The organism is Candidatus Buchananbacteria bacterium, assembly GCA_013359225.1.
In the GTDB taxonomy this organism is placed as follows: Bacteria; Patescibacteriota; Patescibacteriia; order Buchananbacterales; family UBA6539; genus JABWCG01.
The window spans coordinates 56,364-114,034 of the sequence record JABWCG010000003.1; the positions used below are offsets into that span (position 1 = coordinate 56,364).

Below are 57,671 nucleotides of genomic sequence, written 5' to 3' on the forward strand. Positions count from 1 at the left end.
GGCAGTGACGGCAATCGTCTTTTATACTTCGCTTGGCCTCCTTATTACTTACAATTTTGACCAATTTTTTTCAATCCTCCATCAGTTATCTTTTAGAAATGATTTTTGGTTACTTGATCCAACTACCGAGAACCTGATTAATATCTTTCCACCAAACCTATTTGCGGCACTCGGTTCAACGATTATTGCAAAAGCAATTTTGGCATCACTTATCACTTTGATTCTCGCTCGACTTTGGCTCCTGAAATCAAATAAAAAAGGTTGAGTAACTCTTCGTTAATCAACCTCAATCACTTTCCTCCAGGTCGAATCTGCCTCGACCCTTTTTTCAAATTGTCTAGCATACCGTTCATGGTAGCAAATGTGATATGCCACAATCGTAGTCAGTATCCGCCAAATGGTAAACAGGCGGGTAATGACACGGCCAAAGACCGCATAAAACCCAACCACCGTCACGATTGCCAAGCCCCAGCCAAACACGCTGCCAAGCCAATGGCTTGAACCAAGTATGTTTGGCAAAAGTACTGCTGTGACAAACTGAGCGGCGATAAAGTACGCCACTAACACCAGCAACGCCCCCAGACCAAGAAAGCCAAAGTGCAAGAGCAGCTTTTCTACTCTCGGAATCCAACCCATGCGCTTTTCAAGCTGCCAATGGCCACCTTCGTGCGCCAACACTCGTGTTACTTCATCGTCAAAGTGTTGTTTGGCCTCTTCGTAGGTTGGCGGCCGATGCTTATCCTGCGAAAACAGGAAAATCTCAAGCACGTCAATCGTGATGCTCATTGTCTGAGCATTGAACTGTCCCAGAGTACCGTCAACCGGTCCCATGGTAAACTCGACTTCAGGCTCATGCTCCGGCGCTACGATGTTATGTTCCGCGTTCACTCGGCGAATCAGTTCGCAAAAAAGCGATTTGTCAAACCGAAATCGGGGAACAAACATCGACGAAATCATCAGCCGAAACAAGCGCTGCAAATCCTTAACCGACGGGGTCATTCGCTACTCCTTTTTCGGTAGTTACCTAAATCGCCGTCTCAATAAGACACAAGCGATTCATCCAAGATTTCATGATATCGCCACGAAACAGCGCGCAGGTCAGGACGTTGTTGTCCTAAAACAACAGTATGGAGTTTTGCTCCTAGCTTGGCGAGCGATGACACCACCCATTCAACATCAAAACCCTCAGTACCGTCCGTCACCAAAAGGATTTTAATGTCATCAAGCCCAAGCTCTTTCAGCAGTTCGAAGCAAGCACGAAATGCTAGATCAATATGTGTCCCACCGTTGTGGTAAACAATTGATCCAAGCGCTCGTTGCAGTTCTTCCAGCTTCGCCCGGCCGCTTGCCTGATGTGGACAATCAGCCTGATCGGAAAAGGTAATCAGCGCATAATCAGCGTCGTGATCAATACACTTACCAACCAAGCGCTCGCTTAAGCGCCGCGCCCAGCGACTTCGGTTATACTCTTTCATGCTGCCGGAGCAATCCAGCACCTCAATCACTGCCTTGCCGGCTGGTTCTTCAACCACGGTTTCTGCCAGATGCTCCACCACGCTTAATTGCCCGGTGGCTGCCTTGGCAAAAAAAGTCTCATCTTCTAGAGCATGTTCGCTTCGAAGAATGCGGGGGATTTCACTAAATCCCATCATCGGCCGAACATTGATATCATCAGCCGGAATTTCCGACGGCTGCAACTCCACATGAGTTTTGCCACCGTGAGAAAATTCAATCTCCGACACGATACGCTCAATCAACTTGTTAGGATCCTGCGGCCTCACTGCTTCACGCGATTCGGCAGCCTGCTTGTCGGCGCCATTGCCTGGCTCATCACCCGACTCAGCAGGCGGCTGCGGACCCTGATCGTCCGACCGAAATGATTGCCGTAAATGCTTCATCAGCTGCCAGGCGATATACGCCGCGCCAGCCAACAATCCTCCACCAATCACAAAAGGTAGCATCGGGCTTCACCTCCCTTGGTTTTTATAGCTCAAAAGCTTTCACCCTAATTGACAAAGATCCTTTGAACATTCAATCAACAGGATTGACTGCTCAAACATCTTAATCAAAAAATAGGCGATGAGTGGTTTGATATTGTCCAAACCACTCATCGAACACGAATCCTTCCTCTCGTACTTAGCTGTGCAACCCGGCCTCAGCCAATGCCCGCTGGCGTAACTGCTCAATCATCTCTGAAACCTTCGTCGCTGCACGCTCCTTGAATTCGGCGACGTCGTCATTCTCCGGAACAACGTCACCCAGTGACTGCTGCAGCACTTTCAGATCACCAACGGCGAGTTTGACATCGCCGTGCAGGTCAACCCGATCGGCTTGCTCCATAATGGAGTTGATCGCTACCTTTTGAGCATGATCAAGTTGTTGCATTTTTTCGGCGTGGATTTCCTCTATTTTGCCTTCAGCAATCTCACGCCACAGATCGTGCTCTTCCGGCGTGGAGCCAAGCGCATCAGCAACGTTGAGTAAATCGCTTGGTTCAACGTACAGCCGACCGTCAAGCACTGCCGACACTTCCAGCATCTGTGAAGCAATCGCGATTCGCCGGTCGGACACTTCCGGCAAAATCACCTTCCAGTCGTTAGACTTGATCGCTTCGCGACGACGCTCGCGATATTCTCGCGCCGCCTGGGCATACTTGATCATAATCAATTCGTCACGAATAAGCGTTGGCGGCGCCACCACTAGCTCGGACAGATTGTGAATCAGGTCCAGAGGGATTCGGTCTTTGACATCAACCCCCTGGCAATTCTGAAAACTACGAACCATCCGAAAAAGTTCGTCATCGGTCTCCAGATACTTAACCTCGGTGATGAAGAGCAGTCGGTCCAACACGGCCCAGGCGTATGAATTCTTCTTGAGAAATTCGCCCGGGTGCTTGTTGGTGTCGCAAAAGACCGTCACCAATGGCATATCAACAATCTGCGTACCGCGGCGTAACCGTCGCTCGTTTAGCGACGACAACAGCGACCGCAAGAGCGGCATGCTGCCGTCCAAAAACTCACCCAGACGCGCCAAATCCGCCTCGGGCAACATCCCTTCGGTGCGGTGTTCAAGGATTCCGTCTTCCTTCATTTTGCGGATGTCATACGGACCAAAAACGGCATCGTCACCCATGAACATCGCTAGCTCAATGTGGAACTTTTCCGCGTCATAAATGCCTTCGTAGACCCGATCGCACACGGCCGTTTTAGCCGTACCCGGATCGCCGAATACCAACAAGTGCTGACGTTGCACCATCGCCCAACGTAACAGGCGCAACAAGCCTTCACGGTGGATGAACCCACCGTTAAACTGCTCAAAGTACCGGTTGTACTGTGCCGCAGCAATCTTCAATTCATCAGGGGTCAAGCGTTTTCCCATCGGTACGTTTCTCCTTACCGGTTATAGATCAGATACGCCAACCAAGCGATGCCGGTGGCAATGAATATCAGCGCTCCCAAAATGCACATGACGAAACGTCTCGTCCATGCTTCAAGTTTGGGATCAGTGTGGCCCTTCATTAGGTAGCCGGTCAAAGCGTCAATTAAGCGCCGACCAAGCCAGATGATTAGCCGTAGGGCGCAAAATATCAACACCCCAACGACAAAAAAACAAACCAACATCAGGATCATTGCTACCGGGTATGAAAACCGCGGTGTTACATATGATCCAGACAGCACTTTGATTCTAGTAGTACCATCCGGCGCTTTCACCACCGAATATACCAATGGCTCACGCCACTCAATCAGGGGATAGGAGACAATAAACCGGATCGGCGCTCCCCGAACCAACGGCTCTGGTAGCCTGACCGAAACACTTGTTTGCCACCACCACGGCCCCACCGCCCAGTTGTCGTCAACCAAGCCGACAAGTTTGTGACGGTAAACCATATGGTTGAAATACACCTCTTCCCAGTCAACATAGTGAGCCGCGACTGCCGCGGGGTATTCCAAACTACGGTATGGACCAACATATGACTGGTCAAAAACCTGCCGGATCAAATGCAATTCCTGCACCTGATCGCTGTCGCTTACGCTCGAAACCAAGACCTTGCCAGTCTGGTCTTGCGCACTGGCAATGCCAAAGACTGCCAAACAAAAAATCATCGCTAAGTGCTTCATCGTAGACTCTCCCTCATGTTTGAGTTTGGATTCGTATAGTCAACAAACCTCGTTGCTTTTAGACGCGTCAAAAACACGTTAAAAGACCTTATAATATATAAAAAAAATAGCATTTTGTCAAGGTGACACTATCTCATTTGACACTATCTTATACATCAGGTAATATATCCCCATAGGGGGGATATATACTATGAACAAAAATTCCATCCAATCAACAGCCGCCAAACTCTTACTCACTATTATGGTGTCATTCATCATTAGTGCTTTCTTTTTAGCAGCACTAACAATAACGCCCGTCACTTATTCAGGGCACGACCAGTGCTTTAATAGTCAATGCGGACCGATTCAACACTTATTCCACGATTTCGTTATGTTGCCAGCGTTACTTACTAAAAACCTAATGCTAATTATCATTTGCTTTATCATTTTATTCACCCCAATAGCAGTGGCGACAACACCAAAAAGCCCACCGCCAAGATTTACTTTAATAAACAACTAAACAATATGGATAAACGACATAAAACAACAACCAAAGATCGCGCTTTGCATCGAGTCCGAATTATTCAAGGCCATCTGACATCAATTGAAAAAATGCTAGAAGAAAATCGCTACTGTGTTGACATTGTTCATCAATCACGAGCGATTCAAAAAGCCCTAAAACAACTTGATATCCTTATTATTGAAAACCATCTCAAGGGTTGCGTCATTAATCAGATCAAAGGCGGTCAAGAACAAAAAACCACCAGTGAATTACTCAGACTCTTTGAGTACAAATAAATAACTACAATCTATGTCCCAACATCATACTGAAGAAAACTTCAAACAGCACACATTTTACGTTGCCGGCATGCACTGTGCCAGCTGTGAAGTTTTAATTGAAAAAAAACTCCTCAAACAACCGGGCGTGGTATTCGCCAACGCCTCGTTAAAAGATGCTCAGGTTATCGTCAAAACTAATCCGGACACCCGCCTTAATCTAGCCGACCTCAACCGTGACATTGAACCGCTAGGCTACCAGCTTAAAACTTCACCGGTTGCCAAAGAAGTAACCAGCCTGTTTTATAAAAATAATTCAGGCAGCCTAACGTTAAACAAAAAAAGGTTTCACCAGCTCCTTAAAAGCGTGCTACTGGCATTATCATTTTTGGCAGTCTTTTTTGTTATTGAGCGTTTCCAGTTTGGCCGATTTGTTTCTGTCGATGCCACATCAACCTACTCTGCCTTCTTCCTGCTCGGCTTGGTCGCCGGCGTCTCCAGCTGTGCGGCACTGATCGGGGGACTGCTTTTGTCCCTTATCAAACACTGGAACGAGGTCTACATTGACGCCGAAAAAACATCGCAAAAAGCAACACCACACCTATTGTTTCACACCGGCCGAATGGCGTCGTTCTTTGTGCTTGGAGGCGTATTAGGAATAATCGGCGACGCCATCACTTGGAATAACACCACCACCTATGCGCTGCTGACTATTGCCGTTTCGTTACTGATGATTATCTTGGCGTTTCAAATGCTTGGCGCTTCTTGGGCAACCAAACTAGCGCCGCGATTACCAAAATTTATCACGCGCGTTGCCACCAATGAACAATCGTTTCAGGGAAAATTCATGCCGTTTGTCACTGGTGCGCTGACATTCTTTCTGCCGTGTGGTTTTACCCTCATCGCGCAGGGAGTGGCGCTCGCCACTGGCAGTTTTATGTCCGGAGCATTAATAATGACATTTTTTGCCTTTGGTACTCTGCCAATGCTAACAGCAATCAGTCTTACCGGGCTTACCTTCACCAGCCGACCCCATCTAACCGCCAAGTTCTCATACGTAGCCGGGGTTATTATTATCTTTTTTGCGCTCTACAACATCAACGGTCAATTTAACGTTCTGGGGCTACCGAGCTTAAGCGACATAACTGTTTTGTCGAGTAAAAATGCCACCAACGATATGGCTGGTACGCCATACGCTGGCAGTGAAGAACAAATTATCTCGCTTGTTGCCAAAGGCTTTAGCTACACACCAACCAGCCCGACATCACTCAAGGCAGGCATACCAACTAAACTCGTAGTGGATAATCAAGGAATTCAAGGCTGTGGCACCTACATGGCCTCCCGCGGGCTGATCAATGGTTTTGTCGCTCTAGAAAAAGGCGAAAATATTATTGACGTTGGTTCGCCAAAGCCCGGAACATACAAAATTACCTGCTCAATGGGCATGGTGCCGCCGGTAACAATCACTATTAAATAATCACATGGATAAAAAACTACTCATTAAAGGGATGCATTGTGACGCCTGCCTTAATTTGATCAAAATGGAGCTGGCTGATGCCGGATTAGAAAACAACATTAAAGAAATAAAATTACTCGACGGCCAGCAGCGAGGTTTTGTAACGCTGACTAATCCTTCTGAAGCAAAAATTATTCAGGCAATCACAGCTATCAATGCACTTGGACCATACCAGGTTGAAATTTAACTGATCTAATATGATAACTAAAAAAATATTTCCGATTGTCGGAATGCATTGCGCTTCCTGCAAAATACTAATCGAAAAAATGGTCAAAAAATTAGATGGCGTCTCTGACGTTCAGGTTAACTATGCCACCGAAAAAATGACCGTAACCTACGACGAAAAAAAAATCGGCTCAGCCGACCTTTCGTCCGCCGTCAGCAAAGCCGGAAGCTATAGGCTAATTACCAATCAAGCCGGTGAAACTGTTTTAGCGTCACCGCCAGAAGCCAAAAAAATCACTCGTCACCATCACCAAGCATCGTCTACGGCCGGACACCACGATCACGCCTCAGCGCTAAAGAAAGAAGCCTACCTTAAACTTAAGAAAAAAGTCATCATGGTTGGCATTGGTTCAGTGCCATTCTTCTTAATGATGATTAATACTGTTTTGGCGTCGTTTGGCTTAATGATGGTCGGCGAACAATTCGGGTTCATTAAAATTGAAGCATTAAACTATAGGCTTAACCTATTTTTCTTGCTGCAATTTTTGATCGCCACGCCTATTATTTTCATCGGCGGCCAGCAATTCTTCCAAAGCGCTTGGCAGGCCTTAAAAGCCAAAGCGGCTAATATGGATACCTTAATTGCGCTTGGTACCTTCACGGCCTGGCTCTTCTCAACGTTGGTTACGTTTACGCCTCAATTTTTTGGATCGCTTAAAACTGACGTCTTTTTTGAAGCGGCGGTTTTTATTACCTTCTTTATTCTGATTGGACGACTCCTTGAAGCCAGGGCCAAAGGTCAAGCTAACGACGCTATTAAAAAACTGTTTGCCCTTCAGGCTAAAGAAGCAACTGTCATACGTCACAATCAGGAAATTAAAATCTCCATTGATCAAGTAGTTACTGGCGACATTATCATCGTAAAGCCCGGAGAAAAAATTCCGGTTGATGGCACCATCGTTAACGGTGCCAGCACGATTGATGAATCAATGGTCACTGGCGAATCGTTACCGGTTGAAAAAACGGTCGGCGACCAAGTCATTGGTTCAACCATCAACAAAACCGGAGCTTTTACTTTTGAGGCAAAAAAAGTCGGGTCCGAAACCCTGCTGGCGCAAATCATTAAAATGGTTGAAGAAGCTCAGGGCACGACCGCGCCAATTCAAAAGTTAGCCGACGCCATTTCAGGTATCTTTGTGCCAATTGTAGTTGTGATTGCCGTTATTGCCTTTTTATTTTGGCTATTTATTGCCCCGACGATTGGCTTAATTGGCACTGATGTGTCAGTGCTGCAGTTAGCTGTCTACATTGCAACAACCATATTGATTATTGCCTGCCCATGTGCGCTGGGGCTTGCGACCCCAACTGCCGTTATGGTTGGCACCGGTCAAGCAGCGAGGCGCGGCATCTTAATCAAGGATGCCGCCGCTCTTGAGGGGGCTCAACAAATCAAAACCATTGTATTTGATAAAACTGGAACTCTAACTAAAGGCATTCCCGAGGTAACTGATTTTGTCTTAACCGGCACCATTGATGAAAAAACCGTCCTGTCGTATGCCTATGCCCTGGAAAAAAATTCTGAACACCCTTTGTCTGACGCCATTACCAAATTTGCAACAAAATTCAAAAACAATGATACGGCCACAGCTTTTAAAGCCATTGAAGGTCGAGGTGTTGAAGGCGTTGTTAACAACCAAAACATAACGATTGGCAACCAACGACTGCTAAACGAAAAACATATTACCATTGATCAAACAACCCTCAACCGGGTTGAGCAACTCAGCCGTCAAGGTAAATCAATCGCTTATATGGTAATTGCTGATTCATTAGTTGCCTTTTTCGGCCTCGCTGACGTTATTAAAGATGAATCCGTTCAAGCCATCAAAAATCTCCAGGCCATGGGCATTACAGTTATTATGTTAAGCGGCGACAATCAAAAAACCGCTGACGCTATTGCCCAAAAACTCGGCATCAACCAAGTTATTGCCGAGGTAATGCCTCAAGACAAAGCACAAATTATCAAGGAGCTGCAAAGTAAGTTAACCAACAAAGGGTACGTTGCCATGGTGGGGGACGGCATTAACGATGCACCAGCCCTGGCTCAGGCTAATATCGGCATTGCTATGGGGACCGGCACCGACGTGGCAATTGAAACTGGTGATATTGTTCTGGTTAAGGGTACGCTCGACAAAGTGGTAGAGGCAATAAAAATGTCACGCTCGACACTAAAGATCATCAAACAAAACCTATTTTGGGCGTTTGGGTATAATATTGTGGCCATCCCAGTAGCCGCCGGCATACTCTATCCATTTCTTGGAATTTTACTTTCGCCAATCATTGCCAGTGCCGCCATGGCATTTAGTTCAATTTCCGTCGTACTAAACAGTATCCGTTTAAAGGCAATTAAACTTAAATAGCAATCTAACTAAAAAATAAATGCAAATGACTTGCATTTATTTTTTAGTTGTGGTACCATTATTAATATGCAAAATATCCTGAAAAAATCTGGGTTAAAAAATACAGCGTGCCGCAAACATATTATTGGTGTTTTAATTAAAACCCACGAACCAATTTCCGCCGAAACACTATATCAAAAATTAAAAAAACAGTATGATCTGGTGACTATCTACCGCAATTTAGCAGCGTTCGAACAAAAGGGGATTGTTTTCAAAGAGCATATCAATAAAATTGACCGTTACTATATTGACAATGCTCAACATCACCACATCACGTGTACTAGCTGCGGAAAAACTGAGTGTGTTCCGTGCACCCACAACAATTTTAAAATTAAAAATTTTATTAATATTAAACATCAGCTGGTGCTAAGCGGCATCTGCCAAGGATGTACTAATCATTATTAATATATGTTTCTAGTCATCATCGCTGCCACAGTCATCATTAGCCTTATTGCGTTAGGCAGCATTCTTGTTATCTTTCGTAAAGAAAACCAGCCTGCGGGCTTTCGTTCTTTAATCAGTCTCGCTGCCGGATCATTGCTAGCGGTTTCGTTTCTTGATTTATTACCAGAAGCCATTGAGGAAAGCGAGGGTATTTTCGAACCACACTTAATCTCTGCTTTGGTGCTAGTCAGTATTCTAATATTTTTCATTTTTGAAAGAATTTTACACTGGCACCATTGTCCGGATCCAATCCATCCGGAGCATAATCACCGCCATCATCAAAGGGGTTTAGTGTACCTCAACCTTATCGGTGACGCAATTCATAATTTTATTGACGGCTTTTTAGTCGCCGGCGCCTTCCTGCTTGATTTTCAAGTTGGCTTGTCTGTAACGGCGGCGGTTATTCTACACGAAATTCCTCAAGAGATTTCTGATTTCGGAGTTTTGCTCTATGCTGGACTCAGCCGCACCAAAGCTATTATCTACAACCTGACTGTTGCTTTAACTGCCATCCTCGGCGCTACAGTTTTTTATTTCTTGGGCGAATCATTTGAAATCATTATCCCGCTTATGGCCGCAGTTGCTGCTGGAAATTTTATCTATCTTGCAACAGCCGATTTGATTCCAGAACTACACCACGAAACCAACCGAGGCAAGATTGTTACTCATTCCGCGTGGTTACTATTTGGTGTCGCGATGATTTATATTGTTGGTATTTTATTTCCCCACAGCTAAAATTCTAAAGATGGCTCAAGAAACTGCTTATACCTTGTATGCTAGTTTTAACAACGCCAATCACCTCCATATCTAGCCATTAAATAAAAAGAGGTTGTGCATATACAACCTCTGTTCCAATGAACAAGCCTCACTGCAAAGGACCGACCACGGCGTCGGTTGAGCCGTGCAAACGGATATTCTCCTCGCGTGAAAGCCAAAATCCTCCCAAATAACGATACTTCATCGCCGTAACGTCAAAAGCAAAAAAGGCGCGTAACACCATCAGCCAGTCTTTGCCATTGCACAAAAACGGACACCTCATCGGTTCAATGAAATTCTGGCAATACATCAGGCCTTGGCGGTTCAACGTTTCGTGAATCTGGCTGCGGCTGGATGAACCGCGGTAGCGGCCCTTGCGCCAAATCATCACATCGCGACACGACATGCCTTGTCTCGGTTTGAGGACAAATCCCTGTTTCCATGGCAGTTGATCCGCTGTTTGCACCGGCGACCACAGCCCGACAGCCTGACCCCAGCAACGCAGATTACGATTGGCGCATGGCGTAATCGAACGCGATGCAAACGTTGCAAGTGCCTGACTATTTTGAGCTGAACGGACCAACAGTAAATCCTGGCAAGAACCAAGTTCCAACAAACTCAATGGCTGGCCAAGCCAAACATGATCGTCTGACGCTTTGTCCAAAACCAACGACCGAACTCGCGGCCATGATGCCAAAACATCCTGTAGCTTAGTTGCGAAATCCTGGTTAACTCGGCAAGCCACGCCCAAACCGTCAGGTGCATCATCAACGCCAAAAATACTTACCCGACGAGTACTCTCGTCAACATGACCCAAATCAACCTTCACCAGCATACTGTGCGTGTTAAAAGCCTGGCTAACAAAAGTTTCTTCGGGCGTAAAATGGCGTTCCCATTTCGTTACCCAATCATGACAGGCTGAAACTGCCCACGCGGGCAATTCAAAAATGCGCGGCAAGCTGGCAACCTGCCAACTTCCAATTGCAAGACACTGACAATCCAGATTAGACACGGCACACTCCTTTGCTGCCTTTACGATTACTTTTCAAGGTTCATGACCAATAAACAAAAAATCTCTCCTGCGAGAGATTGTCATTAGTATTACTGATTTCTTTCAACTACACAATCAACCCCTCGCGATTGGCGAGATCCTGGTCCTGATTCTGATTATCCTGCTTGCGGATTGTTGAAGTATAATTGTTCATGAAACAATCATACCAGAAACAAAAAATATGTCAATGGCGTTATCGGCCGGCAACTTACGGTTGGAGTAATATTCTGGCAACATTATATTGGACTTCCCCCAAATATTCACAATCAACATCCAGCGTATGGGGCGCTGTCGTATTATATAATGTCACAATTTTATACTCATACCCCCAAAACCGGATTGCCTTACCATCAATTTTGATCTCCGTCGGCTCGCTTGATCGGTTATCCAACATCACTTTGGTACCATTCTTATATGTCACAGTATTAGGGTCAAGCATGCAATTATCCAATTGAATTCGTCTTCCTATATAACTATCTCGTACTTCTTCATAACCTACCGGCTGCGAATTTTTTACTACTTCCGGTCCAAATCCAGCACCACCCTCATCTTTTGCCACTTCGCTTTTCTGCAGATGGGTTTGTGATCCAAAAACCAAATTGTCCTGCCTGCTTTGAATCAACGAAACAATAAAATAAGTTGCCACCAAAACGACCAATCCACCAATTGCTAACCAACTATAGAGGCTCTTTAATTCTTTATTCATATGCCTATACATTATTAATAATTAAAGAGTAAGTTCGTTTTCAACCTCAATGTCAATTAAATCAGATTCAACCTCGGCATTTGTTTCAGCCTCCGACCGGGATCGTTCACGATCAGTATCTTTGTCCTCGGCGTCTCCACGGTCAGAGTCGTCAGCGTCAGGCGCTTTAATTTCGGTTTTAGTTCGAGTGTTAATCCGATTAGCAGCGTCAATCAGAGCGTCGATGTGAACGGGAAATTTTTCTTCTATTACGGCTTTATCCTGAGATTTTTTGGCATCATCATTCTGATCATTTTTTCTATTACTATCGTTTTTCGAAGCATTAATTTTACCCTGCCAATCAATATCAAGCTGCTTGGCGCCATGCACGATGATTTGGGCTTCCTGCGCTAACCGAAGCGCTTCCTGAAATGTAATGAAAGCTTGATTATACTGTTTCAAATCCAGCTCAGCCTTCCCTTCGTTATATACCGACAAGGCGCTGTTAAGCTGGGCGCTAAGACGCGCGGCCACCGGCTCACTTAGAAAAGAATTTTTATCAACTATCTTTTTAACCTCAGCAATTTTATTTTCTGCGGCTTTCATCTTGTTTTTGGCGGCTATCTCAAAATCAGCCTCCGCCTTGGCGGAAATTTCTCCTTCGGCTTCAACCCGACTTTCCGAGATCGCCTTAGTATCATCCAAAACGTCTAAAATAATTTCCGCCGCTCCATCATCTTTTTCGGATAAAGCAAGCAATATCTGGGCATGCCCGCGCAACACCGCCTCAAGCCGGGAATTCGCCGAGAAAGATTTCTCAGAGTCCTGGAATTTCTCGGCTAGCTGAGATGCCGTTTTTGTTTGAATGCTGATATCATTTTTAACCGTTTCACTAATTGTTACGTCAAGACGATTTTTTACTTTTAATTTTTCCGCCTCTTCAAGCCGTCGGGCGACCTTATCGATTTCCCATTCTACCTTTGATTCATCGGAAAAGTTGACCGCCGAACGAATTTTTTCATTTACCGAAATTTTTACCGGATACAATAAATCTCCCGGAACTGAATTCTCAGCCGCCAAAGAGGTGCCGCCGCTAACGGCAATAAATAAAGCAATTATCAAAGCTATTGGCATAAATTTTGTCTCCCTTAAGTTATTAATCAGCCCCCTTAAGGATATCAGACGGCCAGTCGGTTGGTTTCTTACGCCTGGCGTAGTCCGGACAAAATCTAACAATGCGGAGCGCATCGCCAATTTTTCAGCAACCGAAAGTTTTTCGGCTTGCTGCAGTTTTGCAATTTTTCTTATCTTTCTAATTATCATACATGCCTTTTAATATTTTGATCGCTCGATGGATTCGCACTGAAACGACGTTTGGTGAAAGGTTTAAAATTTTCGCAATCTCTTTGACCTGGAGCCCTTGAAGATATTTTAGTTCAAGTGGTTCAGACAACTCCTCATTTTTCTCCCTTAACTTCTGCAGTACGGCGCTGACATCAATCGCGTCATCAATATGTTCAGATTTACTGTCTTTAAAAACCGAATCTCCGGACACTTCTTGGATTTCTTCAAGCGAAGCTTCCTTTTTCCGACGCACATAATCAATAACCAGGTTGCGGGCAATCCGATACAGCACCGCTTTCGGGTAGGTTATATCCTGACCTTCCGCCACCATACCCCAAAGCCGGCAAAACGACTCCTGAGACAATTCTTTGGCCAGTTCGCGCTCATAGATGCGAAAGTAACAAAATCTAAAGATAGCATCTGCATGCTTGTCATAAAAATCAACAAATTGTTTTTCGGTTGTTAGATGCATGTGCAGGGCTTACATATAGTGACGTAAAGCAAGACTAAATCTTTCAAGAAGTATATAAAATTATCCCTGAAATAGCTAATTTAGTCAAACTAAAAAGCGCCCAAACTTTGGGCGCTTTGCCAACAATAAAAAGTTATTTGGAGAATTTACGAATCAACATTAATAACAAGATGTAGCTAAAACCGGTTAGGGCCATCATCGGAATGGTTATATAGCCATAATTCATGACAAACGTTTTTGAACAACTCACTGAATACCCAATTGCCGAACATGGCGCAAGCTCAATAACCGAAATCTGCCCTAAATATTGGTAGACTGCAATCATCGCACCAATCAACGACAGCATAATACTTTGATCCACAACGGCTTCGTTCTTTTTCCACAACGCTAACCCAAGTGTAATAACTTGCGGATACATTACAATACGCTGATACCAACATAAGGTGCAAGGTTCATAGCCGGCGATTTCTGAATAAAAAAGGCTGCCTAACGTTGACACCAGCGCCGTCAAAAAAGCCAACGGCAGACCCCAGCGGATGGCATAGCGAATTGCCAAATTATCTTTCTTGGCAAAATATTTCATCGCCCAGGCAATCAAAATAACCGCAATGTCGATCTGAACCAATATCACCAAAATTGAAAGAATATTATTAGCGGTAGAAACCATAAAATAAACTTAATAATAATGCTTATAGTATAGCGTTTAACAAAGCCAAATTCAAGACAACGCCGGCGTCATAATGGTATAATCAAAATGCCACTAGGTATGAAACAAACCGTCATATCAACACTAATTACTTGCACACTAATCGTTGGTTGTACCAAACCGGCTGAGTTTTCAGTACCAGCTAATCAGAACCCGACCGAGGCCACTTCTACTTCCCAAGCCGAAATTGATTTTGAAACTATTGAAGTACGATTACCGATTCTTATTTACCATCATATTAGGGAATATCGCGACACCGATTCCGCAAACGACAAAACTTTTATTGTCAGCCCCGGCCGCTTACGCGAACAATTCCAATATCTCAAAGATAACAATTTTACCACAATCACTTTTAAAAATCTGACTGATTATTTTAGCGGGCAGTTTAGTTTGCCGGAAAAACCCGTTATCATCAGTTTTGACGACGGCGTTATTAGCCAGTATGAAAACGCTTTTCCTTTATTAAAAGAATTTAATTTTAATGCCACCTTTTTTATTTTTGCTAATCCGGTCGGTAAAAGTAAGAACTATATGTCCTGGGAACAATTAGCTGAACTTCGTGACCAAGGAATGGAAATTGGTTCACATGGCTGGTATCACCAGTACCTAACGCGCATCAACGCCGATGAATTAAACCGCGAACTGATTCAAAGCAAACAAACTCTTGAAACTAATTTAAAAATCAAAGTTGACGCTATTGCTTACCCCTTTGGTGATATTAATGAGGCAGTAACTGGTAAAATTAAAGAGGCTGGTTATCTGGCCGCTCGCGATATTGTTAACGGGGCTACTCACCAAAAAGCCGATTTGTTCAAACTCAAAGGCTATTTTATCACCAACGACTTCAATCGCTTTAAATCAATCGTTAATAAAGTAACTAATTAAAATCATGGCCGAAAAAGAAATTGCCGTTTTTGGCGGAGGTTGCTTCTGGTGCACGGAAGCTATTTTTCAAAATCTCAAAGGTGTTACCAAAGTAGTCTCGGGTTACGCTGGAGGAAAAACTCCTAACCCAACTTACGAAAAATTACATTCGGCTAACACTGGGCACGCTGAAGTGATTGAAATTGAATTTGATCCGAACATTATTAGCTATGAAAAATTATTGGAAGTCTTCTTCGCCACGCACAATCCAACCACTCCCAACCGCCAGGGTAACGATGTGGGCGAAGAGTATCGTTCAATCATTTTAACTACCACGCCAGAACAAGAGTCAACGGCTCTTAATTACATTAAAAAAATTAAATCCGAATTTAGCGGCCCAGTCATCACGGAAATTCAAACTCTTGATCAATTTTATCCGGCCGAAACATACCATCAGAATTATTACCAAACCAACGCCAATCAGCCGTACTGCCAAGTTGTGATTAGTCCTAAACTAAAAAAAATCAAAGAAAAATATCCCGAATTAATTAAATGATATGCCTAAAAAACAATTACCAACCCCGCCGAAAAAAGCCATTATCTACGAAGATGACAAGTTGTACGCCTGTTTAGCCAGCCGCCCGATCACTGTCGGACACGTTGTCGTGGTATGGAAAAAAGACGTTAATGATATCCATCTGCTTAACGATCGAGATTATAGTTATTTAATGGCGGCTGTCGATATTTTGCGTGATGCGATGTTAAAAGCGCTTAAAGTTAAAAAAATCTACCTGATCTATATGGATGAGGTAAACCATGTTCACTGGCATTTAGTGCCCCGCTATAACGAAAAAGGTTATGACGTATTTTCACATAAACCAGCCGTCTTAAAAAATTTCTCGCTGACCGCCAAAATTAAAAAAGCAATCATCCTAAAATAAAAAGGGTTGAGTAAAACTTCACTCAACCCCCGAAGGATCGACCATGTGGCCGACAACATTTTAAGGAACAAGTCGCTCCAACTCGGCTGCCAGCAAACCGACCGACCGACCAAGTTCAGTCGGAATCAAAAACATGGCTTCTTGCTTCTGGCGAAGCCCGCTGTTGCCGCTGAATACGCTAAGCAGCGCTCGTTGCAGTTCTTCGTCATTGCGGCCAGACATAACATAGCCTTGTTCAATCGGCTCCCACATCTCTTGCCCGGTGATGACTTTCAGCCGTCCCAGCGCCAAACCGCTCGCGTAGGTCACGACTGGTTTGCGCAGAAAACCAGCCTGAATGCCGATCGTGGAAAATGAGTCTACGATAACATCAGCGGCGGGAACGATGTCAGTTCCGGCCATAGTTTCTGGTAACACCAGTTGAATCTTGCCGCCCGACCAGGCCACCAGCGGCTCGTACAACGCCACCGGATTTCGGTCGCCGGGGTGGAAGCTGTACACGATCTGGCAGTGCCAGTTGTGACGATGCACCAAATTGAGCACCGCTGAAACAAGCGCGATGTTAATCAGTAACTCTTTGGTGCCAACCACCAAAAGGACCCTGCCGTCATTAAGACCAAGCTGAGACCGGATTTCGGTCGCCGTAAATTTCGGAAACGCGAAACGCTCCCAAACCGGATTACCAGTCACTACAACGTTGACGCCAGGCAAGTGCTGTCTGGCTTTGGCCGCTTCATCCTCGTTCAGAACAAAAAAAACATCTGCTTGTCGCAGTTGGTCCTGCAGCCAGGTCCGGCGATGGCTGTTAAAGATGTCGGCGAAAAACCCAAACTTCTTGCCGGTTGCTTTCGCCAGATCAAAAGCGGTCAACTCCGGCGCGGCCAACTCTGGGGAAGACGACATCCCGCACAGCGTGATATCGCTACCTTCGACGGCTCCCTGCAAATCGTTCAGGCTAGCAATCTGTTTACCGTAGCCCAAAAAGGTGTGTGTCTGCCAACCAACGGAACCTAAGTATTCCGCCAGTAGGCCAAGCGCTTCGGAGCCACCCATGTCGCGGGCGACCAGTGTGATACTTTTCAAGGTTCATTTCTCCTTTGGTTCCAAGTTAGTTGTTCGTTTCCAAAATCTAAACCACAAAAGGACTAATTAATATAACATAAATATCAAAAAAAGTCAATATAAAACAGCCCACGATCGCTCGTAGGCTGTTATTTGTCTAGTAATTTAAGGTTGGTTTATTTAACCCGATAGTTCACACCAACTTCAATAATAATTTCCTGCTGGCCGTTTGGTACTTGTCCAACCGCGCCACCAGCGCCCATGCCGCCTTTACCATCGTAGTAATACGGCTGACCGGTAATTGGCCCCTGGACAACATTATCCCACCAGCCAACAACCTTGCCAAGCTTAACATCAGCAGCCGTTGCTAAGGCACCAGCGCGATTCTTGGCATCTTGGATAGCCATCAACCGAGCCTGTTGTTTAAGCACCTCAATATCCGACGCCTCAAAGGAAATGCCATCAACCTGATTCGCGCCAGCGGCGGTTGCCTTGGCGACCAAATCAGCAACTAAATTTGGCTGATCTTTTAAGTTGCGAACTTTAACAACCAACTGTTCGCTGGCAGTGTACCCTGATAAAACCGACACGCCATCAATATAGTCATACTGCGGATACAATGAATAATTTTGAGTCTGAATATCAGCCTCCGGAATATTCAATTCTTTAACCGCTGTTAGAACTTTATCAATGGAATTATTAACCTGGGTCAATGCACGTTCAGCGCTGATCGCTTTTTCAACCCGGACGCCTAAGTAGACTACGGCCGTATCCGGCTGATAGCTGACTTTACCCTGACCGGTTACCGTTACTGTCCATTGTGGCCAGTTAACAATCCGATCACGCAATAACGCCAGGCTGATAACACCTGTTAGTAAGATCATCCCAACCAATAATAGCGCAAGTTTTTGTTTTGAATTATATTCGTTTGCCATATATAAAAAGTTATATTATTATTTCGACCTTTTGGTCTATATGTATTATAACGAAAAATCAGAAAAAAGGTTACAGGCCACCGACCCACAACTTATCCTCAACCACTCTTTTTTACTCATGGCCAGTTGTGATACAATATAACAAGCACGTGAAAGGGGGTGAAATAGCAATGAAAGTAGTACACATAGTCACTTTCCTTCTTCTGGTTATTGGAGGCTTAAATTGGCTGCTAGTCGGCTTAATCGGCTGGGATGTCGGGATGTTATTTGGTGGCCAAAGCGCTTTAATCTCCAGAATTATTTATATTCTAGTCGGTTTATCAGCCGTTGTTGAGATTGCCACTCATAAAAAAAATTGCAAAGTTTGCAACGAAAAAAAGGCAATGCCCGCTGACACTTCTGAAACTGTCCCTCCCATATCAAACGCCTAGGCAAATTTACATTGCGTTTCAAGAAACCGCCCGGTAGGGGGTGGTTTTTTGTTTGACACTTTAAGACAAAAAGGGGATGATACACATAGTATGAAAAAATTCGGGAAAATCATTTTAGCCATTCTCATTTGCCAGACTGCTGGCATTATTGGGTCATTTTTCACCACCCCAGCAATCCCTGGCTGGTATGCTAGTTTGCAAAAACCATTTTTCAATCCTCCGGGTTTTGTGTTCGGCCCAGTTTGGTTAACACTGTATACTATGATGGGAATTAGTCTGTATCTTGTCTGGGAACACCGCCAAAAACATCCACTAGCACCAAACGCGATTATATTATTTTTAGTCCATCTGATTTTTAATGCCGCCTGGTCAGTTGTCTTCTTTGGCGCTCAACAAATCTTGCTGGCGCTTTTTATTATTGTGCTTTTGGTCTGCATGATTAGTATCCTCACCTGGCAGTTTTGGCAAATCAAAAAACCAGCCGGCTATTTATTGATGCCATATCTAACTTGGGTGCTGTTTGCAACCATACTTAACTTTTCACTTTGGCTATTAAACAAGTAACTTATGAAAAAAGGAGTTTTAATCTCACTCTTTATCATTATTTTTTTAGTTACCGCGTTTTTGTTTCGCACCAAAATCACACGACTATTTTTTAGTCCTAGCGCCCCACAGGGGGAGCTAGGGATAAACGTTTTTAACCTAGCCGCTAACCGCACACCAGACACCAATCAAACACCAAACGCCAAACCAGGCGCTGACCAAGCAGTTACCGATATTGAAATTATCGCCAAAAATCTTTTGATCCCCTGGGAAATTGGATTTCTGCCAACCGGCGAAATGCTTGTCACCGAACGAGCCGGCAACTTATTAAAAATCGGCGCCAATAAAACAGTTATTAAAATCCAGGGAGTTGAACACGTTGGTGAAGGTGGCTTGCAAGGGATGGCACTACACCCCGATTTTAAAAATAATAATTTTATTTATTTGTACCTCACCACCCGCACTAAAGACGGCCTAATCAACCGGGTAGAACGATACCGGCTAACCGGCGACACCCTGACTGATAAAAAAATAATCATAGATAATATTCCAGGCGCCCAATACCATGACGGCGGCCGAATTGAATTCGGACCAGACAGCAAACTATATGTCACTACCGGCGACGCTACCAAATCTGACAAAGCCCAGGACCCGAATTTTTTAGGCGGTAAAATCTTACGTCTGAATGACGATGGTTCTATTCCGTCCGATAACCCAAATCCGACATCGCTGATTTATTCTCTGGGCCATCGCAATCCGCAAGGATTAGCTTGGGATGAATCAGGACAACTCTGGGCCACTGAACATGGCCGCAGCGGCGCACTGTCGGGCTTAGACGAATTAAATATTATTGAACCAAATCAAAATTACGGCTGGCCCACCATTCAAGGTGATCAAACCAAACCAGGACTAACCACGCCGGTGGTTCACTCCGGCTCCGACGTCACCTGGGCTCCCGGCGACGCAATTTACCTTAACGGTTCAATCTTTTTTACCGGTTTGCGCGGAGAAGCAATCTACCAATACCAAATTGAAACAAAAAAATTCTTCACTCATTTCTATCGCGACTTTGGCCGGCTGCGCGCCATTGTCATCGGACCAGATGGCTTCATTTATGTTTCCACTTCTAACACTGACGGCCGCGGAGAAAGCAAAACTGAAGACGATAAAATCATCGCAATCAACCCTGAAATTTTTAACTAAATGACTACCGTCAAAAAAATAATGATTAGCTGGCTAATGGTTAGCCTAATTTTTGTTGTTGTTTATAACATGTTCATCAGTTTTGAATACACTATGATTTATTTTATAGTAGTGATCGGAATTTTTGGCCCGCTCCTTTATATCTTTAAATCATTATTGACAGACAGGCTGCAAAACTGGCCCGCTGCGGCCGTCATTAAATTTTTAACATTGGGTTATGGCGCAGTTTTAACTGAAGAAATTTTTGCCGCCCTAGTCAATCACTTATCGGAAGGCTTTAATACCGTCTTATACCTTCAACGCATCTTACAATTTTGGGCTTTTAATATTTTTGCTTTCAGTGGCCTGATTATGGGCTGGTATGTTTTAACTAAAAAAATCCAATATTCTAAAACTGAAATATTTTTTCTCACCGGAGTATTTGGCCTTTGGACCGAACGAATCTTTCCTGTGGCACTAACTAATCCGATTGCCTTTTTCTTCTGGACACCTTTGGTAATTTTCGTGTACGGCATTATTATCACGCCGGCCATGCTCAGTATAAACACCAAGGGAGAAATCATAAGCTTCCATCCGATTTTAAAATACGCTTTAACCTATGCCATCATTATACTTTTTTCGTTACCCCCAGTGATAGTCCTGTGGCTCCTGCGCCTATATTACCCTTGGTTATTCCCACCAGCTGAGTTTATCCCACTTTAACAACAATCATGAAATAAATCGCCATTAAAAAGCGTACTAATCTATATGGCTGAACTACCAGATTTTGCGAATAAAACCGACCAGGAGCTGGTCAATTTGACCCTTGAAAATCAGGATCATTTTTTACATATTGTTAATCGCTATCAGCAAAAATTACTCTCGTTTATTCTACGAATTTCGAATGTCGCGCCCGACGAAGCTCATGACCTCCTCCAAGAGGTCTTTATTAAAGTGTATAAAAATCTCAACGGTTATGACCCAAGCCTAAAATTTTCTTCCTGGATTTATCGTATTACCAGAAATCATGTTATCAGTAATTACCGAAAAATCAAAAATAAACCCCAGGTACTAAGCTGGGAAGTTGATGAGGAAAGCCTCAGCAGTCTTACGGCCGAAATTAATATTGAGAAATCAACTGACCAGGCATTGCTACGAGAACAGTTGGCCGAATCACTGGAAAAACTCAAGCCAAAATACCGTGAAGTTCTCATCTTGCGGTATTTTGAAGAAAAAAGTTATGATGAAATTTCTGACATCATTAAAAAACCGCGCGGCACGGTCGGCACCCTGATTAATCGGGCGAAAACCCAACTACAAGCAATCTATCAACCAAAAATATGAACCAAGATTTAGGAAAAAATATTTTAGAAAAAATTAAAGAAAGCCACATTAAACCGACTCCGCGGTGGGAATTTTTACTCAAAGATTATGTGATGTGGATCATTTTTATCATTGCTATTTTAGTTGGTAGCTTAGCCACTTCAGTTACCATCTTCATGCTCCGCCACGAGAATTGGGATTACTATCAAGCTCAGCCAAGCGCCATAACCACCATTCTAATTAATCTGCCATACTTTTGGTTACTTATCCTGTTAGCATTTCTCGGACTGGCCTGGTACAACATCAAACACACTAATAAAGGCTACCGATATAATACGCTGGCAGTGCTTGGCATTAGCGTTATTGCCAGTATTCTGATTGGTAGCGTGTCATACAGCGTTGGTCTTGGTGAAGACTTAGAAGACATTTTCTATAAACGATTTCCTTTTTACCACCACTTTATGGAAAATCGCGCCAGACAGCTGTTTAGTCCCGCCGGTCCAATTTTGGGCGGTGTAGTGGTTAATGTTAATAGTAGTCAAGTTGAAATTCAGGACTTCAATGGCCGGTTATGGATTATCAGCACTTCAACTACCCAATTTGACATTGGTGACCGAATTATCCTGGTCGGAAAAAAATTCGAAGGCGACACGTTTGAAATTGAAATTTTAAAACCTTGGTTCAAACAACATAATCGTTTAATTGAATTTCATCTGCAAGCACCGCCGCCAAGGACGCGGTAGTGATGAAATAAAATTTAATACTGGGCGTATTACCTGATGTGCGAGGCAATTTGGCCAGCCGAGAACAGCATCGATGCGCGGTCACGTCAAATTCCAATGATCTAATTCATAACCTCAATCATCTATGCCCAAAACCCACTACCTTATAGCGGCCATGCTCGGTTTGATTATTACTACAGCCGTTGTAGGTATTACAACTTTCGCCCAGACTACCACAACTACTGATTCACGGCCAAACTTCATTGAACACCGTCAGGAATTCAAACAAATGATTATTGACGGCGACTATGAAACCTGGTCGGAAATGATGAAGGAACGAGTTACTGAGCTTAGAACCCAAGCCGACAAACTGGAAAGTAGCATCAATCAAGAAACTTTCAACAAATTAACTGAAGCCCACCAGTTAATGCAGGAAGAAAAGTTTGATGAAGCTAAAGCAATCTTTGACGAACTCGGCATGCCTGGACCATTTGGCCCACACGGCATGAGGGGGATGAAAGGAATGCATAATAACCAGCGGCCGAGCTTACCGACTGAAGCTCAAAACTAAGAATTAAATTACAAAAAATCGCCTAAAAGGCGATTTTTTGTTATACTGGCAGTATATGAAAATTAAACTATTAATTGCCAGCATCCTGTCCGGTTTTTTCATTACCGGCTGTCTAACAAATACAGATATCAACCCGCCGACCGGAAACAATAATCAAAATCAACCGGCAGTTTTTGATTTTGACAGCTGCGTGGCGGCCGGAAACCCCATTCTTAAAAGTAAGCCAGCCCAGTGTCGCCATAACGGCATTACCTACGTTGAAAATCTGCCAACGACACCATCAACTGACCGAATTAAATGCCAAGATGCTCAACGAGAAGCTGAAGTGTGTGCTGAAATCTACCAACCAGTATGCGCCAAAGTTAATGTTCAGTGCATTAAAGCGCCGTGTCCACCAATTGACCAAACGTTCTCAAGTGCTTGCCACGCCTGCCGAAATTCATTAGTTGAAAGCTATGTGGAAGGCGAGTGCCCATCACCAAGCAACGTTGATTAATTATGAAAATATTTGCCATCGAAAGTTCGTGTGACGAAACCGCCGCCGCCGTTGTTGAAACGAAAGGCGGTCGCTTTAATATTTTGGCAAACACGATTGTTTCACAAATTGATATTCACCGCCAGTACGGCGGCGTAGTGCCAGAAGTTGCCGCCCGTCACCATATTCAAAACATCATACCGGTACTTGAACAAACCCTTGATCAGGCCAAGCTCACACCGAATAAACTTGATCGCTTGGCGGTAACAGTCGGGCCCGGCTTAATTACGTCGCTTATAGTCGGCATTGAAACCGCCAAGACTCTTTCGTACGTCTGGAAAAAACCAATTGTACCGGTTAACCACATGAAGGCTCATTTGTACGCCAACTGGAGCCACAATCAAAAAATTAATTTTCCGGCCATCACCCTAATTGTTTCCGGCGGACATACTGAAATTATTTTACAAACCAGCCCAACTCACCTGAAAAAAATCGGCGCCACTATCGACGACGCGGCCGGCGAGGCATTCGACAAGGTCGCACAGCTATTGGGGCTAGGGTATCCGGGCGGACCAGCGATTTCCAAACTTGCCAAAACCGGAAGCCGAAACGCTTATCCATTCCCACGACCAATGTTAAAAGAAAATAATTTCAACTTCAGCTTCTCAGGACTTAAAACAGCGGTGCTATATACAACTCAAAAAATAAAAAAAATCACCCCTGCCGTTACCGCCGACATCGCCGCTTCATTTGAACAGGCCGCAGTTGATATTTTGGTTGAAAAAACAATTCGCGCCGCCCAAACCCACCACGCCAAAACAATTATGCTATCAGGTGGCGTTGCGGCTAATGGACTGTTGCGGCAAACGCTTGCAACAAAAGCTAAAAATCTAAAGATAAAATTTTTAACGCCCGACATTCATCTTTGCACGGACAATGCCGCCATGATTGCTATTGCCGCCGCCTTTGACAAACCTTCGCCGTGGCATACACTAAAAGTAAACCCTAACCTTGATATTTAAACGATGATAAAGAAAATATTTACCACCAAGTCCGAACACCAAACCCACACCCTTGGCATTAAACTGGCTAAAACCTTGCAAGGCGGGGACGTATTAGCATTAACCGGCAATCTTGGTGCCGGTAAAACTGTTTTAACCAAGGGTATCGCCAAAGGATTAGGCATTACGTCCATTGTTAACAGTCCGACTTTTATTTTGATGCGCGTCTATCCAATAAAAAACAAAACAATTAAACAGCTAGTACACATTGATTGCTACCGTTTACAAAGTGAGGAACAACTAAGAGAGATTGGTGCTACAGAATATTTTAACCGACCCGACACTGTCACCGTGATTGAATGGGCGGAAAAAATTAAACAACATCTCCCTAAACAAATTATAAAAATTACGGTAGAATTACTACACGAGGACCAAAGAAAAATAACCATCACCACCCATGGTTGAATATTGGCGCAACCCCGCCGAACAACTTACCACCCCTGAACGTCCGCTGCCGGATCGTTTTTATAAATTAATGGAACATATTAATAAAACACGAAAACCGCGGCTAATGGAAATCAGTCAAAGCCGAGTCAGTCCCAATGAAGCTGCCAGTGACCGTAATACCGTTCGTGAAAAAAAAGCTCGTCAGTTTGGTGACGAAACCGAGTATGCCAATTTTTTTGAAACCGCGCTGCCGGAAGTCAATAATTACGACTGGTTTGGCGAAAATGTCGTTATCCTAGACCGCGGCCATGGTGATGCCGCCGACTATAACGACTTAGCCGTTGGTACTGATTTAACTTTAGAGATGGAATCACCAGACGGACATGATCCGATTGCTTTGCGAATTGACGTCACAAAAACTAAAAATTTAGACGGACTTGAACGAAAAACTCAAAACACTCTGCATGAAATTGAAAATGGCCGATTTAGCCGAACTTATTTTCAATCCTACTACCAAGAAGGCCCACTACAAAAAATTAATACCGCGCCAAGCATTGTTTTGCACCTTACCGAAAATCAACTAGATGAATTAGGAAGCGAGCTTTATACTGCCAGACTTGATAACGACCCCGAAAAAAGAAAAAAGGCAATTACCGGCCTGGAGGGAAGCCCACTTCAACTAAACTTAATTGACCAAGCACGAGGCCAGCTGGAAAACCAAGCGCTGTATGCCTTGGCATTATTTCTGGAAGAAGTAAACAATCGCTGGCAGCGATTTAATTTGAATAACGATCAAAAAGCCGAACTGGCTGACATATACGACCAGGTTAAGACTGCACATGCCCTCCAACACACTGGCCAAGAAGTAACTCGGCTTATTGAACAGGTCACAAAAAATAAAACATTGCAGCGGTTACCTCGCTATCACGAGACAATTCGCTTATTAAACGGCATTAGCCCCTGGCTAAACCATTTTGAAAATTTAGAACAACAAAAAATCGGCCAGCTGTCTGATAACACCAAGCAGCAGGCCGAGGCTAATGCGAGTTTGAGCGAGGCTCATCGCCTGCTCGTTGGTCGGCCGAGCCAGATTCATTCTGCTCTGCCGCAGCGGTTTGGTGTGGCGGCTTAAATCCGCCGAGAAAACCACCGCTTTGTTGAATGCGGTCAAGCACGTCACCCGTCTTCTCATGAATGATTTGCGAAACCGGATCCGTCGAAATGACCGGACCTTTCTTCTCTTGCGTCGTGCACAAATCTCTACCCTCCTTAACGTAGTTTGCGCCAAGAAACACCTTACTCGCAGCGAGCCCATACTAACAAAAAAACCGCCTCTTGTCAATAAAGGGCGGATTTTTAAACTAATTTTTAAAGCTCGTCGTCACTGATATCCTTAGCCACACGAAACACTTCATCGGCCGTGGTGATACCGTCAGCCGCTTTCAATAAACCGTCTTGAATCATCGTGATCATACCGTGCTTAACGGCAATTGAACGCATATCATACTCAGACACATGGCCAGTTAAAATCAAATTTTCTACTTCTTTATTCATTGTCATGACTTCAAAGATACCAACCCGACCCTTATACCCAAGGCCCTGACACTCCTCACAGCCGCCGCCTTTATAAAACTTTAACCGCTTAAGCTCTGCTTCTGGTACTCGAAAACCAGACTCTTCAGGAATTTTTGATAAAATTGCCATCACCCGCGACATGGTTTTATTATCAAGCTCGGCTGGTTTTTTACAGTACTGGCAAATTTTTCGTACCAAACGTTGACCAATCATCGCATTAATCGCCGGGGCCAACAAAAATGGTTTAACCTGCATTGACAGCAAACGGGGAATGGTTCCGGCAGCGTCGTTTGTGTGCAATGTGGTAATCACCAAATGACCAGTCAACGCGGCATTAATTGCAATCTCAGCTGTTTCAAGATCACGAACTTCACCAACCATAACGATATCCGGATCCTGTCGCAAAATAGAGCGCAGGCCGTTGGCGAAAGTGTAGTTCTTACTATGATCAACCTGACTTTGATTAACGCCGTCAAGTTTGTATTCAACCGGGTCTTCAATGGTGATAATTTTAGTTCCCGGATCATTTAGCTTATTTAGCACTGCATACAAAGTAGTAGTTTTTCCTGAACCGGTCGGACCAGTCGTGACAATCATGCCATTTGGTTTTTCAATTTCGCCCCGCAACGCCTCAAAAGCGCGGCCGCGCAAACCTAAATCTTCAAACGCCATGCCGGCCGCCGACGACATCAATAAACGCATCACAACGCTTTCACCATACGCCGTTGGCAAAGTTGACACACGAACGTCAATCTTTTCTTTAGTCATAAAAATGGTAAAACGTCCGTCCTGAGGGCGGTCTTCAATATTAATCTTTAATCGCGAAACTAATTTAATGCGACTGACAACCTGCGGCCAAACTTTATGTTCAAGCTCAGCAACATCATGCAACAAACCGTCGATACGAAATCGAACCTTGACTCCTTTTTCTTCAGCCTCAATGTGAATATCCGAAGATCTAGCCTTAATAGCGGCCGCCATAATTAACGTTACCATGTCGGTAATTGAAACTTCGCTTAATTCCTTGTTTAAATCCTGAAATGTTCTAATCTCTTTTTCATACTTACGAATATCGTCTTCAGCAATTTCAACGCCACTGACAAACTTACGAACTTTGGGAATTGATTGGTACAAACGAAACGCAAAATCAAAACTGTTTTGTGAAATTAAATAAATTTTTACGTCCGCATGATTTTCTTTGGCCAATACTTTGGTTAGCTCCGTCAACCGAGGGTCTTCGGGATTAACCGCCCCAATCCTAATATCATTTGAACCCCGAAAAAAACAAATAGCTTTTAGTTCCTGGGAATCTTTTTCTGAAAATAAAATCAAAGTTTCCGGACTAATTGGAAAACCCTTTAAATCGATATATTGAAAGCCCATCATCGCAGCCCTGGTTTGCGCTTCACGCTCTTTTTCCTTGGCGCCGATATTCTTCATTTTCTCGCTGAATTTTTCCGACACCTCTTCACTGGCAATCTGCGGCCGACTGACTGATGAAACGTTTTTGATTGGATTATTCTTATCACTCATCATACGTGTTTATTATAACAAACTAAGCCTAAAAACAAAAACGCCCCCGAAAAATTGGGGGCGTTAAATATGTACGAAAGACGTTATCGACGCAAAGCTTGCCAGCCGCTTATCAACCGGCTCGCTAAAAGATTTTTCTTGCTTGAGATAATCTCAAAAATTATTGCCCAAGTGGCCCAGGAAAAAACAGTCAAAGCAATTTGCAAGACGACAAACACCACAAACAAAAAAGTAGTCAATAAAATCAATCCAAATAACCAGCCGCTATATAACCTGAAGATATAGAAAAAGGCAAAAAATCCCAGAATACCAATAATCGTATTGACTACCCAAGTGACCAAAAACAGAATAATTGAAATTTCCATCGTCATCAGCCAATTAGTTTTGAACAGTTTCCAAGCAAATGACAACGACTCGCCAAAACTCTTATCTTTCAAAACCACGGCGCAGATGGCATAACGAGAAATAAATGAACTCATTAAAACCAAAATCATTCCCGCATTAAACACCACAATAAACACATATAACGACAGGACAAAGCGCTGCAGTGCCATAACACCAATAATACTGATGGTTAACCAGACAACTATCTTTAAAACCACGTTCAAGCCCAAAATAGGCCAAAATTTACTCACCCCTAGTCCGAAACTTTCACCCCATGTTAACGGGTGCTTGCGGGTAATCGCAATGCTTTGTCCAATCACTGCTGTCTGTGAGATTACTACCAGCCACGTGATGAATACGGTCATGCCCAAAACAATCAAGCCGGCCAATACCGCCATGACGACAAACGCTGGCGATTGGACAAATAAAGCAGTCAAACCACGAAGTCCGCCGCCGCTAAATAATCCGCCGGCCGCAGCATTTTGCCAAAATGAAAGCCAGCCTGAATTAGCATAGCTTGAAAAGAAAACTTCTGCTTCACCAGAAGTGCCTAATAAAGCGGCCATCAAGCCAAAAAACCAAATCGCCGGATATTTGAAGGCGACCTTGGCTGCTTGCTTAAATATTTCGCGGTAGTGATACATACGTCGTTTTGTTTAATTGATCAATTTATTTTATTTTTTCTCCACAAAGATGGCTTCGAACTCTTCTTTTTCAAGTGTTTCTCGTTCCATTAATAACCGGACAATTTCTTCCATTTTATCGCGATGCTTTCTGACAATTTCCAAGGCTGTTTTCATGGCGTTATCAATCAGTTTACTGATTTCCTGATCAATTGTTTCAGCGACTTTTTCGCTGTAATCGCGCTGTTCCGTAATTTCCTTGCCCAAAAAGATTAATTCTTCTCGCTTGCCAAAAGTCCGGGGACCAAGCACTTCACTCATGCCATACTGCATAATCAGTTGCCGAGCAATTCTAGTTGCTTCACGTAAATCATTTGATGCACCGGTAGTCACTTCGCCAAATATCTCTTTTTCTGTCACGTGTCCGGCTAACAATACAGCCAATTCATCAATAAACTCTGAGCGGGGTTTTAAGTATTTATCTTTCTGCGGCATCTTAAGAGTATAGCCAGCGGCCCGGCCGCGAGAGATAATCGACACTTTCTGAACCGGATCGGCATTTGGCAAAATATGCGCAACCAACGCATGACCGGCTTCATGATACGCGGTAATTTTTTTCTCTTCAGCTGAAAGATAATGGCTCTTACGTTCAGGCCCCAAAATAACCTTCTCAATACTTTCCAAAATATCAAGCATCTCAATTTTTTTCTTATTTTTTCGAGCCGCAAAAATCGCCGCCTCATTAAGCAAATTATTAAGATCCGCTCCGGTGAAGCCAGGAGTTCGTTCGGCAATCCGGCGCAAGTCAACATCTTCGCCCAACGGTTTTTTCCGGGAATGAACTTTCAAAATTGCTTCACGATCATCAATGCTCGGAGCGTCCAACACCACCCGTCGATCAAAACGACCCGGGCGCAGCAATGCCGCATCCAAAATGTCCGGCCGGTTAGTAGCGGCAATCACGATCACGTTGGTTGTGACATCAAAGCCGTCCATTTCCACTAAAATCTGATTAAGGGTCTGTTCCCGTTCGTCATTTGAACCGCCCAGACCGGCGCCACGCTGACGACCAACCGCATCAAGCTCATCAATAAAGACAATACACGGCGAATTGCGTTTGGCTTTGCGGAATAAATCACGAACGCGCGAAGCGCCAACACCAACAAACATTTCAACGAATTCTGAACCAGAAATGCTAAAAAATGGCACATCGGCCTCGCCGGCGATCGCGCGAGCCAATAACGTTTTTCCAGTTCCCGGAGGCCCTACCAACAACACACCTTTAGGAATACGGGCACCAAGGCTGATAAACTTTCGAGGCGTCTTTAAGAATTCAACAATTTCAGTCAACTCTTCTTTAACCTCTTTGGCACCGGCAACATCACGAAATGTTACGCGGTTACGCTTATCTTGGGGATTAACTTCGCGAGCCCGAGACTGTCCAAAAGTCATGGCTTTTGAGTTTGCTCCCTGAACTTGGCGCATCATCAGATAAATAAACCCGATTACCAACAGGAATGGCAAAATCAACGGCAACAAACTCACTAACCAATATTCCCAGCCGCTTTCTTTCTTGACTGAAATGTTAATGGCTTTCAATTTTTCAGGATCAGCCTGATAATTATTCAACAAATCACCGAGCGACTCTGTTGGTTCTTTTTGCACTTCAGCCAAAGAACCATCAGCCAACGTCACGGCAATTTTATCATTTGTCACTTCAATGCTCTTTACCTCTCCCTGGTTTATTTTTTCAACCATGCCAATAATCCCCAGAGGCTGTTTTTCCGCCTGCGGGGTGATATAGAAACTAAACATCGCCAAGATGACCAAGAATACAATAAAAGTGACCGCTAAATTTTTTGCAAGATTTTTCATAGTTAAGTCTTAAAGTAAAAAGTGGGCAAAGTTAATAACATTATACCCACTTTTTACCTTATTTTCAAGATTTATTTCTCTCAATAATACGCGAAAGAATCACTTAATTAGCCGCCGGGTCTAAGGGTTTATCAGCCTTTGGCTGGGCCGCTGGCTTAACTTCGCCGGCCGGAGCCTGAGTTAACGCCTTAATACTTAAACCAAGACGATGATCTTTTGGTTCAATCGACAAAATTTTGAATTCACGCTCTTCACCAGGTTTGGCAATTTCGGTGGTATCGGTCACTGGCTTATGAGACAGCTCGGAAATATGCGCTAAACCATGAATATCCGGATCAAGCTCCACAAACAAGCCAAACGGATTCACTTTTAAGACCTTGCCTTTAACAATCTGCCCAACCTGATACTTGCTGCCAACGTTAGTCCAGGGGTCGGCCTTAAGTTTTTTCATCGACAAAAAGATTTTTGACCCTTCAACATTGATAATTTCGGCTTTAATCTTATCGCCGACTTTCACAAAGTCAGTCGGGTCGTCAATGCGCTGCCAAGCCAGTTCGGAAATGTGAACCAGCCCTTCAAGCTTATTATCGCCGAATTCAACAAAGACACCAAAATCAGTTACCGCCGTCACCTTGCCGTCAATCACGTCGCCAACTTTGTAGCTGGAAATCACATCCTTTTGTTTTTCTTCCCAACCGGCTTTCTCGGAAACGATTAACTTGTCTTCGCCTTCGTTGACATCAATAATCTTCACTTCAAAGTCTTTGCCGACATAGCTTTTTAGACGGTCAAGAATTTTATTCTTGTCGCCGCCAGGAACGCGGGGGTAATGTTCGGGCATTAATTGTGAAACGGGCAAAAATCCAGGAATTTTTCCAACCTTAACCATCAAACCGCCCTTGTTAGCGTCCACAATAGTCGCCTTAACGATTTCACCGGCATCGCGCAACCCAGACAAGTTGTCCCAAGCCTTTTGATGTCCGGCAAAACGAAGCGAAAGCTCCATTTCACCGTTTTCGTTTTCCAACTCAATAACGGTGGCTTCAACTTCATCACCAACTTTTAAATTAGAATATTCGCTTGACTCATCATAAAACTCCCGGCCGCGAACGATACCGGTTGTTAGCCCATCAATATCCAAACGAATTTCTGAGCGCGAGATGTCAATGACCACCCCTTTAATAATATCGCCGATTTTTGGGATTTTAATAAAATCCCCCTCAGCTAACATCTTTCTAAACTGAGAGGATTGGTCTTTGACAGTTAGTTCTTCACTAATACCTTTTTTACTCTGTTCTGTCATAAAATTTTATTTAACCTTTGCCCAATAGCTGGCCAAAAGCCCCTTGTTGTCACTTAGCCAAGGATATATTAATTAATGTTAGCGTGACTAACCAAGCATATACCATATAAGGCAGTTTTGTCAAGACCTTAAAAGGTATGGTAAAATAGAGCTATAATTATCAAAAATAAGCCAAAAAATGTCCACTATCGATTCAAAATATTTAAAAAAAATCGTTGCCGGGGGTAAAAGCTATGTTCCCAGCAAAATTACCAAAGAGTTAAAGCAGGCCGGATTCAAAAGTTCGCTTTATGGCAAAGTCACCCAGGAACAGGCTGCCCGGGTTGTACGACATTTGCAGTCAAAAGGACTTTTATCAAAAAGTAAAAATGCTACCCAGCTCTACCAGGAAGCGACTAAAACCCAAACCGCCGACCAAGAGGCAATTCGGTTAGCCAAGGCCCAAAAACATATTCAAGCCAACATCAGAATTGATCTTGACCAAGAAATCGCCGCCGAAGAACGGGGGCAACAGTCTATCAATTATGACCCGCGCAGCGTCTTGGGACAAAATCTGGCTCAGCGCATTCAGCAAGAACAGCAGAATCGAGAAGAAAAAATCCAGGATGAACGCAAAAAACAAGATCAGCTAAAGGGGAAGAATCAGACTAAAAATTCCAGGCCACAGCCGATTGATTTGGCTAATCTGCCTGACATGGATATCGGCTAAAATATTGCCAAAAAAATATCTAATTTTAGCCAAAAAAAAATAGAATATTTTCTTGCCAATTTTCTATAATTTTGCTAAAATATAGGTGACAATTATGCGTCATTTTTTTAATTCTAAACCTACTTTTTTCTATGTTTATTAACTGGCACGGACAATCATGCTTCAAGCTAGTAGGGGATAAAACCACAGTGATAACCGACCCCTTTGATAATTCAATCGGCTTACGAGCCCCCCGGCTAGCTGGCGATATTGTAACCATCAGCCATGACCATGGCGACCACAATAACGTCGAGGGTGTTAAAGGCTTAAACCAAACAGAACCCTTTATTATCAAAGGACCTGGCGAATATGAGTATAAAAATGTTTTTGTCTATGGCATTGCATCATTTCACGACAACGAACGAGGTGCCAAGCGGGGGACTAACATTATCTACCGCATTGAGATTGACGGTATCACCATTACTCACCTGGGAGACCTTGGACATTTGCTGGAAAATGAACAGCTTGAAAAAATTGAGGGAACCGATATCCTACTTATCCCCGTTGGCGGAGACTACACGATTGACGGCAAACAGGCAACCAAGATTATCAGCGAACTTGAACCACGGATTGTGATTCCGATGCACTACCGCCTGCCTGGATTGAAAGTTAAAATTGATGGACTCGATACCTTCTGCAAGGAAATTGGCGTGTGTCCCAAAGAAGAATTGCCAAAGTTTAAAATTACTAAAAAAGATCTACCACAAGAAGACCTGCAAGTCGTTTTGCTCCAGCCTTAAATAAACGTGTATGGCGAACACCGAACAACCAGAAGACAGACCAAAATCAAAGTTTGACATTGAACGACTCTCTGAAACAACTAGAAAAAAAATATTTGGCATTTCAATTTTTGTTTTAACACTAACAATTGTCATTGCCTGGATTCCCAGTTTACAGTCAACACTAAACCAAATTAGGTCCGGACCGAAAAAACCAATACTTGGAGAAGAAAATTTTGAAAAAATCCAAAACGACCTTAATACCATGATCAACCAAACCAAAGCTGATTACGAAGAAATTCAAAAAAAAATTGACCAACTAAATCAGCTTGCCGCTTCAAGCTCCGCGACGACCGTGGCCACTAGCACAAAACCTCTGGCCACATCAACCGCAACGTCCAGCCGCGAACTTAGTCCGGATGAAATGAAACTCTTAAAAGAAAAAATTTTAGAACAAATAGATTAACCAAACCTTTGTAACTACGTATGCCCTCAAAAAAGAAACTTCCTATCAAACCAAAGCCGACTCTACACGACGACGCCGACACAAAAAACGATAACGGCGTTGGCCGGCTTGAAGCACGGCCGATTGTTGAAGAAATGCAGCAATCATACCTCGACTATGCGATGTCGGTGATTGTTGCCCGCGCCCTGCCTGATGTTCGTGATGGCTTAAAGCCGGTTCACCGCCGCATTCTCTATGCAATGTGGAGCATTGGTCTACGACCAAGTGCTAAATTCCGCAAATCCGCTACGGTCGTCGGAGAAGTGCTTGGTAAATACCATCCGCACGGCGACGCTGCGGTCTATGACTCAATGGTGCGTATGGCGCAAGATTTTTCGTTACGCTATCCGCTCGTCAACGGTCAAGGTAACTTCGGCTCAATGGACGGCGATGGCGCAGCGGCCATGCGTTACACTGAGGCAAAGTTAGCCAAAGTTTCCGAAGAACTACTGGTTGATATTGAAAAAGATACTGTTAACTTCAGCCCTAATTACGACGGCTCACAAAAAGAACCAAACGTCCTGCCTGCCAAACTGCCAAACCTCTTAATCAACGGCACTATGGGTATCGCTGTTGGTATGGCCACCAGTATCGCCCCTCATAACTTGGGCGAAATTGTTGACGGCACTGTTCATCTGATCGAAAATCCCGATGCCACCGTTGATGATTTAATGAAATTCATTAAGGGTCCGGATTTTCCGACCGGCGGTATCATTTTTGATGTCAACGAACTCAGACAAATGTACGCCACCGGCAAAGGCGGGGTAGTGGTTCGGGCAAAGACTGAAATTATTGAAGGCAAAGGCGAGACATTTAAGATTATTGTTTCGGAAGTGCCGTACCAAATTAACAAGGCAACCTTATTGGAAAAAATTGCCACGCTTGTCAAAGATAAAAAAATTGAGGGCATTAAAGATTTACGTGATGAATCAAACAAAGAAGGGGTTCGAATTGTCATTGAACTTAAAAAAGAATCATACCCGAAAAAAGTTTTAAATACTCTGTTTAAACTGACTGAGCTGCAAACAACTTTTCACTCAAACATGTTGGCCTTAGTCGACGGCATTCAACCCCGCGTTCTGACCTTAAAAATGATTTTGGAGGAATACCTAAAACATCGTCAGGAAGTGATTCGCCGCCGGACCGAATATGACCTCGCGAAAGCCAAAGATCGAGCCCATATTCTTGAGGGTTTAAAATTAGCCCTGGTAAAAATTGACGCTATTATCAAAACCATCAAAGAATCTAAAGATAAAGACGTTGCGAAAATTAACTTGATCAAAAAATTCAAGCTCTCCGATCGACAAGCAGTCGCTATTTTAGAAATGCGCTTGCAGCAATTAGCCAACCTTGAACGATTAAAAGTTGAACAAGAATTAAAAGAAAAGCTCGCTTTAATTAAAGAGCTAGAATCAATTTTGAAATCCGCAAAAAGAATTCTTGATATCATCAAAACCGAATTATTAGACATTAAGCAAAAATATAATAACGACCGCCGAACCCAAATTGTCGCCCACGGTATCAAGAGCTTCTCAACCGAAGATTTGATCCCCAACGAAGATACAATTGTTACCTTGACCAAGGACGGTTACATCAAGCGCTTGCCGCCTGACACTTTCCGCACTCAAAGCCGCGGCGGTAAAGGCGTAACCGGATTAACCACCAAAGAAGAAGATATCGTTGAACAGTTCTTCGTGACTACCACTCACTCAGATATTTTATTCTTTACCACTCAAGGCAGAGTTTTCCAACTCAAAGCCTACGACATTCCCAAGGGTTCACGAACAGCCAAGGGCCAGGCGATTGTTAATTTTCTGCAACTGGCTCCCAACGAAAAAGTTTCAGCCGCCTTACCGCTCAGCGAACTAGGTGACTACAAATTCTTAATGATGGTGACTAAAAAAGGAAACATCAAGAAAGTCGATATTAGTGACTTTGATAATATCCGCCGTTCCGGATTAATCGCCATTAAACTAAAGAAAGACGACGAACTTGAATGGGTTAAGCCGTCCAGCGGCAAAGATGAAATTATTTTAGTCAGCGCCCAAGGCCAGGCGATTCGTTTCCGCGAATCACAGGTTCGGCCAATGGGACGGGGGGCATCCGGCGTCCGGGGCATCCGGCTCAAGGGGTCTGACGTTGTGGTTAGTATGGACGTGGTTGACCCATCATTAAGCAAAGTCGGACAACTGCTTACGATTATGGCCAACGGCTACGGCAAACGAAGCAGTCTGACTAACTATAAGACCCAAAGCCGCGGCGGTTCTGGTATTAAAACCGCTAAAATCACGGCAAAAACCGGCGTCATAGTTTCCGCCACCATTGTTAACTCCAAAGCGGTTGAAGGCGACATTATCATTATTTCCGCCCGAGGCCAGGTTATCAGACTACCTATGAAATCGGTTAATGTCTTGGGTCGCGCCACACAGGGGGTACGATTAATGAAGTTTAAAGACGACAAAGATCATGTTGCTTCAACAACCTTTGTCGAAATTGATTAAAAATAATTTTTAAAGTACAATAATAATACTATGCCAGTACCAGCCAAACGACGTTCAAGGTCTAAGGGCCGCAAGGGCCGAAGCCATCTTGCACTAAAGTCAAAAAATTTGATTAAGTGTTCCAAGTGTGGCAAGCCTGCCATGCCGCACCGGGTTTGCCCGAATTGTGGCACATACCAGGGCCGAGAAATCGTCAAACCAAAAACTAAGAAGAAAAAGAAAGAAGCTAAATAATATTTAATTTATTTTAGCTATGTCTAATCGCCACCTGGCACGGACCATTGCTTTGCAAACCCTTTATCAGTGGGATTTCAATAATTATCAATCCGATCAGATTGACGAAACTATCAGGCGCAATCTTAAAGAATTTGCGCCTCAGTTTAATGATAACGGTTTTATTGAAAACCTGGTTAAAGGCGTGGTTAAAAACCAAAAAGAAATCGACGGTTTAATCACCAAATATGCTCCAGAGTGGCCCTTGGAGCAGATTACCATGGTAGACCGCAACGTTTTACGAATTGGTATCCAAGAAATGAAATATGATGATGACATTCCGGAAAAAGTAGCGATCAACGAGGCCATCGAACTGGCAAAAACATTTGGTGGGGAATCAAGCGGCAAATTCGTCAACGGCGTATTAGGCACCATTTATAAAGAAATTCTCAAAGATCAGCCTCAGCCAAAGGAGGAACCTAAATCATAAGCCAGGTGGTGGGAAATTGTGATACTAAGTTTTTAGCGTCTCAATTTGCCAAACATCTTCGTTAAAACTCATGAAAGACCTATCACGGCTAGAAAAAGACCTCAAAATCAAATTTCACAATCTTGATTTATTCACCCAGGCCTTTGTTCACCGCTCATACATTAATGAAAATCCAAACTTTCATTTGGGACACAATGAACGTTTGGAATTTTTAGGCGATGCTGTCTTGGAGCTGGCCATCACCGAGCATCTATACCAAAATTACCCAAATCCGGAAGGAGAACTGACCAACTGGCGAGCGAGTCTGGTAAATAGCCAAATGCTTTCAAAACTCGCCCAACAGCTCAATTTAGAAAAATACTTATACCTCAGCAAGGGTGAAGCCAAAGACACTAACAGTAAAGCTCGTAATTACATTTTGGCTAACTGCGTTGAAGCGCTAATTGGCGCAATCTACCTTGATTCCGGATATGCGGAAGCAAAAAAATTCGTGGATAAATTTTTCTTGCCAGAATTGCCGGCAATTTTGGAAAATAAGCTGTACCTGGACCCTAAAAGTAAATTCCAGGAAATCGCCCAGGAAAAAATGGGCATTACTCCTAGCTACAAAGTCTTAAAAGAAACCGGACCCGACCATAACAAGAAATTCCAGGTTGGAGTTTATTTGGGTGATGAACTAATAACTACCAGCGTCGGCAGCAGCAAACAGGAAGCTCAGGTTAAGGCAGCGGCCAAGGGCTTAAAGAAAAAAAACTGGTCTTAAATTTTTCAATTATTAATTTTTAAAATATGAAAATAGACGATTTATTCAAAATCGCCGTTGAAAAAGGTGCCTCCGACCTGCACATTGTCGTTGGTATGCCCCCGATTTTGCGAATTGACGGCAACCTAACACCGATCAAAGGTGAAAACAAAATCACCAATAAAATCGCACAGGATTTAATCTTTCCAATGCTAACGGAAAAGCAAAAACAGATCTACGATAAAGAAAAAGAGCTTGATCTGTCTTACGAAATCGAAAGCGGCCACCGGTTCCGCGTTAACCTTCATTGGGAAAAAGACAACTTTGGTTTGGTCGCCCGGGTTATTTCTTCCAAAATCCCCAGTATCCAGGATTTAAACATGCCGCCTATCACCACCAATCTGCTGAACATGAAGCAGGGATTAATTTTAGTCACCGGGCCAACTGGTTGCGGCAAATCAACGACCCTGGCAGCAATGGTTGAATACATTAATTCCACTCGCTCCTCACACATTGTTACCCTTGAAGATCCAATTGAGTTCTTGTTTAAATCAAACAAAAGCATCATCAAACAGCGCCAGCTTCACACCGACATGATTACTTTTGAGAGTGCCCTTGTCCATGTTTTGCGACAAGACCCAAATGTCATCATGGTTGGTGAGATGCGCGACCTAAAAACAATTGCCGCAACTATCACCCTGGCAGAAACCGGCCACTTGGTCTTAGCAACTTTGCACACCCACAATGCGGCACAAACCATTGACCGTATTATTGATATTTTTCCACCTCACCAGCAACAGCAAATTCGCTTGCAGGTTTCTATGACGTTAAATGCCATTATCTCTCAGCAGCTTATTCCAAAAGAAGGTGGTGGTCGCGTCGCCACGCGTGAGGTCTTGCTCAATATTCCGTCTATTTCCAACCTGATTCGAGAAAATAAAATCGCTCAGATCAGAACGGTCTTACAAACCAGTGCCGAAGAGGGGATGATCACCATGGACCAAGATCTTATCAATCTGTTCAACGAAGGCTTAATTTCCAAAGAAACGGCTCAGGGACATATGCTAAACCCTGAAATGTTAAACGCCTAAAATTAAAAGCCGCCTGTATAGCTTATACTCCAGGCGGTTTTTTAATTAGTGCTACTTTTGAGGTTTGAAATAGCGATCAATTGCTAGTACTAAATCATCGGGGTGTTCAACCATTGTCTGATACACCTGGTCGGCAAAATACTCTTTAGGATGAAAACCCCAGGTCACGGCTACAGCCGCAATGTTCGCCTTTGCCGCTTCACGTAAATCACCAACGGTATCAGTAACAAATAGACAATCCGGCCCAGTAACGCCATATTCTGTCAGCACCATATTCATCTTCTCCACTTTACTGCGATGCACATCAGCGCCATATACTTTGTCAAACAAATGATGAATATTATGTAATTCCAGATACGAATGAATCGGGCTGGTGATTGAAGACGAAACCACGACCAAGGCATAGCGCTGGCCCAGTGCCGTTAATGCCTCAACCATCCCGGGAATAACTGGCAGGGTTAAAAGTTTTTTAGTGTATAAATTAAACCATTCGTCCTGATCAGTCACCTTGTTATTGCTGTCTTTATGGTGATCATCAACCGAATCATAGATATTGCCCAAAAACATCTTGCGGTAATAATCGCGGTCAAATCCCAACTCAAGCTCCTCAACAATTGAATATGCTGCTTCAAAACTGTCAACTATTACCCCGTCAAAATCAAATAAAATAACCTTTTTCATAGGTAATCATTATAACAATTTTAAATCGTCTGGCAAACTGCTTAAATTCCCAAGCAGTATATTTGGGGTTGATTTTTTTAAAGAATCATGATATGTTATTTGAGTTACAAATTATTCAGACACACCAGTGTAGCTTAACAAGGTGGCCCCGCCTTTTTCCCTGCGCCCGTAGCTCAATCGGATAGAGCGTTTGGCTTCGGACCAAAAGGTTAAAGGTTCGAGTCCTTTCGGGCGCGTGGAAAGAGGCTGGGCTCAGCCTGGGGTTAAAGATAAACCCAGCTAACTTGGTAGGGGCGCATAGCTCAGTTGGTAGAGCAACTCCCTCTTAAGGAGATGGTCGAGGGTTCGAATCCCCCTGCGCCCACCAAATCAAATCGCCAGACCGGCGATTTTTTGATATCATAAAAACATGGATACCAAAAAAAGTATATTAAAATTTATTTTTGTCGGTTATCTTTTTGCCCAAGTTATTGAATTCCAGTTTAATATTCTAATCACCGGCAACATTGGCAATTGGATTTTTACGCTTTTATTCTACCCACTGTTGCTAACTCTAGCTTATTACTCAACTAAGCTCATTAATAACATTCAAAACAAACAGCTAGGAAATTTCTTATATTTCCTTTTTTGGTCATGTTTCGGACTTTTTATTATGGAGTGGACGATTATTGGTAATTCACCCTGGAGCAACCCCGACGCTAACCAACTTGGTATGTTTTCCTTTTGGGCCGCGGTATTTATGATGCCTAAAATTTTTACCGATAAAAACGAACATCTCAAAAATTTAAAGAAAAATATTACTTACTATTTTGTAGCATACGCTCTAATCACAACTCCGCTAGGGCTGGTGCTGCCTCAAAATTTAAGACTGTTTGTACTAGTTTGGTTTGAAATTATCGGCTATACGGCCATGCATCTTTTTTATTTTTCTTACCTTAAAAATTATTCCATATCCACTAAATAAACAACATGTCACTTACTAAAAAATTAATCACACTTGGCGTCATTATCGCTTTAGTGTTGCTACTAGGGCTGGTTCTAATGTGGGCCGCAAACGAAAAAATACTGTCGTGTAAAAACGACGCATGTACCCAAGACATCAGGTTTGTCTGCCACAATAACGGCGAAACAAAAATGGTTCCTGGGGCATGTACCTGTGGTAAAGATTACAGCTACTACCTCGACCATGGCTGGTACAATTGTGGCGATAAAACGACATACCCTAAAACAGCGTTACGCGAAGAACAAATAAAACTGGCCATTGAGCGCGCTAGGTATTGTAATGTCAAAGAAGACTGCGTCATCATCAATTCAAAATGTCCATTCGGTTGTTCAATCGCGATAAACAAAGACCAGGCCGAAACGATAACCGGCTTAATCGAAAACTTTGATTCTGATTGTGTATATGATTGTCTCGCTGCTAAAGATTTTGATTGTGTCAATAATCAATGCGTCGTCATCCAACCATATTAAAATTCTTTCCTTGTGTAATATTTTCTAGTATAATTGGTAAACAATAAATTAAAACAATCATAAAATGAAAAAAGTTTTAGTACTACTAACGTTATTATCATTGCTTTACCCGAGCTGGTCGCAGGCGGCACAAACCGAAAAATTAAATGAAGCCCTCAAGGGCCGAATTCTGCTCCAGGTAGAAAGCTACGGCCGCGCCTGGTACGTCGACCCTGTTACGCTGGAGCGCTACTACCTCAAAGACGGCTACACCGCATACACCATTATGCGTCAAATGAGCCTCGGTATCACTAACAAAGATCTGGCTAAAATTCCCACTAAACGGGGGCAAAAGGCCGATAGCAAGCTCGTTAATCGCCTCAAGGGCCGAATTCTGCTCCAGGTAGAAAAAAATGGTGAGGCGTGGTACGTCAACCCCGTTGATGGTCTGCGTTACTATCTCCAAAACGGCGAAGCCGCCTATGAACTAATGAGGGAATTTTCGCTTGGCATTAGCAACGAAAACCTTGCCACTATTCCTATGAACACCAAACAGATTGTTCACGACACCTGTTTTAATGACGTTGCACATGTTAAATATGACGGTAAAACTTTTTCCGGCGAATATAATGCCGATCAAATTTTACCATTAGCCTCACTCAGCAAACTAATGACCGCTTTAGTGCTGCTTGATTTGGATCCCGACTGGAACAAAATCATTACTATTACTGCTGATCAAATCAAATATCCAACACTATATGTTGGCAATGACACCACCAGCGAAATTGATCTGGCAGTCGGCGATACCATGACTATTAACGATTTGTGGATTGCCATGCTAGTAGCCTCATCCAATCAGGCCGCCGCAACATTGGTTGACACCACCGGCCTAACCAGATCAGAATTCGTTTCTTTAATGAATAAAAAAGCACAGGAACTCGGATTAACCAAAACTGTTTTTTATGATGTTGCCGGACTTGACTCTCATAATGTCACCACCGCCAAAGAAATGGCAAGAATCGCTCATGAAGCTTTTTCAAAACCAGAAATTGTTACAGCAGGAGAAAATAAAAACTACACAATTAACGCAACGTCCGCAACCGGTCAGGCTAAACAAATAAAAGTTCTCGACCGCAATTACAGCCTTGGTAAATTTAACCCTGAGGCGTCAAAAACCGGATTTTTAGTTGAAGCCCAGCGAACTGTAGCAATTAAAAAAGACGGCCAAATTATTGTCGTCATGCATGCTTTATCCATGTCTCAACGAAACAGCGCTATTGAAAAGTTGCTTGCGTTATAAAGTGGAGACCACTATACTTAAGATATGACGGAGATTAATAAAACATTTAAAATCTACGGCGACAATGAAGGAGTCCTCTATTTGGATTTTTTAGAAAATGTTCAGGACGTTGCTTCAAACGTTTCGCAAGCCGAAGGCATTAATCAAAAATTAAATCAAATTTTTTCCGATCATCCGGAAAAAAAATTTAAGTTGTTGGTTGACCTGAGTTTAGTCAGTCAATCAGCCCACTATCCATCACCCCGCGCCCGAGCGATTTTTGCGGAAATGGCAGGTAAAGAGCAGCTTGAACGGATAGCGGTCGTTGCGCCGAATACTCTAAGCCGGGCCATTATGGGCTTTGTTATTCGAGCGGCTAATGCTAAAAAACCGATAAAATTTTTTAGTACCAGAGCCGACGCTTCAGCTTGGTTAAAATAAAACATACCCCGCATAATATACGGGGTATGTTTTTTATTTAAAAATTTTAACTCTTCAAGGCTTCCTTAAGATTCTTACCGGCTTTAAATTTTGGGACGGTAACTGAAGGAATATCAATTTTTTCGGAAGGGTTACGGGGATTAACGCCAACTCGTCCTTTGCGAGTTCTGGCAGAAAAAGCACCAAAGCCGGTCAACGTTACCTCCTGACCTTCTTTCAGTTTGCCAATAATAGTATCAAGCATAACATCAATCACATCTTCTGTTTCTTTTTTTGAAACACCGACTTTCTCTGAGATTGCTTCAATTAACTCGGCTTTATTCATTTTGATATTCTCCTTGTGTGCCACTCCCTGGATGCTAGGTGGCGTTAGTATTTTTTAGATAATAATAGTTTACTATACCCTAATTGTTCTGTCTAGACGCTCAAACGAAATCGCTTGCCGGGTGCGTGGATCAACTTCAACCAATACGGCGCCGACAAAAACTTCTCCTTCTTCAGGGATATCAAGTTGCATCGGCAGCTGATGTAAAAATGAATTGATAATCGGCTCTTTCTTGTCGCCGATGATTGAATCCGTTGCGCCGACCATCCCGACATCTGAGACAAATGCCGTGCCTCCCGGCAAGATTCTGGCGTCAGCGGTCGGCACATGTGTATGTGTTCCCAAAACAGCCGAAACCCGACCATCAGCGTACCAGCCCATTGCTCCTTTTTCCGAAGTTGCCTCAGCGTGAAAATCAAGAATAATCGCCGACAATGACTCAACTTTAACCTGCTGTAAAATTTCGTCTAGCTTACGAAACGGACAATCAAAATCACGCTTCATAAACACTCGGCCAATCAAATTTATAATCAGCACCTTGCGTGAACCAACTTCAATAACTCGATATCCAACACCACGAACGCCAGCCGGATAATTAGCCGGACGAATAATTACCGGCTTAGTCGCTGAAACTAAATTTACACCGTCAGGTTTGTCAAAAATGTGGTCGCCTGAAGTAAAGAAGTCAATACCAGCTTCTTGCAATTCCCGAATAATATTTTCAGTGACACCAATACCATGAGCAGCATTTTCAGCGTTAGCAATTACTAAATCGGGGGAGTACTCTTCCTTGAGTTTTGGCAAAACCTCTTTGATCGCCCGACGACTAATCTTGCCGACGATGTCACCAAAAAATAATATCTTCATATTAGCGAGCGTATTCTACTACTCGTGTTTCACGAATTACCGTGACTTTAATTTCACCAGGGTAACGCAACTCCGCTTCAATCTTACGTGCCATTTCCTGAGCCAACTTCATCGCTTTTAAGTCGTCAATTTCTTCCGGCACCACAAAGACTCTAATTTCGCGACCGGCCTGAATAGCATAAGACTTTTCAACCCCCGGAAAAGCGTTGGCAACCTTTTCCAACTCTTCCAAGCGTTGCAAATATTGTTCATAAGAGTCTTTACGCGCACCAGGTCTCGCACCAGACACAGCATCGGCCACCTGAACGATAATACATTCAAGCGTTTCCGGATTAGCGTCGTGGTGGGCTTTGGCAATATAGGCAATTTCTTCTGGTACGCCAAATTTCTTCAAGATGTCGTAACCAATCTGTGGGTGAGTACCCTGAACTTCATGATCAACCGCTTTACCGATGTCATGCAACAAACCACCTTTTTTAGCAATCGTCACATCAGCGCCTAGCATTTCTGCCAGCAACGCCGACAAATGAGCGATTTCAATTGAATGGTGTAAAATATTTTGGCCGTAGCTGGTTCGATATTTTAAACGGCCGACAATCTGGACCAATTTTGGATCAAGTCCGGTAATACCAAGCTCATACACTGCATTTTCTCCAGCTTGCTGAATTTCAATTGCCAGTTCTTTTTTGGCGCTATCAATTGCTTCTTCAATTTTTGCCGGATGAATACGTCCGTCGGAAATTAACTTTTCCAGTGCCTTTTTGGCGACATGGCGACGGATTGGTGAAAAGCCCGAAATAGTAATGGCCTGAGGGGTATCGTCAACAATAATTTCCGTGCCGGTTAAGCGTTCAATGGTACGGATGTTTCGGCCCTCACGACCAATAACCCGACCCTTCATTTCATCGGACGGTAAATCAATCGTGGTCGTAGTTCCTTCAGCAGCGTGTGACACGGCACAACGCTGAATCGCCAAAGCCAACATTTCTTTAGCCTTGCGATCCAGTTCAATCGAAGCCTGATTTTGTAATTTTCTAATTCGCCCCAAAAGCTCTTCGCCCATTTCACGCTCGGTATTATCCAGAAGCACTTTTTTAGCCTCCTCTTTAGTGAGCCCGGCGACTTTTTCCAATTTTTTATATTGCTGTTCGCGAATCTCAGCGATTTCTGCTTTCACTTTCTCAATTCGTTCGGCCTTATCAAGCAGCTCCTGTTTCTTGTTTTCAATTTCCAATAGCTTTTGGTCAAACAACGTTTCGCGTCCCTCTAAGCGCTTTTGCGCCCGCGCCAACTCCTGCTGACGGCTACGCTCTTCAGCCTTAGCTTCTTCAATAATTTTTAACGCTTTATCGTTTGCTTCAAGCAACAATTCTTTTTGTTTTGCCTTTGCTTCATTGATCAAAACCTCTACCTTGGTCTCAACCAAATCTTTGCGCTTGACGGCCCACATCTTTCGCATTTGATAACCTAAACCCGTACCTGCGACAGCGGCCATAAACAAGGCAATCAGCCAATAAATAATTTGCATAAAATCTCCACAGCGGAAGATAGAACGTTGTACCTAGTGAGACTTCAAGTTGTTTGAGAGAGGGTTTTAACCACTGGCTGTACCAGACTGGCTAGAACCTAATGCTAAAACAAAGCACATTAAGTGCTTAGCGAGTGCTAATTTCCATTGTTAGCAAGAGTAATGATGATGCTCACAAAATTCGTAAAATTAATGGAAATAATTAACAATTTCGCACCTTATCTCGTCGTAAATCAACTAAAACTTCTATCTTACCAGTTAATTATCATTCTGCTTGAAAGACTATCATATTTTTTGATTTTTGGCAAGAGTTAGACAAAAACTAAGAAAAAAGAGCTAATTGCTTAGCTCCGTGTACAAAGAACGTATCTGCTAGTCGCAGACAGTGGGTGTGGCGACAAAATCGCCGCAGCAGGGGAGAATCGCCAAAGCCCAACGCAAGGTTCGGCCATGGTAGACCACTTCACTGACGCCAAACCGCGCCGATGCCGGGATTTCTCCCTTTTTCTGGCTCTTGTCAAAAGCTTGGCGAAGCGACCTGATCGCCCGACCCTTCTTTTTGTCAAAGCGATACTTCAGCCACAGCAGTTGTGCCGCGGCCAAGTACTTACGTTGGCTAGTTCCACCAACCGGCTCAGAAATCAGACGAAACTCAATTTCGCCAGCGAATGGTTTGCCGTTGCCGACAAAACGGTCAAATGAAGGACGTAATACGCCCTCAGCCTGCATCAAAACGGGGCTTGCTACCATGGTACACATCTCCTCATTGGTTGCATCGACCACCCAAAACAAAGAACGAAAAAAGCTAACCTTTTGGGGGAAAGATTAGCTTTTTTCGATCAAAAAACTCTTCAACGACGAAGAGCTTTCTAACCATGGTATCTTCCCCGAAATTGGGCTGGAGTTAGCACTCAAGACGTTCACCGAAGTAAACCGAGTTGCTGGTCGCTATCGGGCCAGATCCCTTAGCAAGCGACACTCTTGATAAACCTCAATTGTAATGATATGGCTATCTTAGCAAACTGCCATGGTTTGTCAACTATTTAATAATCTTATCAATCAGGCCGTATTTTTTAGCCTCTTCGGCCGTCATAAAATAGTCACGATCAGTATCTTCTTCAATTTTCTTAAGCGGCTGACCAGTATGTTTGGACAACAGCTGATTAAGGCGGTCTTTGATCTTCAAAATATGTTCCGCTCTAATTTTTACATCTGTTGCCTGTCCTTCTGCGCCACCCATCACTTGATGTACCATCACTTCGGAATTGGGCAGAGCAATTCTTTTGCCCGGCTCACCAGCAGCTAACAGTACCGCACCCATCGAAGCGGCCATACCAACACAGATTGTTGACACGTCCGCCTTCACATATTGCATAGTGTCATAAATTGCTAAACCGGCAGTGACCGACCCGCCCGGACTGTTGATGTATAACTTAATGTCTTTTTTAGTGTCCTCGCTGTCCAAAAAAAGTAGCTGGGCAATTACCGTATTTGCAACGGCATCGTCAATCGGGGAACCTAAAAAAATGATTCGCTCTTTTAACAACCGAGAATAAATATCGTACGCGCGTTCACCAAATGTTGATTTTTCAACCACTGTAGGAATTAAATACATATTTTTGTAACTATTATTTATTATTCAATCATCCAAGCGGTTTCATCAAGCTGTCTTAAACGGCCATAAAGTTTAAACCCTGCCGCCTTAATGTGTCCGCCGCCACCTAATATTGTAGCCAATTTTGAGACATCAATCAACTCATCATTAGTACGCAGACTGCCTTTGATAATGCCATCAGACTGCTGCTGCAAAATCAAAGCAGCCTTGACGCCGGTCAAATTGTTTAAAAAATTCGCAATGCCTTCATTTACTTCCGTCGCCAACCGTCCCTGCAAATCTTTCTCAACAACTGTGGCAATTACCACATCATATTCATAATTATAATACATTCGGCTCAAGATAGTGCCCCACACCTGCAGTGTTTTTAATTCTTTATTTTTCAAAATCGCGTCTGATACGTGCGACAATGAAGCACCAACTAATAAAAGATCTGATGCCACCTGCAAAGCCCGATCATTAGTATTGGGATTGGTAAAATTATAGGTGTCGCCAACAATCCCGGCCAACATAGCGCTAGCCATCCACGGCTTAATCTCAACGTGCAAGGTTTTAAAAAGCTCATAGATAATCACGGACGTTGAACAAGCCTTAGTATCAATTAAATTAATGGCGCCAAACCTACTATTAGTAACATGATGATCAATATTAATAATCTTCTGAGTTGGTTGTACTACCTCCTGAATGCCGGCATAACTCAAATCACTTGAATCAACCACAACCACCACATCATGTTGACTACTAGTAATCTGCGCTGGATCAGTAACCAACTCTTTAAAATTGGTTAGCCATTCCAGGTTCGCCGGTGCGGCGTCACGACAAAATAAAGTATATGGTTTATTAATGCTATCAAGCCAACCGGCGATTGCCGACAGGCTACCAATCGCATCGGCATCAGGACGCTGATGGCAAACAACTAAAATCTGGCGAGCGCGATCAACTGCCTGATTAATTTGCTGAGCTAAAATACTATTATGCGACATACAAGTTAAACAAAAACTGGCTACTTTAGTAGCCAGTCATTCTAACTTGTTTCTTTGATTCGGTCAAGCAGTTCTTCAATTGCGAAAGCCTTTTGCTCGGTGTCGTCAATCGCGAATCTGATTTGCGGCAGCGGCTTCATTGAGAGTTTTTGATGAAGCAGATACTGCAGGTGGGGCGTATTTTTTTTAAGCTTTTCTAAAACTTTTCCGGTGTACATCGTCGGCATCACTGAAACCCACACCTTGGCGTGGCGCAAATCCTTTGAAGTTTGGACTGAAATAATAGTAGCCAGAGTATTTTTAGGAAACTCAATTTCAGTCAGAATCAATGAGTTGAGCTGCTGCCTGATTAATTCATTAATTTGAGCAATCCGATGAGACATTAAATCTAAATTCTCTTACTGAATTTTTTTGGTTCTGATTTCTTCAGTATACGCTTCTAAAATATCACCCTCAACAATAACCGGTTTGCCTTCGTAACTGATGCCACATTCCTGGCCCTTAACCGCTTCCGTTACTTTTACTTTATTAACCTGAACCTGGGCAATAATCCCGGTAGCTTTTTTGAATTTATCTTCTTTAACATCAACTTTAGCCATGGGCGGAATTCGTCCATCAATCACTTGGCCGCCGATCACCATTTTTTTATCTTCTTTGCGAAATACCGCCAACACCTTGAGCCGACCTAAATCAGTGCGAATAACTTCCGGCGTCAACATTTGTTCCAGACGAGCCTTAACGTCTTCTAATAATTTATAAATAATTTCGTAATTTTTAATTTCAACTTTTTTGTCACGAGCCAATAAATCAGCGCTCTGGGTCGGCTTAACATGAAAACCAAGCACCAAACCTTCGGCTGACGCAGCACGCTGAACATCATTTTCCGTAATATTGCCTAAACCTTTAGCAATAACATTAACTGCCACCTCCGGATGATCAAGCTTGGTTAATGAAGCAATAATCGCTTCCAATGAACCAAGCACATCAGACCGCAAAACAACATTAAGCGTTTTGACGTTTTTCTTTTCCTGGTCCGAAGTCTCGCGCGGGCGGCTATAATCGACTGCCTGCTGATTAAGCTGATACTTACTAACCTTTTTCTTCTTATCAACGTCGAGAGTAACCTGCAAAATATCACCAACGCTGGCTGATGCCTTAAGTCCGATAATTTTTACCGGCGTTGATGGGGGAGCGGTTTCAATATCTTGCCCCTTATAATCTTTCATTGACCGAACTTTGCCGTAAAAACTGCCCGAAATTTCAACTAAATCACCACGTTTCAAGGTGCCGTTTTGCACCAGCATGGTCGCGACCGGACCTTCGCCCTTATCAACGTGCGATTCAATAATCGTACCAACAGCCGGCTTGGCCGGGTTGGCAGTGATATGAACGCGTTCAGTTTCGGTTACCAATAAAATCATATCCAATAATTCATCAATGCCAGTGCCGGCCTTGGCAGAAATCGGAACTACAATAGTGTTGCCGCCCCATTCTTCAGGAACCAAATTCAACGAAGCCAAATCCTGTTTAACCCGTTCTGGATTAGCATCCGGTTTATCAATCTTGTTAATTACCACAATCATCGGCAACTTGGCTGATTTGATAATTTTGATTGATTCTTTAGTCTGCGGCTGAATACTATCATCAGCGGCAATCACTAAAATGGCAATATCGGCGACTCGGGCGCCTCGTGAACGCATGGTGGTAAACGCTTCGTGACCAGGCGTATCAATAAACGTGATGGCATTGTCCTTTTTAATCACCTGATATGCCCCGATGTGCTGCGTAATGCCGCCAGATTCGCCTTCAATCACATTTGTCTTGCGGATTGCATCCAGCAGTTTGGTTTTGCCATGATCAACGTGGCCCATGACCACCACCACCGGCGGGCGAGGAATCAAATTCTTATCACCATCTTTATCTTTAATTAACAGCTGTTCCAATTTCTGAGATGCTTCTTCTTCCGCCTGGCCACCGGACTGGTCGGCTGTTACTTCATACCCAAGCTCGCTACTGACAATCGACGCCGTATCAAAATCAATCTCTTCATTCATTGAAGCTAACACGCCGTTTTTCATTAACTCGGCCATTAATTTTGACAGCGGGTATTTCAAGCGCTCGGCCAAATCTTTAACCCTGATGGTCGGCGGAATCGCTACCTGTTTTGGAACAACGGTCTCTGTTTTTATTTCAGCGGCTTTTTTATCTTCTGCCGGACTGGTTAATTCCCGATATTTTGCTTTCAATTTTGGCCACTGTTCAACAATCCGTGCCGCCTGACGATCATCAATTTTAATCGCCCGGCGACCAATATCAAAACCAACGACCGGCAAAATTTCCAGCAGTTCTTTAGTAGGTACTTTTAATTTTCGCGCTAACTCAGTAACGTTCATGTTAAAAAAATAAAGTGGAGGCCACGGTGGGAATCGAACCCACGAATAAAGGTTTTGCAGACCTCTGCCTTACCACTTGGCTACGTGGCCGAATTTGTTAAGCTAGGACAGTGGTTAGTGTAACAAAAAACCCCGTAAAAATCAACCCGGCCCGCAAGAGGCGGGCCGGCAACAATAGTTTTAAAATTTTTTATTCAACAACTTCAATTTCAGTATATTTGATGCCCCAGCGTACGGCTGACGCGCGATCCTTCATCCAGATGTCAGCGCGATAGTAATACCGGGCATTCATTCGGTCTTGCACCGTAAAAATCCGGTCACCAAAGTATTCGGGAATCCGCACTTTGGTGCCAAACGGCAAAAAGTTGGCGGCAATCACGTTTTCTTCGCCATTCTCACACAAATTAAACCCATTGGCAGTAATACACGGACTGGCATCAGTCTGGTCAACGGTTGAAGAATAGGAAGTAATCGGTATTGTGTAGGTTTTAACTACCGTATACTCAGTTTCCTTAATCGGGCTGATTAAAACCACAGAGTTATTGGCTTCGGTTTCGCTGGTTTCCTCAATTACCTGGTCAACTGCCCGCACCACCAGGTCGGGAAGCATTACGCTGCCGTCTGGCTGGGCTGCCGCCACGCTGTAATGGGGGAACATGAACTCAAATACCAAGACCAACAAGACGATAATCTCGGTTTTACTGCGTCTGATTGTTCGTAAAGTTTTCATAGGCTTTAAACAAATAAAAAATTCCCTATACCTTGGGAAGTGTATCACCTTAACACAAAGCCTAATTTTTGTCAAGTGTCTAACCTAAAATAAAAACCTCTCTCAAATTCATGAGAGAGGGTCACAAAAGAACGGTTTGGCCCGATATTCAGGCCGAAATCGTCTTGCGACGAAGAACAAACGTGCCGAAACTGACCAGAACCACGACCAGCAGTAACAGCCCCAGGGCCGAAGTAGCCGGCACGGAAGCCATATCGCCGCCGTCCAACGGATCCGAGCCGAAGGTGTTCTCCTGACCGTCATTCATGCCGTCGTTATCGGTATCAGAGTCGTTGGCATCCAGGTCGGTGCCGGTAGGGTTGGAGTCCGGGTTGTACGGATTGTACGCCCCGTCGCCGTCATACCAGACTTCCTGGTGATCGTTTAGCCCATCGTCGTCTGAGTCAGCATCGTTGGGGTTGGTTCCCAGTGTCGCTTCTTCGGCGTCCGACAAACCGTCGTTGTCAGCGTCAGGCTCAATAACTGAGCCGGGAGGCGCCACAACGAATTCCGAGAAGTGCACCACCTGCACCGTCAACATGTTGTTGGCGAGGTCTCGCGAGATAACCGTCGCTTCCTCGGTAGTGCCGTCGGCGTTGACGGTAATTACCGACAGAGTGCTCTCGTCGAGGCCTTCGATTTCGGCGTCGGTGTACTTTACTACCAGCGTTCCGGGCGGGTCAAAGACGAGCCCGTCTTCGCCAAGATCGCGCCGGATCAAGTTACCGGTCGGCGGCTGCTGGATTTCTTCAACTGGCGTGATTGGCGTTGTCATCGTGATCGTCGCCGTGCCTGCCTTTGGCATCAATGCCACTTCGGAGGTTTTCCCAGCAGCTTTTGCCGGAGACTTCTTTGCCGCCGACGAAATCTGCGTTCCCGTATCAAGCGTTAAGCTGGTACCGGCGCCGTCGGTGAGGTACAGCGGATCAATCAACTGCCCACCTTCGGTCAGCGCCAAAACAGCCTCAATCGCCAACGTGGAAATATTCAGACCATTATGGTCGGTCTGGGTGTCGATGTAGGCGAGACGCGTCCCGCCTTCCGAAGCCGACACCAGCGCCTGGTTGCCCGCAAGGGTCATCCCAACAGGCGTCCACGTGGTAGGGCTGCCGTCAAGAAGCTCGCTGGTTTTGACCAGTATCACCTCAAAATCCGACAGCGGAATCGTTCCGGCCGGGTCCAAATCCGAGTAGGCGCCGTTGATGTCTTCGGAATAAAAGATCAACGTGCCGTCCTGAGAAAACTGCGGACTCGTGACGTAGAATGCGCCGTTGGTAAACGGGATCACCTTGCCGCTAAAGCTGGTGATCGGCAGCGTTGCGCTGTTGAGGTCTTTGACCAGATATAGCCGGCGGGTGGTGTTAGTCAACGGCCACTCCACCAGCAGGTTGTCGCCGTCCGGAGACAGCACGGGGTTGATGAACAACGCGAAGTTGCCCAACAACTTTTGAGCGGTCGCGATGATCGGCGTGCCATCGGCTTCAATCTGAATGCGGTACACGCCTTCGTTCACGATCTCGGGGACCGAAAAGTCCACCGTGACAAAACTCATCCAGTAGGTGCCGTTTGAGCCGATGGTGACACTGGGATTACGCACCCCAATGTCCGCGTCCGACAGACCAAGGTCGGATGCTTTCAAGATGTGTTGCGTCACAGTGCCGTCGGCAACCGCGACTTTCGAGATGGTTGGCCGGGTGCCGGCCGAAGAAGTAAACAACACGTATTCGTCGTTCGGGCTCCACGCGAGTGGCGACCAAACGATGGAGTGTGTGCTGTCCATCAACTGCGCAGCCGTGGCAACGTTGGTCGGGTCAATGGTCCACACCGTGTTCGTATTGCCCATGTAGGCAAGCTTGTCCGCGGCATGGTTCCAGTGGGGGTAAAACGCTCCGCCAGTCGGTCGGTGCAGAAACGTTTCGTTCCCCATGTCGTAGGTGATGAAGTTTGTTGCGTTCGCAACAAAACTTCCGACCATCATAATGATGGCCATCAATACAGTCTTTTTCATCCCTGGACTCCTTGGTTACGGTTGTGGTTGGTTCGTCTACGCTACGTGCTCCTGCCAATTGTCAATGTGCTTGTCTTCCCTCCCTGTTTTTGTCTTGATAGCCAAAAAATACAATAACGACAAAAGCATTTGTACTCTACTACAAAATCAGTAAATTGTAAAGGGTAGTATAACAAAATTTTGACTAAAAATAAACAAAAAATCCATTTTTTAAAAAATTTTTAATTTACAAATTGGGCTCGGCGTGTTAATTAATAAAAGGCAAAAGCCTGCAATGTTCATTACAACCAAACCTCAGTATATAGCCACCCACCGAGGAGAAGCCCGCAATGAAGCTTCGTCAGATTCGATTTGGACCGGTCCTCGGAGCTTCCGGGGTCCACAACTTCTTTGGGGAAGGCTACCCCTACCACCGCTGGCTCAAGCTGGCGCTACCACTACATTTTCGGTTTGATGGCATGACGTTTGTCGCCAAAACGACAACCTTGCACAAAACCGAAGGCAATATGCCGATGCGTGATGACGGCGTCACACCGCAAGAGTTTCATCCGCGCTGCATTGTCGTCAAGCCGTACCACGGCGTAGCGCTTAACGCGGTTGGTTTGTCCGGACCCGGTGCGGCTGATTTGTTTGAGCGGGGATTGTGGCAAGCACGGACCGAACCGTTCATGCTGTCATTTATGTCGACCAAGCCGACACCCGATGAACGGATTGTCGAAGCAATTGATTTCTTCAAGCTGCTTGAAGAGTATCTCGATTACTTCAACGCGCCAATCGCGCTCCAAGCCAACTTCTCGTGTCCTAATGTCAAACTCGACCCGAACAAATTGATTGCTGAAGCGGCTAGCGTCTTGGACGAAGCCCGCCGAATCAAAGTGCTACTTGTTCCAAAGTTCAACGCGCTGATCCCCGTCGCGGCGGCGAAAAAAATCGCGGATCATCCAAACTGCGCGGGGCTATGTGTGTCTAACACGATTCCCTGGAAAGATTTGCCAGCAAGCTGGCAAATCAAATACTTCGGCGACGTTGTTTCGCCGCTGGTAGAATTTGGCGGCGGGGGATTATCCGGCGCGCCACTACTGCCGTTGGTTGTTGACTGGGTGCGTCAAGCGCGCACAGTCGGCATCACCAAACCAATTAACGCTGGCGGCGGCATTCTGCACCCAAACAACATTTGGGAACTGAAAGCGGCCGGCGCTGATTCCGTTTTTCTTGGATCAGTTACCATGCTTCGCCCGTGGCGAATGGCACAACTGATTCAAACCGCATACCAAGCCTTTGGCCGATAAACCTGGAGAACCCTTCATCGTGAAACCCATTCGACTCAAAACGAAACATTTACACCTGGACTCCGGCGAAATTATCCCAGCGGTAGTGGTTTGTACACCAAATCAACCGCTGGAAATTCTCGCATACGAATCCGCGTGTGACCTTGATATGGGTGAGTACCACCACATTGCGCTGGCACGCTGTGATCCGCACGTTCATGCGCGACAAAACATTGTGCCGTCGCGCGAAGAGTTCGAGGCACTCAAAATCCACGAGGGTGAATTTGATGACGTCATCCCAAAAATTCACGCCGCAAATCTTCACTACGACGTGTATCGCGCTTCATTAGCCGCGCTCAAAGGCGGGGTCTGGCTGATTGGCTGCATGGGAAACACTCCCTGGGGACCAATCGGAGTCCAGCGCTGGCAACAAACGTTGGACTTGTACCGGCGCCACGCCCTGGTTTACACTCACGTCTGGCCGCGCCTGGAGCCTGGTGTTCCGGCAATCGACGGACAAGAGGGTAAAGACTTCGGATCCACTTTTGGCGGAGCTGGGCTGAGCGCCGATGAACGTGATGCGATGTTCGCACTGTGGGCGGGACAAGACGTTTCGTTTCATAACGACATGCCACGACCCGACCAAACCATTGATGAGTTCTTTCGCCACGCTACAGCAGCGCTGGAAGCAAAGTTTCACCTATACTACAACGGTGAAACAGTGCTACAAAGCCAGCGTGAAACCATCGCGTTGGCGCGCAAACACCACCTGCGTTCACTGCGGACGCGACACGTCCCGACCGGACCGGCGCTGGAAATGTTGTTAGCCGAACGCAAAGTTGGCGGACTCAAACTGCCCATTGAAGTTGGCCTTGATTACCTATATTGGAGCTGGCCAATGGTCGTTGGACATCGCACCGGCAAAATCAATTACCGCCGGCCGGCCTTTCCGTCGGAGCAAGATCAGCTACGACTGATTGCCGTGTTACGCGAAGTTGCTTTTGACCCGGAAATCCACCTGGGCAGTGATCACGCGCCCCATTCGCCGGAAGCCAAACAGTACAAAAACGGGCTGCCAGGCAGTCCGGGAACCAGGCTGCTGGAACACAGCCATCAAATCCATGCTCACCTTGTCCACGAGCACAATTTCACCTGGCATCAAATTGACCATCTGGCGGCGATTCATCCGACCAAATATCTCGAACGGTACTACGTCGGACATTTTGCCTATCCGATTGCCACGATGGCGTCGGGCGCGATGTGTAATCTGGTCGTTTTTGATCCGGACTGTGGCTATTGCGCTGATGAACGCATTTTGCGCACGCAGCTACACGATCCGGATTACCACAACGCACTTTGGCTGGAGCCGCTTCGGGGCAAAGTACTTTTCACTGTCGTTAATGGCCGCGTCTACGACGTTAGTGATGAAATCAAAGCCCTGAACTAGCTGTTCATTATTGAAATTTAACCAAGCTCACGTATCGCTACGATGAGCTTTTTTCTTTAAACAAAAAACCAGCGGTTGAGCGCTGATTTTTTGATGGAGCGGGTGAGCGGAATCGAACCGCCATCTTCAGCTTGGAAGGCTGACATAATAACCATTATACGACACCCGCATAAACGGGGGAGGAAACTAAAATCTAATTTGGTCGGGCTGGTGGGATTCGAACCCACGACCTCCTGCTCCCAAAGCAGGCGCGCTAGCCAGCTACGCTACAGCCCGTTTTTTAAATTAACCACCGTTTCAAGCTGGTGGTTTTACTGGTGCCGAGGGGCAGAATCGAACTGCCGACGCTATGCTCTTCAGGCATACGCTCTACCACTGAGCTACCTCGGCGTCATGGTATACATGGTGGGCGATCGTGGAGTCGAACCACGGACCTCGTCATTATCAGTGACGCGCTCTAACCATCTGAGCTAATCGCCCATAAATCCTAAAGTTGAAAAAAGCCTTATGGGGCCGCTAAAAAATTACTACCCCAATATAACAAAAAAAGAGTATGCCGTCAATCCGCCCTCAAATCAAATAAATTCTGAAGCTGAATATAAAAAGAGGGTGACCATTAATAGGGCCACCGCTCATGCCGCAAGATATCGTCAAGTGTTTCGCGCTCGCGAACAAGCGCGAAATCACCCTGGCAGGGTTTGATGACGACGGCCGCCGTGGGGAAAGAATTGTAGTCTTTCGCGCCGCAGCTGTCGTTATAACCGCCAGCACCATACGCAACCATGTAATCGTCAATTTCCGCCCGCAGCACCATACGCGGCGCCAACTTTGACGTATCGGTAAGATCCATGGTCAGACAATCACCAGTCTCGCAACAGTGCCCAACCACCACCACTTCTTGCTTCGTCGGTTTGCTGATGTGTCCAAGTCTGGGCACAGTCACCAGATGGTGCTGCATGCCGTAATCGGCTGGCTGCAGCAATTCATTCATGCCGCCGTCAACTTTGTAGAAGACAAAACCATCTTCACCAGTGTCAACAATGTCATGAATACGCATCACCAGCGCGCCGGCATGTGCCACGATAAACGCGCCGGGTTCAATTTCCACGTGCAGCCGGCGACCAGTGTCAGCAGCAAACTGTTCAAACAACGGTAGTAATGTTCGACCGCTGGACACAATGTTCATGTCGCGATCATTAGGCATTCGCCCGACATCAAAGCCGCCACCAAGACTCATGCGCGTCACTGTCGGCACCTCTTTGGCAAACGCCATCACACACTTGACTGCCAATTTCCAGATTTTAGTCTGAACAGCAGAGCCAATGTGAAAATGGATACCGTTGATTT

The 57,671-nt window shown here is 44.5% G+C and carries 62 protein-coding genes and 7 tRNA genes (2 of these 69 cut by a window edge); 37 read left to right on the forward strand and 32 right to left on the reverse strand.

The features are described from left to right. Positions 1–265, forward strand: the 3' end of a protein-coding gene (locus HUU49_04355; GenBank protein NUM25818.1) for a TIGR01906 family membrane protein. 368 nt of this gene lie to the left of the window's left edge; 265 of the gene's 633 nt are visible here — the last part of the coding sequence; its start codon lies off the left edge, out of view; its stop codon occupies positions 263–265. 11 nt (positions 266–276) lie between these two features. Here HUU49_04355 and HUU49_04360 read toward each other — a convergent pair whose 3' ends face one another. The 4 genes from HUU49_04360 to HUU49_04375 form a co-directional block, all read right to left on the reverse strand. Next, entirely contained in the window at positions 277–999 is a 723-nt protein-coding gene (locus tag HUU49_04360; protein ID NUM25819.1) for a hypothetical protein, read from the reverse strand. 38 nt (positions 1,000–1,037) lie between these two features. Beyond that, positions 1,038–1,949, reverse strand: a complete 912-nt coding sequence (locus HUU49_04365; GenBank protein NUM25820.1) for a VWA domain-containing protein — start codon at positions 1,947–1,949, stop codon at positions 1,038–1,040. Between the two features lie 187 nt (positions 1,950–2,136). Continuing rightward, positions 2,137–3,279, reverse strand: a complete 1,143-nt coding sequence (locus HUU49_04370; GenBank protein ID NUM25821.1) for an AAA family ATPase — start codon at positions 3,277–3,279, stop codon at positions 2,137–2,139. A gap of 113 nt (positions 3,280–3,392) precedes the next feature. Beyond that, positions 3,393–4,118 (reverse strand): hypothetical protein, encoded by a 726-nt coding sequence (locus tag HUU49_04375; GenBank protein NUM25822.1) that lies wholly within the window; start codon positions 4,116–4,118, stop codon positions 3,393–3,395. Positions 4,119–4,622: 504 nt separating this feature from the next. Between HUU49_04375 and HUU49_04380 the strand changes: the two genes are divergently transcribed. From HUU49_04380 to HUU49_04405, 6 genes are all read left to right on the forward strand, one after another. Continuing rightward, positions 4,623–4,895, forward strand: coding sequence for a metal-sensing transcriptional repressor (locus tag HUU49_04380; GenBank protein ID NUM25823.1), 273 nt, complete (start codon positions 4,623–4,625; stop codon positions 4,893–4,895). 13 nt (positions 4,896–4,908) lie between these two features. After that, on the forward strand, positions 4,909–6,351 hold the full coding sequence (locus HUU49_04385; GenBank protein NUM25824.1) for a sulfite exporter TauE/SafE family protein: 1,443 nt from the start codon (positions 4,909–4,911) through the stop codon (positions 6,349–6,351). 4 nt (positions 6,352–6,355) lie between these two features. Further along, on the forward strand, positions 6,356–6,577 hold the full coding sequence (locus tag HUU49_04390; GenBank protein NUM25825.1) for a hypothetical protein: 222 nt from the start codon (positions 6,356–6,358) through the stop codon (positions 6,575–6,577). 10 nt (positions 6,578–6,587) lie between these two features. After that, positions 6,588–8,972, forward strand: coding sequence for a copper-translocating P-type ATPase (locus HUU49_04395; protein ID NUM25826.1), 2,385 nt, complete (start codon positions 6,588–6,590; stop codon positions 8,970–8,972). A 66-nt stretch (positions 8,973–9,038) separates the two neighbouring features. Then, complete coding sequence (locus HUU49_04400) at positions 9,039–9,416, forward strand: transcriptional repressor (protein ID NUM25827.1); 378 nt, start codon at positions 9,039–9,041, stop codon at positions 9,414–9,416. 3 nt (positions 9,417–9,419) lie between these two features. Further along, complete coding sequence (locus tag HUU49_04405) at positions 9,420–10,190, forward strand: ZIP family metal transporter (protein ID NUM25828.1); 771 nt, start codon at positions 9,420–9,422, stop codon at positions 10,188–10,190. 130 nt (positions 10,191–10,320) lie between these two features. On the opposite strand, the gene HUU49_04410 is transcribed toward HUU49_04405, so the two are convergent. From HUU49_04410 to HUU49_04430, 5 genes are all read right to left on the reverse strand, one after another. Beyond that, positions 10,321–11,223 carry a hypothetical protein gene (locus HUU49_04410; protein ID NUM25829.1) on the reverse strand — a complete coding sequence of 301 codons (903 nt, stop codon included), beginning with the start codon at positions 11,221–11,223 and terminating at the stop codon, positions 10,321–10,323. A 247-nt stretch (positions 11,224–11,470) separates the two neighbouring features. After that, complete coding sequence (locus tag HUU49_04415; protein ID NUM25830.1) at positions 11,471–11,968, reverse strand: hypothetical protein; 498 nt, start codon at positions 11,966–11,968, stop codon at positions 11,471–11,473. Between the two features lie 21 nt (positions 11,969–11,989). Next, positions 11,990–13,270 (reverse strand): hypothetical protein, encoded by a 1,281-nt coding sequence (locus HUU49_04420; protein ID NUM25831.1) that lies wholly within the window; start codon positions 13,268–13,270, stop codon positions 11,990–11,992. Beyond that, positions 13,260–13,763, reverse strand: a complete 504-nt coding sequence (locus tag HUU49_04425) for a sigma-70 family RNA polymerase sigma factor (protein ID NUM25832.1) — start codon at positions 13,761–13,763, stop codon at positions 13,260–13,262. Before HUU49_04425 ends, HUU49_04420 begins: the two co-directional genes overlap by 11 nt. Positions 13,764–13,896: 133 nt before the next feature. Continuing rightward, complete coding sequence (locus tag HUU49_04430; GenBank protein NUM25833.1) at positions 13,897–14,430, reverse strand: disulfide bond formation protein B; 534 nt, start codon at positions 14,428–14,430, stop codon at positions 13,897–13,899. Between the two features lie 99 nt (positions 14,431–14,529). Here HUU49_04430 and HUU49_04435 point away from each other — a divergent pair, with 99 nt between their 5' ends. From HUU49_04435 to HUU49_04445, 3 genes are read left to right on the forward strand one after another with little or no spacing between them, the layout of a single operon-like run. After that, positions 14,530–15,354: a polysaccharide deacetylase family protein gene (locus HUU49_04435; GenBank protein ID NUM25834.1), complete on the forward strand. Its 825-nt coding sequence runs from the start codon at positions 14,530–14,532 to the stop codon at positions 15,352–15,354. 4 nt (positions 15,355–15,358) lie between these two features. Further along, positions 15,359–15,889 (forward strand): peptide-methionine (S)-S-oxide reductase MsrA, encoded by a 531-nt coding sequence (gene msrA / locus HUU49_04440; GenBank protein ID NUM25835.1) that lies wholly within the window; start codon positions 15,359–15,361, stop codon positions 15,887–15,889. Position 15,890: 1 nt separating this feature from the next. After that, positions 15,891–16,274, forward strand: coding sequence for an HIT family protein (locus tag HUU49_04445; GenBank protein ID NUM25836.1), 384 nt, complete (start codon positions 15,891–15,893; stop codon positions 16,272–16,274). Between the two features lie 60 nt (positions 16,275–16,334). On the opposite strand, the gene HUU49_04450 is transcribed toward HUU49_04445, so the two are convergent. Then, positions 16,335–17,357: a hypothetical protein gene (locus HUU49_04450; GenBank protein NUM25837.1), complete on the reverse strand. Its 1,023-nt coding sequence runs from the start codon at positions 17,355–17,357 to the stop codon at positions 16,335–16,337. Positions 17,358–17,512: 155 nt separating this feature from the next. Then, on the reverse strand, positions 17,513–18,271 hold the full coding sequence (locus tag HUU49_04455) for an SIMPL domain-containing protein (protein NUM25838.1): 759 nt from the start codon (positions 18,269–18,271) through the stop codon (positions 17,513–17,515). 170 nt (positions 18,272–18,441) lie between these two features. On the opposite strand from HUU49_04455, the gene HUU49_04460 reads away from it, so the two are divergent. The 11 genes from HUU49_04460 to HUU49_04510 all read left to right on the forward strand — a co-directional run bounded on the left by HUU49_04460 (position 18,442) and on the right by HUU49_04510 (position 26,098). Beyond that, positions 18,442–18,702, forward strand: coding sequence for a DUF378 domain-containing protein (locus HUU49_04460; GenBank protein ID NUM25839.1), 261 nt, complete (start codon positions 18,442–18,444; stop codon positions 18,700–18,702). A 90-nt stretch (positions 18,703–18,792) separates the two neighbouring features. Continuing rightward, a complete protein-coding gene (locus HUU49_04465; GenBank protein NUM25840.1) occupies positions 18,793–19,266 on the forward strand; it encodes a tryptophan-rich sensory protein in 474 nt (157 codons plus the stop codon). A gap of 3 nt (positions 19,267–19,269) precedes the next feature. Next, positions 19,270–20,448 (forward strand): PQQ-dependent sugar dehydrogenase, encoded by a 1,179-nt coding sequence (locus HUU49_04470; protein NUM25841.1) that lies wholly within the window; start codon positions 19,270–19,272, stop codon positions 20,446–20,448. Between the two features lie 21 nt (positions 20,449–20,469). Then, the gene (locus tag HUU49_04475) at positions 20,470–21,150 is read left to right on the forward strand and encodes a hypothetical protein (GenBank protein ID NUM25842.1); all 681 of its coding nucleotides are present in this window, start codon (positions 20,470–20,472) and stop codon (positions 21,148–21,150) included. 45 nt (positions 21,151–21,195) lie between these two features. Beyond that, positions 21,196–21,771 (forward strand): sigma-70 family RNA polymerase sigma factor, encoded by a 576-nt coding sequence (locus HUU49_04480; protein ID NUM25843.1) that lies wholly within the window; start codon positions 21,196–21,198, stop codon positions 21,769–21,771. Then, positions 21,768–22,493 carry a hypothetical protein gene (locus tag HUU49_04485; GenBank protein NUM25844.1) on the forward strand — a complete coding sequence of 242 codons (726 nt, stop codon included), beginning with the start codon at positions 21,768–21,770 and terminating at the stop codon, positions 22,491–22,493. Before HUU49_04480 ends, HUU49_04485 begins: the two co-directional genes overlap by 4 nt. A gap of 124 nt (positions 22,494–22,617) precedes the next feature. Continuing rightward, positions 22,618–23,043 (forward strand): hypothetical protein, encoded by a 426-nt coding sequence (locus HUU49_04490; GenBank protein ID NUM25845.1) that lies wholly within the window; start codon positions 22,618–22,620, stop codon positions 23,041–23,043. 55 nt (positions 23,044–23,098) lie between these two features. Further along, positions 23,099–23,539, forward strand: coding sequence for a hypothetical protein (locus HUU49_04495; GenBank protein ID NUM25846.1), 441 nt, complete (start codon positions 23,099–23,101; stop codon positions 23,537–23,539). A gap of 2 nt (positions 23,540–23,541) precedes the next feature. Beyond that, positions 23,542–24,540: a tRNA (adenosine(37)-N6)-threonylcarbamoyltransferase complex transferase subunit TsaD gene (gene tsaD, locus HUU49_04500; GenBank protein ID NUM25847.1), complete on the forward strand. Its 999-nt coding sequence runs from the start codon at positions 23,542–23,544 to the stop codon at positions 24,538–24,540. A gap of 3 nt (positions 24,541–24,543) precedes the next feature. Beyond that, complete coding sequence (gene tsaE / locus HUU49_04505) at positions 24,544–24,984, forward strand: tRNA (adenosine(37)-N6)-threonylcarbamoyltransferase complex ATPase subunit type 1 TsaE (protein ID NUM25848.1); 441 nt, start codon at positions 24,544–24,546, stop codon at positions 24,982–24,984. Continuing rightward, entirely contained in the window at positions 24,977–26,098 is a 1,122-nt protein-coding gene (locus HUU49_04510; protein NUM25849.1) for a hypothetical protein, read from the forward strand. Before tsaE ends, HUU49_04510 begins: the two co-directional genes overlap by 8 nt. 236 nt (positions 26,099–26,334) lie before the next feature. Here HUU49_04510 and HUU49_04515 read toward each other — a convergent pair whose 3' ends face one another. The 4 genes from HUU49_04515 to HUU49_04530 form a co-directional block, all read right to left on the reverse strand. After that, positions 26,335–28,077: a type II/IV secretion system protein gene (locus HUU49_04515; protein ID NUM25850.1), complete on the reverse strand. Its 1,743-nt coding sequence runs from the start codon at positions 28,075–28,077 to the stop codon at positions 26,335–26,337. Positions 28,078–28,157: 80 nt separating this feature from the next. Further along, positions 28,158–29,102 carry a hypothetical protein gene (locus tag HUU49_04520; protein ID NUM25851.1) on the reverse strand — a complete coding sequence of 315 codons (945 nt, stop codon included), beginning with the start codon at positions 29,100–29,102 and terminating at the stop codon, positions 28,158–28,160. 30 nt (positions 29,103–29,132) lie between these two features. Continuing rightward, positions 29,133–30,956: an ATP-dependent zinc metalloprotease FtsH gene (gene hflB / locus HUU49_04525; GenBank protein ID NUM25852.1), complete on the reverse strand. Its 1,824-nt coding sequence runs from the start codon at positions 30,954–30,956 to the stop codon at positions 29,133–29,135. A gap of 103 nt (positions 30,957–31,059) precedes the next feature. Then, positions 31,060–32,259 carry a S1 RNA-binding domain-containing protein gene (locus tag HUU49_04530; GenBank protein NUM25853.1) on the reverse strand — a complete coding sequence of 400 codons (1,200 nt, stop codon included), beginning with the start codon at positions 32,257–32,259 and terminating at the stop codon, positions 31,060–31,062. A gap of 178 nt (positions 32,260–32,437) precedes the next feature. Here HUU49_04530 and HUU49_04535 point away from each other — a divergent pair, with 178 nt between their 5' ends. From HUU49_04535 to HUU49_04570, 8 genes are all read left to right on the forward strand, one after another. After that, a complete protein-coding gene (locus HUU49_04535) occupies positions 32,438–32,968 on the forward strand; it encodes a hypothetical protein (protein NUM25854.1) in 531 nt (176 codons plus the stop codon). Positions 32,969–33,099: 131 nt separating this feature from the next. After that, entirely contained in the window at positions 33,100–33,747 is a 648-nt protein-coding gene (locus HUU49_04540) for an MBL fold metallo-hydrolase (GenBank protein NUM25855.1), read from the forward strand. A 10-nt stretch (positions 33,748–33,757) separates the two neighbouring features. Further along, positions 33,758–34,192 (forward strand): hypothetical protein, encoded by a 435-nt coding sequence (locus HUU49_04545; protein ID NUM25856.1) that lies wholly within the window; start codon positions 33,758–33,760, stop codon positions 34,190–34,192. 20 nt (positions 34,193–34,212) lie between these two features. Further along, on the forward strand, positions 34,213–36,732 hold the full coding sequence (gyrA, locus tag HUU49_04550) for a DNA gyrase subunit A (protein NUM25857.1): 2,520 nt from the start codon (positions 34,213–34,215) through the stop codon (positions 36,730–36,732). A gap of 30 nt (positions 36,733–36,762) precedes the next feature. Beyond that, complete coding sequence (gene rpmF / locus HUU49_04555; protein ID NUM25858.1) at positions 36,763–36,966, forward strand: 50S ribosomal protein L32; 204 nt, start codon at positions 36,763–36,765, stop codon at positions 36,964–36,966. A gap of 19 nt (positions 36,967–36,985) precedes the next feature. Then, a complete protein-coding gene (gene nusB / locus HUU49_04560) occupies positions 36,986–37,435 on the forward strand; it encodes a transcription antitermination factor NusB (GenBank protein ID NUM25859.1) in 450 nt (149 codons plus the stop codon). 70 nt (positions 37,436–37,505) lie between these two features. Beyond that, on the forward strand, positions 37,506–38,198 hold the full coding sequence (gene rnc / locus HUU49_04565; protein ID NUM25860.1) for a ribonuclease III: 693 nt from the start codon (positions 37,506–37,508) through the stop codon (positions 38,196–38,198). Between the two features lie 26 nt (positions 38,199–38,224). Next, positions 38,225–39,268 carry a PilT/PilU family type 4a pilus ATPase gene (locus HUU49_04570; protein NUM25861.1) on the forward strand — a complete coding sequence of 348 codons (1,044 nt, stop codon included), beginning with the start codon at positions 38,225–38,227 and terminating at the stop codon, positions 39,266–39,268. Between the two features lie 51 nt (positions 39,269–39,319). Here the strand turns inward: HUU49_04570 and HUU49_04575 are convergent, their stop codons facing one another. Beyond that, the gene (locus HUU49_04575; GenBank protein NUM25862.1) at positions 39,320–39,949 is read right to left on the reverse strand and encodes an HAD family hydrolase; all 630 of its coding nucleotides are present in this window, start codon (positions 39,947–39,949) and stop codon (positions 39,320–39,322) included. A gap of 162 nt (positions 39,950–40,111) precedes the next feature. On the opposite strand from HUU49_04575, the gene HUU49_04580 reads away from it, so the two are divergent. The 6 genes from HUU49_04580 to HUU49_04605 all read left to right on the forward strand — a co-directional run bounded on the left by HUU49_04580 (position 40,112) and on the right by HUU49_04605 (position 43,121). Continuing rightward, a tRNA-Arg gene (locus HUU49_04580) sits at positions 40,112–40,185 on the forward strand. Positions 40,186–40,240: 55 nt separating this feature from the next. Then, positions 40,241–40,316 (forward strand) — tRNA-Lys (locus tag HUU49_04585). 42 nt (positions 40,317–40,358) lie between these two features. Continuing rightward, positions 40,359–40,913, forward strand: coding sequence for a hypothetical protein (locus HUU49_04590; GenBank protein ID NUM25863.1), 555 nt, complete (start codon positions 40,359–40,361; stop codon positions 40,911–40,913). Between the two features lie 5 nt (positions 40,914–40,918). Beyond that, positions 40,919–41,422, forward strand: coding sequence for a hypothetical protein (locus HUU49_04595; GenBank protein ID NUM25864.1), 504 nt, complete (start codon positions 40,919–40,921; stop codon positions 41,420–41,422). 64 nt (positions 41,423–41,486) lie between these two features. Then, the gene (locus HUU49_04600) at positions 41,487–42,701 is read left to right on the forward strand and encodes a D-alanyl-D-alanine carboxypeptidase (GenBank protein NUM25865.1); all 1,215 of its coding nucleotides are present in this window, start codon (positions 41,487–41,489) and stop codon (positions 42,699–42,701) included. Between the two features lie 24 nt (positions 42,702–42,725). Further along, positions 42,726–43,121, forward strand: a complete 396-nt coding sequence (locus HUU49_04605; protein NUM25866.1) for an STAS/SEC14 domain-containing protein — start codon at positions 42,726–42,728, stop codon at positions 43,119–43,121. Positions 43,122–43,167: 46 nt separating this feature from the next. On the opposite strand, the gene HUU49_04610 is transcribed toward HUU49_04605, so the two are convergent. From HUU49_04610 to HUU49_04660, 11 genes are all read right to left on the reverse strand, one after another. Continuing rightward, on the reverse strand, positions 43,168–43,446 hold the full coding sequence (locus HUU49_04610) for an HU family DNA-binding protein (GenBank protein ID NUM25867.1): 279 nt from the start codon (positions 43,444–43,446) through the stop codon (positions 43,168–43,170). Between the two features lie 72 nt (positions 43,447–43,518). Next, positions 43,519–44,313 carry a TIGR00282 family metallophosphoesterase gene (locus tag HUU49_04615; GenBank protein NUM25868.1) on the reverse strand — a complete coding sequence of 265 codons (795 nt, stop codon included), beginning with the start codon at positions 44,311–44,313 and terminating at the stop codon, positions 43,519–43,521. Position 44,314: 1 nt separating this feature from the next. Then, positions 44,315–45,841, reverse strand: a complete 1,527-nt coding sequence (rny, locus tag HUU49_04620; protein NUM25869.1) for a ribonuclease Y — start codon at positions 45,839–45,841, stop codon at positions 44,315–44,317. 372 nt (positions 45,842–46,213) lie between these two features. Next, the gene (locus tag HUU49_04625) at positions 46,214–46,591 is read right to left on the reverse strand and encodes a hypothetical protein (GenBank protein ID NUM25870.1); all 378 of its coding nucleotides are present in this window, start codon (positions 46,589–46,591) and stop codon (positions 46,214–46,216) included. 289 nt (positions 46,592–46,880) lie between these two features. Continuing rightward, entirely contained in the window at positions 46,881–47,456 is a 576-nt protein-coding gene (gene clpP / locus HUU49_04630) for an ATP-dependent Clp endopeptidase proteolytic subunit ClpP (protein ID NUM25871.1), read from the reverse strand. Between the two features lie 20 nt (positions 47,457–47,476). After that, positions 47,477–48,439, reverse strand: coding sequence for a DHH family phosphoesterase (locus tag HUU49_04635; GenBank protein ID NUM25872.1), 963 nt, complete (start codon positions 48,437–48,439; stop codon positions 47,477–47,479). A 41-nt stretch (positions 48,440–48,480) separates the two neighbouring features. Continuing rightward, on the reverse strand, positions 48,481–48,822 hold the full coding sequence (gene rbfA, locus HUU49_04640) for a 30S ribosome-binding factor RbfA (protein NUM25873.1): 342 nt from the start codon (positions 48,820–48,822) through the stop codon (positions 48,481–48,483). Between the two features lie 15 nt (positions 48,823–48,837). Beyond that, positions 48,838–50,832 carry a translation initiation factor IF-2 gene (locus tag HUU49_04645; protein ID NUM25874.1) on the reverse strand — a complete coding sequence of 665 codons (1,995 nt, stop codon included), beginning with the start codon at positions 50,830–50,832 and terminating at the stop codon, positions 48,838–48,840. A 15-nt stretch (positions 50,833–50,847) separates the two neighbouring features. After that, positions 50,848–50,922: transfer RNA gene (locus HUU49_04650), tRNA-Cys, on the reverse strand. Between the two features lie 100 nt (positions 50,923–51,022). Next, positions 51,023–51,562, reverse strand: coding sequence for a 3D domain-containing protein (locus tag HUU49_04655; protein ID NUM25875.1), 540 nt, complete (start codon positions 51,560–51,562; stop codon positions 51,023–51,025). Positions 51,563–51,710: 148 nt separating this feature from the next. Beyond that, on the reverse strand, positions 51,711–53,609 hold the full coding sequence (locus HUU49_04660) for a hypothetical protein (GenBank protein NUM25876.1): 1,899 nt from the start codon (positions 53,607–53,609) through the stop codon (positions 51,711–51,713). 329 nt (positions 53,610–53,938) lie between these two features. On the opposite strand from HUU49_04660, the gene HUU49_04665 reads away from it, so the two are divergent. Together HUU49_04665 and HUU49_04670 are read left to right on the forward strand one after the other, a co-directional pair. Further along, entirely contained in the window at positions 53,939–54,898 is a 960-nt protein-coding gene (locus tag HUU49_04665; protein NUM25877.1) for a hypothetical protein, read from the forward strand. Positions 54,899–54,917: 19 nt separating this feature from the next. Then, entirely contained in the window at positions 54,918–56,324 is a 1,407-nt protein-coding gene (locus tag HUU49_04670; GenBank protein NUM25878.1) for a hypothetical protein, read from the forward strand. A 94-nt stretch (positions 56,325–56,418) separates the two neighbouring features. On the opposite strand, the gene HUU49_04675 is transcribed toward HUU49_04670, so the two are convergent. The 5 genes from HUU49_04675 to HUU49_04695 form a co-directional block, all read right to left on the reverse strand. After that, a tRNA-Gly gene (locus HUU49_04675) sits at positions 56,419–56,493 on the reverse strand. 30 nt (positions 56,494–56,523) lie between these two features. Then, positions 56,524–56,600 (reverse strand) — tRNA-Pro (locus HUU49_04680). A gap of 39 nt (positions 56,601–56,639) precedes the next feature. Then, positions 56,640–56,714: transfer RNA gene (locus tag HUU49_04685), tRNA-Phe, on the reverse strand. Positions 56,715–56,727: 13 nt separating this feature from the next. Beyond that, positions 56,728–56,804 (reverse strand) — tRNA-Ile (locus HUU49_04690). A gap of 136 nt (positions 56,805–56,940) precedes the next feature. Beyond that, on the reverse strand, positions 56,941–57,671 hold the 3' portion of the coding sequence (locus HUU49_04695; GenBank protein ID NUM25879.1) for a diaminopimelate decarboxylase. The gene runs 568 nt beyond the window's last position; the window shows 731 of its 1,299 coding nt (coding positions 569–1,299); its start codon lies beyond the right edge, outside the window — the gene reads right to left on this strand; it ends in the stop codon at positions 56,941–56,943.

Bases quoted from the DNA above. Each gene is read 5' to 3' on its own strand.
- HUU49_04360 (NUM25819.1), bottom strand. From the start codon at position 999: ATGACCCCGTCGGTTAAGGATTTGCAGCGCTTGTTTCGGCTGATGATT.
- HUU49_04375 (NUM25822.1), bottom strand. From the start codon at position 4,118: ATGAAGCACTTAGCGATGATTTTTTGTTTGGCAGTCTTTGGCATTGCC.
- HUU49_04380 (NUM25823.1), top strand. From the start codon at position 4,623: ATGGATAAACGACATAAAACAACAACCAAAGATCGCGCTTTGCATCGA.
- HUU49_04385 (NUM25824.1), top strand. From the start codon at position 4,909: ATGTCCCAACATCATACTGAAGAAAACTTCAAACAGCACACATTTTAC.
- HUU49_04390 (NUM25825.1), top strand. From the start codon at position 6,356: ATGGATAAAAAACTACTCATTAAAGGGATGCATTGTGACGCCTGCCTT.
- HUU49_04395 (NUM25826.1), top strand. From the start codon at position 6,588: ATGATAACTAAAAAAATATTTCCGATTGTCGGAATGCATTGCGCTTCC.
- HUU49_04400 (NUM25827.1), top strand. From the start codon at position 9,039: ATGCAAAATATCCTGAAAAAATCTGGGTTAAAAAATACAGCGTGCCGC.
- HUU49_04405 (NUM25828.1), top strand. From the start codon at position 9,420: ATGTTTCTAGTCATCATCGCTGCCACAGTCATCATTAGCCTTATTGCG.
- HUU49_04415 (NUM25830.1), bottom strand. From the start codon at position 11,968: ATGAATAAAGAATTAAAGAGCCTCTATAGTTGGTTAGCAATTGGTGGA.
- HUU49_04420 (NUM25831.1), bottom strand. From the start codon at position 13,270: ATGATAATTAGAAAGATAAGAAAAATTGCAAAACTGCAGCAAGCCGAA.
- HUU49_04425 (NUM25832.1), bottom strand. From the start codon at position 13,763: ATGCATCTAACAACCGAAAAACAATTTGTTGATTTTTATGACAAGCAT.
- HUU49_04430 (NUM25833.1), bottom strand. From the start codon at position 14,430: ATGGTTTCTACCGCTAATAATATTCTTTCAATTTTGGTGATATTGGTT.
- HUU49_04435 (NUM25834.1), top strand. From the start codon at position 14,530: ATGAAACAAACCGTCATATCAACACTAATTACTTGCACACTAATCGTT.
- msrA (NUM25835.1), top strand. From the start codon at position 15,359: ATGGCCGAAAAAGAAATTGCCGTTTTTGGCGGAGGTTGCTTCTGGTGC.
- HUU49_04445 (NUM25836.1), top strand. From the start codon at position 15,891: ATGCCTAAAAAACAATTACCAACCCCGCCGAAAAAAGCCATTATCTAC.
- HUU49_04455 (NUM25838.1), bottom strand. From the start codon at position 18,271: ATGGCAAACGAATATAATTCAAAACAAAAACTTGCGCTATTATTGGTT.
- HUU49_04460 (NUM25839.1), top strand. From the start codon at position 18,442: ATGAAAGTAGTACACATAGTCACTTTCCTTCTTCTGGTTATTGGAGGC.
- HUU49_04465 (NUM25840.1), top strand. From the start codon at position 18,793: ATGAAAAAATTCGGGAAAATCATTTTAGCCATTCTCATTTGCCAGACT.
- HUU49_04470 (NUM25841.1), top strand. From the start codon at position 19,270: ATGAAAAAAGGAGTTTTAATCTCACTCTTTATCATTATTTTTTTAGTT.
- HUU49_04475 (NUM25842.1), top strand. From the start codon at position 20,470: ATGATTAGCTGGCTAATGGTTAGCCTAATTTTTGTTGTTGTTTATAAC.
- HUU49_04480 (NUM25843.1), top strand. From the start codon at position 21,196: ATGGCTGAACTACCAGATTTTGCGAATAAAACCGACCAGGAGCTGGTC.
- HUU49_04485 (NUM25844.1), top strand. From the start codon at position 21,768: ATGAACCAAGATTTAGGAAAAAATATTTTAGAAAAAATTAAAGAAAGC.
- HUU49_04490 (NUM25845.1), top strand. From the start codon at position 22,618: ATGCCCAAAACCCACTACCTTATAGCGGCCATGCTCGGTTTGATTATT.
- HUU49_04495 (NUM25846.1), top strand. From the start codon at position 23,099: ATGAAAATTAAACTATTAATTGCCAGCATCCTGTCCGGTTTTTTCATT.
- tsaD (NUM25847.1), top strand. From the start codon at position 23,542: ATGAAAATATTTGCCATCGAAAGTTCGTGTGACGAAACCGCCGCCGCC.
- tsaE (NUM25848.1), top strand. From the start codon at position 24,544: ATGATAAAGAAAATATTTACCACCAAGTCCGAACACCAAACCCACACC.
- HUU49_04510 (NUM25849.1), top strand. From the start codon at position 24,977: ATGGTTGAATATTGGCGCAACCCCGCCGAACAACTTACCACCCCTGAA.
- HUU49_04515 (NUM25850.1), bottom strand. From the start codon at position 28,077: ATGATGAGTGATAAGAATAATCCAATCAAAAACGTTTCATCAGTCAGT.
- HUU49_04520 (NUM25851.1), bottom strand. From the start codon at position 29,102: ATGTATCACTACCGCGAAATATTTAAGCAAGCAGCCAAGGTCGCCTTC.
- hflB (NUM25852.1), bottom strand. From the start codon at position 30,956: ATGAAAAATCTTGCAAAAAATTTAGCGGTCACTTTTATTGTATTCTTG.
- HUU49_04530 (NUM25853.1), bottom strand. From the start codon at position 32,259: ATGACAGAACAGAGTAAAAAAGGTATTAGTGAAGAACTAACTGTCAAA.
- HUU49_04535 (NUM25854.1), top strand. From the start codon at position 32,438: ATGTCCACTATCGATTCAAAATATTTAAAAAAAATCGTTGCCGGGGGT.
- HUU49_04540 (NUM25855.1), top strand. From the start codon at position 33,100: ATGTTTATTAACTGGCACGGACAATCATGCTTCAAGCTAGTAGGGGAT.
- HUU49_04545 (NUM25856.1), top strand. From the start codon at position 33,758: ATGGCGAACACCGAACAACCAGAAGACAGACCAAAATCAAAGTTTGAC.
- gyrA (NUM25857.1), top strand. From the start codon at position 34,213: ATGCCCTCAAAAAAGAAACTTCCTATCAAACCAAAGCCGACTCTACAC.
- rpmF (NUM25858.1), top strand. From the start codon at position 36,763: ATGCCAGTACCAGCCAAACGACGTTCAAGGTCTAAGGGCCGCAAGGGC.
- nusB (NUM25859.1), top strand. From the start codon at position 36,986: ATGTCTAATCGCCACCTGGCACGGACCATTGCTTTGCAAACCCTTTAT.
- rnc (NUM25860.1), top strand. From the start codon at position 37,506: ATGAAAGACCTATCACGGCTAGAAAAAGACCTCAAAATCAAATTTCAC.
- HUU49_04570 (NUM25861.1), top strand. From the start codon at position 38,225: ATGAAAATAGACGATTTATTCAAAATCGCCGTTGAAAAAGGTGCCTCC.
- HUU49_04575 (NUM25862.1), bottom strand. From the start codon at position 39,949: ATGAAAAAGGTTATTTTATTTGATTTTGACGGGGTAATAGTTGACAGT.
- HUU49_04590 (NUM25863.1), top strand. From the start codon at position 40,359: ATGGATACCAAAAAAAGTATATTAAAATTTATTTTTGTCGGTTATCTT.
- HUU49_04595 (NUM25864.1), top strand. From the start codon at position 40,919: ATGTCACTTACTAAAAAATTAATCACACTTGGCGTCATTATCGCTTTA.
- HUU49_04600 (NUM25865.1), top strand. From the start codon at position 41,487: ATGAAAAAAGTTTTAGTACTACTAACGTTATTATCATTGCTTTACCCG.
- HUU49_04605 (NUM25866.1), top strand. From the start codon at position 42,726: ATGACGGAGATTAATAAAACATTTAAAATCTACGGCGACAATGAAGGA.
- HUU49_04610 (NUM25867.1), bottom strand. From the start codon at position 43,446: ATGAATAAAGCCGAGTTAATTGAAGCAATCTCAGAGAAAGTCGGTGTT.
- HUU49_04615 (NUM25868.1), bottom strand. From the start codon at position 44,313: ATGAAGATATTATTTTTTGGTGACATCGTCGGCAAGATTAGTCGTCGG.
- rny (NUM25869.1), bottom strand. From the start codon at position 45,841: ATGCAAATTATTTATTGGCTGATTGCCTTGTTTATGGCCGCTGTCGCA.
- HUU49_04625 (NUM25870.1), bottom strand. From the start codon at position 46,591: ATGGTAGCAAGCCCCGTTTTGATGCAGGCTGAGGGCGTATTACGTCCT.
- clpP (NUM25871.1), bottom strand. From the start codon at position 47,456: ATGTATTTAATTCCTACAGTGGTTGAAAAATCAACATTTGGTGAACGC.
- HUU49_04635 (NUM25872.1), bottom strand. From the start codon at position 48,439: ATGTCGCATAATAGTATTTTAGCTCAGCAAATTAATCAGGCAGTTGAT.
- rbfA (NUM25873.1), bottom strand. From the start codon at position 48,822: ATGTCTCATCGGATTGCTCAAATTAATGAATTAATCAGGCAGCAGCTC.
- HUU49_04645 (NUM25874.1), bottom strand. From the start codon at position 50,832: ATGAACGTTACTGAGTTAGCGCGAAAATTAAAAGTACCTACTAAAGAA.
- HUU49_04655 (NUM25875.1), bottom strand. From the start codon at position 51,562: ATGAAAACTTTACGAACAATCAGACGCAGTAAAACCGAGATTATCGTC.
- HUU49_04660 (NUM25876.1), bottom strand. From the start codon at position 53,609: ATGAAAAAGACTGTATTGATGGCCATCATTATGATGGTCGGAAGTTTT.
- HUU49_04665 (NUM25877.1), top strand. From the start codon at position 53,939: ATGAAGCTTCGTCAGATTCGATTTGGACCGGTCCTCGGAGCTTCCGGG.